Raw genomic sequence first — 45,554 nt, 5'->3', positions numbered from 1 at the left:
CGACATCGCCTACAGCGGCGACGGTGGCAGCGTCTGGACGTACGGTGATGGCACCACGGTGACCCGTAACGCCGATGGTGACGTGGTGCGTCAGGTGACGGCTGATGGTGCGGTGTTCGACCGGTTCACCGCGGATGGGAAGCCGACGCACGGCACGGTGGGTGGTCAGGGCGTCGACATCGCCTACAACGGCGACGGCAGCAGCGTCTGGACGTACGCGGGTGACGGCGCCAAGGTCTTTCGGAGCGCGGACGGAACCGTCGTCCGGCAGGAGTTGGCCGACGGCTCGGTCTACGACCAGTTCAACTCCGACGGCAAGCCCACCCACGGCACCGTCGGCGGCCAGGCCGTCAGCATCAGCTACGCGAGCGACGGCACCAGCATCTGGACGTACGAGGGCGACGGCACCAGGGTCTACCGCGATCCCGACGGCAACGTCACGAAGCAGATTCTGGCCGACGGGACGACGTACGACAGTTTCGACGCCGACGGGCGGCCGGTTCACGGCACGGTCCCGGCCAGGGACGGCCAGCCGGCACAAGAGGTGTCCGTCATCTACGCCCCGGACGGGTCGAGCACCTGGAAGTACGGCGACGGCACGGTTCTCAAGCGCAACGGTGCGGGCGACGTGACGTTGATGCAGTCCGGTGGTTGGACGTTCGCCGCCTTCGACTCCCAGGGCCGACCGACCGCGGGCAAGGAGGACGACGGCGACAACACGGTGAAGATCGTCTACGCCCAGGACGGCAGCGCGGTGTGGACCTACAGCGACGGCACGATCGTCACCCGCGACGCCAACGGCGATGTGAAGACGATGCAGTCGAACGGCTGGACCTACGACGAGTTCGACGCCGGCGGTCGCCCGACGCACGGGTACGACGGCAAGGGCAACACCGTCGACATCACGTACAAGGCCGACGGGATCATCGAGTCGAAGTTCGGCGACGGCACCGTGGTCGGCACCGACAAGGACGGCAAGCCGATCTATCAGATCGTCAACGGGGAGCGGGCGGACTACGCCATCGAGATCCCGAAGCTCGGCGCCGCGATCAAGACGATCGCGGGAGAGCGGGACATGATCGAGAGCAATCTCAGAACCATGAAGTTGTTCTTCGAGGAAATGATCGGCACCGTCTGGGTGAGCCCGTCCGGAGCCAAGTACCAGGAGCTCGTCAAGGACATGGGCAAGCTGACGACCGACACCAAGGGCCTGTTGGACGACGCGATCCTGGCGATGCAGAAGTCGTACGACAACTATGTCGGCGCCGAGGGAACGAACACCCAGAACCTGACGAACACCAAGTCCTGACAGACGAGAGCCGACGGAAGGAATGGCAATGGACCACATTCTCGTAACACCGGAGATGATTTCCGACGCGGCGGTGAGCTGCGACAGCACCGCATCCGACATCGATGGCGAGCTGGCGGCGCTGCGCTCGTACGTCGTGAACCTCCAAGCGACCTGGCACGGCGTGGCGTCGGATCAGTTCAACATCCTGATGCACGACTTCGACGTGTTCGGCAAGATGCTGCACGACGCGCTCACCGACATCGCGTCCGGCCTGCGTGGCAACTTCACCAACTACGTCGACGCGGAGCAGGCCAACGTCGCCAGCCTGGTCGCGGTCAACGGCGACATCCCCGGCGCCCGCCTCTAAGAGACCCAGGATCAGGAGCGAACAATGGCAGACCCCACCACCAGCAACCTTCGCGTCCCCGCGGAGCTTGAGCTCGCCGGCCGGCAGCTCAACACCAAGGCGACCGAGATCGTCGGTCAGCTGGATGCCCTCATCAGCAAGCTGTCACCCCTGCAGGACACCTGGGAGGGCCCCGCGCAGTCGTACTACCAGGGCCTGCAGAACGAGTGGAACATCGCCGCTGACGGCCTCTTCGGCCCGACCGGCGTGCTTGGTCAGATCGCGGCGGCGATGAACGTGTCGTGGAACAACTACGCCGACAGCGAGTGGGCCAACGTGCGTACCTGGAAAAGCTGAGCGTGACGCGAGGCCGCCGCCGGGATCCGGCGGCGGCCTTCGCATGTCCCCCTTCGGGGACCTGGCAGCTGATCCCGCGTCTCGTGGGAGCGTGCCGTGAACCTTGCCGAAGGAGGAACGTGATGGCGTCGAACGAGCTGGATCTGATGCTTGAGCGGGCGCGGACAGTCTCGGAGCAGATGGCGAGCATGCGGGACCGCCTCACGGAAAGTGAGGTCGTCGGCACCTCCCATGACGGTGCGGTGGCCGTGACCATGACCGCCAGTGCCGAGTTCCGCAACGTTCGGCTCGCCCCGGACCTGCTGGAGCGCGGCGGCCACGAGGAGATCGAGGAACTCGTGCTGGAGGCCCTCAAGGACGCCGGTGCGCAGCTGCGCCAACTCACCGAGGAGCGAATGGGCCAACTGACCGAGGCGCTCTCGGTGCTCGGCCAGTAGCGGCGAAGCAAAGGGCAGCGGAGGGAAGACCGGCATGGGTGTGCTCGAGGACTGTCTCCAGTTCTTCAACGTGGCGGGTCCGGGCAAGGTGCTGCTACGGACCGGCTCGGCGGCGGCCCCGCTGGACGCGCGGCTGACCGACCTGATCGCAACGACTGTGACCTCCGGCGACGTCTCGGTCTTCCTGCCGATCGACCAGGCGTCGTCGGCCGGCGTACGCGAGCACCTGCGCGGCCTTGTGAACAAGGGCCTGGACGTGGTGGTGGCGTTGGTCGATCCTGGGACCGCGACACTGGTCACCGACCCCGAGACATTGCTCAACGTGCAGAGTGACCTGGGTGTGGCGCTGCACGCGCCGCTGGACGCTGTCGCGCTGGGCCTGTTGCCGGAGGAGCGGATCTTCGCGTCCGGTCCGGACGGCCGGGAGGCCCCGGTCGGCGCGATCGCCGAGACCTACCGGCTCATGCCGGAGAGCACCACGGCTCAGCGGACCGCCCTGGAGAACCTGGAGACGTCGCTGGTCCCGGCGTCGATCGAGCGGTTGGGGGAGTGGCTGGCGAACAATCCGGCACCTGCCGGCTCCTGGCCGGGCGACCTCTCCACTGTCGCCGCTGCTCACTACGCCCTCTTCGGCACGCTGCCCAGCGGTGAGATCGACGGGTTGCTGGACTCGCCCCGCCCGGTCTCGCTCGGCATGCTCGAGGACCTGCTGCAGAGCCGGCTGACGCACCTGGGTGCGGACACGGTGTGGTCCGAGGTGGCCGAGGGACGCGCCGCCGCGGCGCTGATCAACGGCTGGGCCGACGGCGACGCGCACCCGCGCGCCTTCTGGCTCGTCCGCTCTCCGGCCGACGGGCAGATGTACTGGGCGGACCCGCTGGCGCACGGAACTCTCCTGCCCGCCCACCCGGACGGCTCTCTGAACGAGCACACCGCAATCCTGGAGCGACAGCGGTCCACGGCGCTGCTTGTCGACAATCTCGGCAACCCGTACCTGCCGGTGGTCGAGGCAGCGACCGAGACCGCACCGCTCGTCTCCATGCACGCCCGGCCGCAGGGGGAGTCCCTGCTCGTCGGCGCCTGGCCGGAGGGCGCCCGCACGGCCATCCGCCGGCAGATCCTTGAGGTGGTCGGCGGCTACGACGGTCCGGTCGTCGCCGTGGACGTACGCCGCGGGCAGCCTCTCGACGGACGTTCGACGCTGGACGGCGAGCTGAAAACGGCACTCAACGAGTCGCTGAAGCGATCCGCGGGCCCTCCGGTGGTGGTGGCGACCGAGCACAACGACGACCTGATGTGGTTGGTCCGCAACCAGTACGGCGGCGTGACTGTCGTGCCGAGCACGGACAAGCTCGGTGATCTCGAGGGCTGGACGGTGCACGGCGATGGCCTGCCGGAGCGCTACTCGGTGTTGTCCAGCGGTGCCCTCGACCACGCCGGTCAGCTTGCCTCCAGGACGCCCGTGGCGCAGGCGCCTCAGGTGCTGCGCGAATTTCTCGCGTCGCCGAGCTGGCCGGACGCCGAACGCTACTTCCGGGAGAACCGGGTCGAGCTGCTGATGCCCGAGTCGCTCGACGCCATGCGGGCGCTTGTCGACGCGTACCGGGCGCGGGCCACCGCCGTCGGCCCGGACGGTCTCCTGCTCAAGGACCATCCGTTCTTCGTGCCGGATCGAGCGCTGCCGGCGTTCGGCGTCGTACTGGAGGTGGCATCGCGCGCGTCCACCGATCTCCATGCCGCGCCGATCGCCCCGACGGATCCTTCGCTGCTTGCCGAGCGGGTGCCGCAAGCGACGCCCGCTGACGAGTCGCTGCTGTTCGGCTATCTCAGCAACCGGCAGGTGCTCGGGTCGCAGGGCCCCTTCCAGGACGGTCTGCTGTGGCTGCGTCAGCTCGTCCAGGCGATGCTCGACGAGGGCGTCACCCGGCTCGCCCCCGGCGCCGTCCTCGACGTGCTGGCCGGCAAGGGCGAGCTGGAGGGGGAGCGGGCCGCGCGTAAGCCTGGCGCACCCGAGCTGTACCGCGCGCACGCCACGGTCGCCGAGGCGCTCCTGCGCACCATCGACCCGGTTCGCTGGGGTGGCGGCGTCTCGCCGCACGACCTGGTCACCGCTATCGACTGCCTGACCGGCCAGGACCGGGTCGGCTGGCACTACATCATCAAGGAGGAGGTGCAGCCGCGTGTCCCGGCCTCCGCGCAGGAAAGCCTCAGGCACCTCCTTGAGGACATCGCCACCTGCTACTGACGCACGGATCCGGCACTACGACCTTTGGCAGGAGTACGCCTGATGGCTGGCAACATTCCGGCGATCTGTCTCGAGGGCTACACCCCCGTCCCCTCGGGCCTGCACCTCGGCATCGACCCCACCGCCGAGGTACCCACCCGGGTGCTCGAAGCGCCGGAGCTGCCCGGCATCGTCCAGGTGCACCTCGGTGAGGGTTCCCTGGGCGCCACCCGCATCGGTGACGCCCTGGCCCGGGAGCACGTGGGGACTCTCGCCCGGATGGTGCAGACCCTCGCTCCGGATGTGACGAGGTCTGTCACCCGTGCCGGGGTCGACGCCTGGACGGGGCTCGGGCTCCCCGTGCGGCTGCCCGGCCGTACGGACCTGCTCGATCCAGCCGATCAGTACGTGCTGCCGGTCGACGCCGCCGGCCGGACGACGGATCCGCTCCTCGCGACGGGCGTGGTCGTGCTGCCGAAGCAGCACCTCGCGGACACCCTCACCACTGCGGTCCGCACCGGTGTCGGGCCGGTTCACCCCGCGATGTCCGGGCAACTGCGCTTCGACGGCGACGTCGCCTGGATCGGCCTACCTGCCGCGATGGTGAACCCCCGGCACGCCGACCTCACCGAGGTACGCCCCACCGGCGACACCGGCCGGGTCACCAGCCTCCCGGCCCTGCTCACCCACCTCGAGACGCTGCGGCCGGGGGAGCGCGCCGTCGTGGACGTGACATCCGCGGCCGGGGCGCCGCCGCAGGCCTACCACGTGATCGCGGCCGCGGACGGCCTGTCCGTGCTGCGGTTCTCCGACGGGGCCGCGACCGCCGCGCCGCTTCCCCGCACCTTCGACACGATGACGGTCACCATGCCGGGGCAGCTCGGCCGTTCGGCGGCGAGCCTCGCCACGCTTGTCGCGCAGCTGCCGCCGATCAACCTGGCCGACCTCGCCGCCTGCGTCACAGGCGTCCGCAACCTCGCCCGTGATCTGTACGGCAGTGTCCGCACCGGGCAGGCGGCCGACGACCTGGCGACGCTCCCCGGCACGCTTACCCGTTCCCCCGACCCGTCGCCCGACCCCTTCGCCGCGGTGACCGACAGGCAGTGGGGCGCGTTCGACTCGCTCTCGACCGTGTCGCAGGCACTGCGCGGCGCACCGGCGGGGAGCCGGGGAGCGACGGTGTTCGCCCTGGTGGGGCGTCCCGGCTCGATCGGCCACGCGGTGGCCTTCCGAGACACCGCCGAGGGTCTGCAGGCTGTCGATTTTCGGGCCGGTGAGGTGGGCGCCGTCCGTCCCGCCGACGAGGTCGCCAGCGACCTCGTCGACGCGCGCATGCTGCTCGTGGACGGCAACGGACAGGTCACCGCCGTCGCGACCGCTGTGGAGTCGGGGTCGACGGTGCGGGCGCTGGTCGACCCCGGCCTCGTCGGCCCCGGCGGCGTCCGTTACGCGGGCCGGCAGTCGACGAAACACGGCAGGAGCAGCGGCAGCGGTGGCCGGGAAGACAAGGGCGGCGGTGACCGTAACAAGCGGCGGCACGAGTCCGACAGCGACGGGCAGAAGGCCGCCACCAAGCGCCCGGCGACAGTCGACGCCAATGTCATGGCGCAGATCCGGGCCATTTTGACCCGCTTCTCCCTGGACTTCGGCAGGCTGCCGCAGCAAGGGCGCTCGACGGACCAGGTGAATTTCAGGTATCCCCGCTCCTACAAGAACTCGCCAGCCGACGCGGTTGGCCAGTCGCTGCGGCACCTGTCACTGGCGCTCCACGACGCCGGACAACAACTGCGCGACGCGAACAAAGCCACCATCGCGTCCAGCGACCGCGACTTCGAAATGCAGGCGATGATCATCAACGGCCGGCTGGTCATCGCCTCGAACAGCGACACGACGACGCGACTGCTGGGCGAGCGGGCCAGAGACCTGCCCCAACACCCGGTCCGCACCCTGATCCACGAACGTGGTCGGGCCCGTTACAAGGGACAGGAGCGCATCGAGGCGCAACGCCGTCTCAACGCCGCGGTCGACAAGCTCGACGGGTCCGCCGACGTGGCACATCCGCGCCCCGCGAATGCGGTCACCAACATCCTCTCCTCCGATGGGCCGACCGTGACTGTGGACGCGTCGGACCGCGAGGCGGTCCGACACGCGCTCACCTCGCCGGACCTCCAGAACGCGATCATCCTCCTGCGGCACAGCCCCGAGCCCAACATGCACGCTGAACAGAAGCTCATGATCGCTGTCGACCGATCCGGACTGACCAGCGAGACGATCTGGGGCGACTTCGCGATCCATGGGCGTATGCGGCCCTGTCTCGCCTGCCTGCTCGGCTTAGAGCACCTGAACGGCACGCACGGCGTGCAGCACAACACCAATCCGGGTGCGGCCTACGACGCGGCCTTCGAGAGCTTGCTGCGTCACCGGCCACAGGTCGCCACCGATCCATATCAGCCGCAGGCGCAGGGGCACTGGGTGCTGAGCCGGCTCGAGGAAATGCTCGCCGGGGACTTCCGCACCAACTACTCCGCCTGGTCGAACGAGCAGGCGCCCGAGGGGTCCGTCCAAGGCCCGGCACCGCAGTACGGCCTCCAGAGCGTGGGGGAGCGGCCACACGACCGTCGCAACTACGAGACCCCGTCGACAAGCGGTGACGAGCGCACGTTCGTGGATTTCGAGCCGACAGTGGCCGGTGACGTCCGCACCGTACGCCAGGATCTGCGCAACGACCCGGACGCGCTGCGGCTCAGGGAGCTGAGCGAGCAGTATGCGGCCACCCGCAAGCCGAACACCCAGCTACCGCGTGAATGGACCGAGATCGTCCAGCGGCTCAACACACGTCTGGAGAACGCCCGGGCGATCAGCGAGTACACGCCCGGGATCAGCGAGGCCACCGTCCTCAAGCACGCCAAGCAGGCTGAGCGGCTGCTCCAGGCTCCCGGCGGTGACCTCACGCCCGCCATCGAGGGGGCACTCTGGCAGGAACTGCGGGACGTGATCCCGAGCGAATGGCGCAATGATCCGACGCGCCGTAAGCCCAGGAACGTCACGCCGGCGATGACGGAGATTCTGGCTCAGATGAAGGCCTGGGGCGTCAAGGCCGCCCAGGCCGGCAAGAGCGCCGAACTCGGCCTCTCGGGGACTTCGGCCACCCGGCTCTGGGGCCACCTTCCCGACGTCGAGCGGCGCACGCCGACGGCGCTGCGGGAGGACACCACTGCCGCCCCGGTGGCCCAGGAAGGGCTGCGCACCACCCTGGCCTACCGTCCTGCCCCGAGCGCGTCCGAGATCGCTGCCCAGGAGCAGTTCGAGCGGCAGCTCACCGACTTCTACGAGGTCGACGGTATCCGCTGGTACGTGTCGGAGGGCGGCCAGTACTACCAGCACGTGGTCGGCACCACCGGCCGGATGGAGTCTCGGTGGGCCACCAGCGCACAGGCTGCCCGGATCCGCCAGGTCCTCGATGGCCAACAGGCGGAGTCGTCAGCCATGGGGGCGGCCCGCTTCGGCGGCGCTTCCGGCTCTGGCTCCGCTATCGGGAACGGCTCCGGTTACACCCGGTCCTTCCCGGCCGCATCCGTCAGCGCCGGCCGCGGGCCGGTGACCACCGCCTCTTCCGGCCTGCGCATGACGGCGCAGCCGGTCACCGCGTCGCCGTACCAGATGTCCGAGCCGTCGAGCGTGCGAGACACGACGGGGGTGGCCGACACCGGGTATGTCGCCGGTTCCGACACCAGCTCCGAGCACGGCGGTACCACCACGACCGGGCCTGTCGCCACTCAACAGGCCACCCAGGCCCCGGCGCCGCAGTATGTCCGGGGCCGCGACTACTACGTCGGCGACAACTGGGTCGCTCGCGGCCCGCAGGTGAACGCGTGGGAGCAGACGTACACCCGCCCCGACCGTCCCGGTCGGCGTTACCGGCCGATCCTGGGCAGGAGCAACTACTATCAGCTGCGCGAGAGCGGGAGCAATCGGTGGCAGCTCTTCAAGGTCGGCAAGAACGGCAACTACTTCGTCAAGCACCTCGCCACCCCGGCCACCACCTTGGAGCCGCTGGTCGGCGAACCCACCACGACACCGCTGGCGCAGGGCAACGGAGTGGTGTTCGGCGTGCCCGGGTCGGAACTCGTTCGGGATCTGTCGGAGGTGCGGCTGCAGCGGGGCGGTTTCGTCGTCCTCGGAGAGGGCTACCGCAACGATGCCGGCGACACCGTTCGTGGCGGCATCCGCAGCACTGACACCGCCTACGCCACGTCCGGCACGATCAGCGCGCAGATCCCGGCGGGCACGGCCGCGGCCGACATCATCGCCTGCGAGATCGTCAGCACCGGGACGCTGCGGGAGCTGTTCCGCCAACGGCCCGAGATGACGGTCGTGGGCGCCGACACCGAGGTTTTCGTCGTGCAGGCGCCAGAGGGCTCCACCGCGCCGGCGAAGGTGTTCACGGCCGAGACCGTCTGGGTGGACGGACGGCCCCAGCTGGTGCAGACCGGCGCGAACCAGTTCCGGGCCTACCGACCGGGGATGTCGCCCGACGCGGAACCGGAGGCGCTCGGCCACTACCTGCCGGGCACCGGCGTGCCGACCAGGGAGGAGATGGCCCGTGCGGTGGAGGCATCGCGGGCCTTCCACAGGTTGCCCTCGGGCGTCGCGCTGCACCTCGGCCCGTCGGAGTCCCCGGTCGACCAGATCGTACGGACCTTGACGACCACCGGGTTGGAGGACCCGAAGCCGGGCTTGAAGCGAGCCCGCCCGCTGGTCGACGACAACATAGTCTTCAACCGCGACCTGCGCGCGCTGCTGGAGCGGCAGATCGACCACGGTGAGCATCTGGCCGGCTCCCTGAAGAACCTCGGCAAGCTGGGCTTCGTCAAGGCGACGCTGGGCGACCGCCTGCATGTGCGCAAACACCGCATCGAACTGCACCACGCGATCAGCGGTCTGCACGGGGCGCTCGCGAGCATCCCCGCTCCCCGTACCGGCGCCACCGTCAACCCGGTGCTGGACCGGCGGGCGGCCGAGGAACGGGTCGCGGACATCGCCAGAGCGATCGAGGGCTACGCGCACGTCGCGGAGGAGATCGCGAAGCACATGCGCGACCTCGTGACCGACGCCGCGGTGAAGGCCGCCGTGCGAGGCGAGGCCAGCAACACCAGGAAGGCCCTGCAACAGGTGATCGGCATGGTCGAGGGCTCGCTCGGGTGGACCGCAAGCGTCTTCGTGCCCACCGGACTGGCCGCGGTTCCGGCGGCGGTCGGCTTCGTCGGCAAGGGCGCCGGCATCATCGCCCTGCGGGAGTTCGAGAAGTATCAGGCGAACGAGTTCCAGAAGAAGAACAGCAGCACGAAAGCGCTCCTGCTGGCGGACATCCAGCCTGCCCTCATGGCGAAGTCCATCGCCGCCTCGTACCAGAGGGGCTTCGAGCTCTTCCTGGCGGCGGCGGGCTTCGCCGGCGCGTACGTCCCGGGCTGGCCGGTGATCTCCGCAGGTCTCACCAAGATCTTCCAGGGCTTCTTCGAGGAACGCACCAAGATGCTCGAGAAGCAGATCGCCGAGATGAAGGCGGCTCAGCACGGGGCGACGATCCCGGAAAAGGAGATCTACCGCCGGCTCGGCGATCGGCTCTGGACGGAGCTGTATAACGAACTCAAGCAGAAGCTCAAGAACGTCGGCACCGTCCAGCAGATCGTCACCGCCGCCAAGGGCGAGCCGGAGTTGATGGGACTGATCAACATCGGCACCGACTTCGCCGTCCAGCTCGGCCTTGGCGTGGCGTTCGTCCTGTTCCCGCCGAAACCCGCAGTGAAGATCGACGGTGAGGACCTGCGCAACGTCATTCTGGACGTGATCGGCAACCGGAACCCGGCCGACAAGATCGTTCCGTCGACCTCCACCCCCCTGGTGCCGGACGAGGCCATACCCGCCTCGGTGCCGCAGACCGACGCGCGTGGACGGTCGATTCTCGCCTACAAGGCGTCGATGTCGAAGCCGGATGCGCCCTACGTGAAGATCAACGTCCACGGCACCAACCTCTGGGGCAGTCTCACCGGCACGCGTTTCACGCCGCAGGAGCCGGACGCCGGCGCGTTCGTGCCCAGGCAGACCTGGCGCGACCGGGTGATCGGTAACGACCACTACATCGAAACGCTCCGCGACCCCGACACCGGAAGCGTCGGAGAGCGCACGCGGGTGGACGGCACGTGGCACAAACCGTGGGCGGACAAGCACCACTACCTGTTCGTGCATTCCGAGGACGGAACGTGGGAGTGGGCGCACGCCTTCTCGCCGACCGGTCGACTCGACAGCGACGAGTTCAGCCTCAGGGCCGAGTTCGACCGCAACCAGCAGTGGCTCAAGCCCTTCACGTTCGAGCCGCCCGCGGCGCTCGCCGTCGACTCCGGGGCGCGCAAACTCGAGCCGACGCTGAACTCGGGGGCGCTGCGGCAATTCGTCGACAACGTCGCGTGGAAGGCTGCGGATCTGTCGCGCACCTACGGGCCGCGCGTTCCCCTGAAGATCCACGTAGAGGGCGGTAGTAACGGCCACAACGCGCTGCGAGCCGGAATCGACAAGCTCAACGGCCTACCCGAGCAGGCCGTCGCCGCCGGTCTGACGCGTGCCGAGGCGGTGCGTGCGCCGCTCGTCACCATGTTGGGCGAAGCGCTCGCCCGCTTCCGCTACCTGCACCCGGGGCAGGCCGACCAGCTGCCCACCGCCGAGGATCTGGTCGCCTCGGCCTCGACCCGCGGCTCGCGGTTGGACGCCTCGCAGCTGCCCGACGGCCTGCTGAAGCCGGCCGTCGGTCTCGACGACGACGCCCTGCACCGGCAGACCCGGGTGTGGTTCGAAGAGCTCACTGTCGCCGCGCCCGGTTCGCCCGCGTCGGCGCAGAGCAGCCTCGGCTCCTCGTTCCACGAGTCCGACCTGGATGCCAAGCCGAACTGGCTGGCAGACGCCCAGGAGAAGATGCCGCACCCGCAGAATGCCCCCGCGAACCTGGTCAGCGACACCGGCGGTCTGGTCGCCAAGGGCGCACCGCCCCGGGATCTGCTCAGACTGGCCGAGAACAATCCGGGTCAGGTCTACTTCTGGCTCAGCACCCCGGCCCGCCAGGCCCCCACGTCGACGCAGATCACCGAACTCAATGAGGTGCTCGAACAGTTCGCGCAGGGCCGCACCCAGGTCACTGTCTTCACGAAGGGTGTGGTCAGCGACGAGCTGCTCGACGCGATAGCACCCTACGGCGGCGCACTTGCCAACTCGGCGCCGGCCGCGGCCGGTGGGCTCAGCGTCAGCCTGGACAATCCCTGGCACGTCCAGCCCGCGGATCGCACGGTGCCCCGTAGTCAGCGCCCCGACCAGCCCAGCCCCAAGCTCGACGACAAGCTTGCGGCAACCGCCGCGAAGCTGCACCGGGACCCGCGGATTCCGCGCGCCGACGAGGAGTTCGGCGAGTTCGTCTGGGGGGGCCTGTCCGTCCGCGAACAGTACGACCGTCTCCGGTCGGCACCCGCGACCTATCTCACCCAGGCCAACAAGGCGCTTGCCGAAGGAATGGCGCAGCGGGTCAAGACCAGCATGCGAGCCGGCATCGTGGACCCGCTGCTGACGTTCGGTCCCGAGACCGACGTGGTGCCGCGCTACCACGAGGCGACAATTGAGGAACGCCCGAAGGCGGTGATCTCGAGCGTCTACGAGCTGGCAGACGCGGGGGTCAAGGCCGACGTCCCCATCACCGAGAAGTTCCAGACGCTCGTCGAGGCCACCGGCCGCGGCGCTACCGACGTCAGCGCGCGTAACCAGTTCGACTTCACCTCGGCACTGCTCAAGGCCGTCGACCTGGCCCGTGCCGGGCGGTTCACCGACGTCGGGGCGTGGGTCGCCGAGAACAAGCCCCGCCTCGACGCCACGATGAAGCGCACCTGGGTCGACGCGCTGGGCGACGTCATCAAGGATCTGGGTACCGCCGGGAAGGCGGGCGAGGCGCAGCAGCTCGAACGTGTCCTCGGGGCGGTCTACGACTGTTGAGCGGCGGAGTCCGGGCCGTCACGCGGCGGCTCGGACCCCGGTCAGCTGCCGTTCGGCCCGAGGTTCGCGCCCTCGCTCTTCGACAGGTACACCGTCACCACTGTGGTCCGGTCACTGCGCAGCACCACGAAGTGCGACACGTCGGCGATCGCGACGGGCGCCGTGCCGGTGACCTCCTGCACCTTGCCGGCCCCGCCGGTCCAGTTGACGACGGGCCACCGGGTGCCGTCGAGGCTGTAGCCGTACAGCCGGTAGCCGACATCCTTCTGCAGGCCGGTCACCGTCGCCCGCACCTGCACCGACCCGTTCGCCTGAGTAAGCGATACGGCCAACTCGGCGTGACTGTCCACGTCCGTCGCCGAGGCCGCGGCGCTGACGACTATCGGCACGCCGGGCGCTGTCGACTCGTCGCCGTCGCGCAGCAGCGCACCCACGGCCAGACCCCCCAGCGTCACGGTGGTGGCCAGCATCCCGATGGAGACCACCAACGCTCGCGTGCGCCCGGCTGGCCGGGGCTGCCTGACCACCGCGGGCCTGGGCGCGGCGGGTGCCGGCACCTCGGCGGCGGGAGCAGCGTCGACCACAGGCGCGGGCCGCGCACCCGGAGCGACAGTCGCGGCGGGCGCGGGCGCATCGGCCGGGAGCGACGACCGGGGAGGCGACACATGCGTCGCCGCGGCGGCCGGGCCCGGTGCCGGGCGCGCGGCAACGGCAGCTGACGGCAGGGAAGGCGCGGCGGGCATGCCGGCAGGCGATGTGGCAGGTCGGCCCGGTGCTGGTGCGGGCCGGTCGGGTGACGAGGCGGGCAGGCCCGGTGACGAGGCGGGCAGGCCAGCAGCCGGTGCGGCGGATCGGGCAGCCGGTGCGGCGGATCCGGCAGGTGGTGCGGCGGACCCGGCAGGCGGTGTGGCGGATCCGGCAGGCGGTGTGGCGGAGCCGTGGCGTTCGGCCGGTTCGGGGGGAGGCGCGCAAGGCTCTGGCGTCGACGGGCGGTGTGGAGTCCCCGTACGGTGTCCCGGAGCCACAGGCGAACCGGCCGGTGTGGCAGCGGGCCGCGCTTCGGGCGCTGCGGCGACGGCTGGAGGGCGTGCGGCGGGGGTGTCCGCCGCCTCGCCGCGGCCGAGCCGGTGGGTCCAGGGCAGACGCCGCGGGCGACGGGACTCGTCCTGGGGTTCCTCGACAGGCGCGAAGTGCTCCGGGAACGCCGGCGGTGTTGCGGTGCCGAGGGCCCCGTACGCGTTGACAAGCGTCTCCCGTTGGTCGGTCAGCAGCGCCAGCACGCCGAGCACCTCGCACAGCCGGTCCGCCTCGACCCGGCATGCGGCGCACGCGTCGAGGTGCTCACGTACCCGCGCTGCCGACGTCGCGTCGAGCACGTCGAGGTGATAGAGGCCCAGCAACTCCTCGACGTGCCCGGCATCGTCGGCCACCCGCCTCACATCCACGGTTCGCCTACTGCCTGTTGTGGGCCTCCAGGCATGGCGGTGGTCATTCCGCGCTCTTGTCCGACTTCGCTCCCACCGATGCCTCGCGGTCCGCGGTCGACGCCTGTGGAGTGCCAGTGCCCCGCTCGGACGACCCGGGCGAGACCGGGACGCCGGCCTTCGCGTCGGGACTGAACGAGGTCGGAGTTGGTGAGGTAGGCGTCGCGGGGTCGCCGTCCCTCGTGCCCGGCCGTGCTCCCGGGGTGATGAGGGTCGTGTCCCGCTGGGCGCCCGGCCTGACCGCCGGCGGACGCGTGGCAGGTGGCGGAGTGTCGTCGCCGGCCGGCGGATCGACGGCTTCCTCCTCGGGCACCGCCTCGTCCCGCAGCAGCCTGCGGATGCGGACGACCAGCAGGACTGCCGCGGCAAGGGCGACAAGCGTCACCACGATGAGCAGCGCCGACCGGCCGCCGGTTGCTCCGGAGGTGATCCGGGCCAGACTCTGCTCGTCGGATTCGGGGGACACGGCCTCCTCCGGGAGCACCTTGGTGACCGACTCGGCAGGATTGATCATTCCCGCGCCGAAGCGGCCGTCGAGGGCCGTTCCGCTGCCGATCTTGTCGGCGGTCGCCTGGAGCCGATGGGCAACCTGCTGAGCTGTCAACTCCGGGTACGCGCTCCGGACGAGTGCGGCGGTGCCCGCGACGAAGGCCACGGCATAGTGGGTGCCGCTGCCCGTCATCGAGCCGGTACCTGTGATGCCGGTGCTCGTGACGTTGACGCCCGGCGCCACGACGTCCACGCCGCCCTTGCGATAGTCGTCGGCGCCCTGGCCGTCCACACCCACGCCGCCGACGCGCAGTCGGCCGTCGCCGGTAGCGGCGTCCGCCTCAGCCGGGGTCGGACGGCGGGCGGCCCCGAGTACGACGACGACGTCGTGCTTCAGAGCGTCAGCGATGGCGTCCGCGACGCCCTTGTCGGCGGCGTCCACATAGGGTCCGAGCGCGATGACCGTGGCGCCGGCCCCGACTGCCGCGTTGATTCCGGCGGCGGCGTCGGCCGCCCGCACCTTCGTGCTGGTGCCCGCTATCCGGATCGGCAGGACCGTGGAGTCCGGCGCAACCCCTGTGATACCTCCACCGGAGCTGGGCTGTGCGGCGATGAGCCCGGCCATGGCGGTCCCGGTGCCGAGACAGTCGGTGTCACCACGGCCGCTGCCGGTGACGATGTCCGAGCCGACGGCGATGTGCCCGGTCAGCTGCGGCAGGCTGCCGTCCGCTCCGGAATCGACAACGGCGACGAGCTGACCCTTGCCCCGGCTCTGCGGCCAGGCCTGGTCGGCGGCGAGTCGTAGCTGGGCCCAGCTGGAGGTGCCGCTGGACGCGGCAGCTGTCGCACACGGCCCTCCCTTGCCGGGCTTGCCCGTCTGGCCGCCCTTCGACGGGCTCTTGCTCGGGGTGGGCCTTGTGGTCGCCGTCGCGGTCCCGCCGGGCTGGGGGGTCGTACGCGATGCCTGTGGCGTGGGCGTCACGCCCGGCTTGGGGATCACTTTGGCCGTCGGCGACTTGTCGGGCAGGACGCCGTATTGCACGCCGCCGCCGACCGCGTCCCAGGGCAGGATCAGGATCCAGCCGGGGTTGAGCCGCGCGGGGTCCACGAGCACGCCGCCGTCGGGCTGTGGCCGTCCGGAGTTGAGGTTGAACAACTCGGCGGAGCGGGCACTGTCGCCGACAAAGCGCTCGGCGATCTCGCTGAGGTTCTCCTTCGCACCGTTCTGCGACGAGGTCACCGTGTAGTACTTCACGTAATCCTCGTCGGCCTGCGCGGCGGTCGCGGTGAGGCCGAGCAGCGCTACCACCGCGCTCACGGCCAAGCCCGCACGAAGTGCCGACCGAGTGATCAAGGACATGCGTCTCACCTTTGTCGTAGCCGTCCGGGATTGAATCGGATGGTGTCGCCGGGCATCTCAGGGACCGGCTTCCGGGGCGTACCTATGCAGTTCGGCACCTACAGCACTGACGACGGCGCCTCCGACCCACTCACCGGTCACCTGCGGGTCGGCGGGTCAGTCGGGTTGCCCGGAGACCGGGGCGCCGGCGACGCCGGGCAGGTAGACCGACACCACCACCCCGCCGGCCTCCGGCGAGACAGTGAAGAACGACAGCTCCTTCAGACGTACGCCGTCCAGCTCGCCGGTGACCTCGTGCACGGGCGAGGTGCCCGCCCAGCGGCCCACCGGTTGGCTGTCCCCGTCGGAGGTGACCGCATAGAGCACGTACCGCGTGCCGGAGCGCAGCCCGCTGACCGTGGCCCGGACCGTGACACCGTCCTCGTCTTCGGTGAGGAAGACGGATGCCGAGGCGCCGGATCTCGTGTCGCTGGCCTTGGCCGCGACTGTCGCCACGGTCGTCGCGTCGTCTGTCTCGGGACCGCGCACGATCGCGCCGAGCCCGAGCCCGGCGAGGACCAACACGAGAACGAGCAGGCCGCTCGCGCGGATCAGCCGCAGCCGGCGTGCGGCAGTCCGCGGCCTGCCGGGGCGGCTGCCGGGCCTTTCGAAGCGGCCCGTCGGGCGCGTGTCCGGCGGGACTGCACTCCGGTCGCCGCCGGTCGGGTGCGGCCGGGCGACGACGTGAGCCGTCGATCGATCGTCGGCGCTGACCGGAGCCTCGCCGCCGACGTCAGCGAGCAGGGCCAGGGCGGCCAGGGTCTCGACGACCCCGTCCGCCCTGGCCCGGCACTCGGCGCATGCCGCCAGGTGGCGATGGATGACGTCGCTCTGCGCCGGGTCCAGTTCACCCAGGTGATGCAAGCCGAGGAGATCGTCCCCGACGTGTTCGTCCGACACCGTCATCCCTCCCTCCGGGCGATTACTTGACGAGCATCCAGAACTGGTCTCGGTTGACCGTCGGCATCCGGTCGTACTGTTCGACGAAGTAACCGTTCCAGGTGCCGGCGTTCTGCGGGCCGAGATCATCGCCGAGCAGCTCCATCACCCTGCCGGACTTCCGGTTCTCGATGGACACCTTGCCGTCGCCGGCGTCGGTGATCTTCCACTGCTGCGTCGTGGAGTTGACGTCCTTGGTGGCGACGACCACCTTCGCGTAGTTGTCGGTGGACCCGTTCTCGATGGCGAGCGCCTGCCCGGTGAAGTCATTGAGGAACATGACGTACCCGTCGGTCTTCGCCTTCTGGATTCGCCAGTACTGGTCTTTCGCGTTCTGGTTGTTCCAGAGCTGAACCCGGGTCCCAGAATCCGGCTTGACACTGTCGCCCGGCAGATCGAGCGTGGCTGCTGCCCAGGCACTGCGGATCTGGTAGCGGGCATTCGGATCGAACGGGAACGTCGCGGGCTTCGCCGGCGCCTTCGTGGTCACCTTCGGTGCGGGTGCCGATGCCGATGCCGATGGCGAGGCCGAGGGCGATGCCTTGCTGGGCGAGGCGCTCGGCGTCGGTTTGACCACCGCGGTGGTCAGCCGACTGTCCTTCTCGTACACGCTGATGTAGGTGACGACCTCGTCGGCCAACTGCGGGACGTTGGCGCGGGGCAGGCCGTTGGCCCGCCGGATCACGTCGATGCCCCACTGGTACGCCCCGAGTGCCAGCGTGTACGCGTCCCCGCCGCTGAGCCCGACGAACTGGTTGGTCATGTCGCACATGGCGGCGCCCATGGCGAGGATCGCGTCGTCCGGGTTCCAGACGGAGGCCGCCGTTCCCGGCTTGTACTGATCCCACATGCTGTCGGAGAACTGGGCGATTCCGGCGGCACCTGTGGGCGAGCGCAGGTTCGTGTTGAAGCCGGACAGGGCGCGTAGCTGCGCGGCGATCCGGGCGGGGGTGACGGTGGGGCAGACCCGCCCGGCCGCGTTGACGGCGCTGACCAGTGTGGCTGGTACGGCCACGGTTTGATCGGCCGACGGGGAGACCATCACCTCGGCGGTCCTGCCGAGGCGGAACTGCGGCTGATCGGCGTACCAGTTGGCGTAGGCGGTGACCTTGTCGACGTGGTCCTCGGCAGTCTTCGGCACGCCCTTCGCCTTGATCACTGCCTGCAGGCCCACCTTGTCCGCGGCCATGGCAGCGGCCCAGAGGTCGCCGTCGACGTCGGCCGCGCGCAACTGGCCAACTACCTCGCACGTGCGGTGGGCCATGGCCAGGACACTTGCCGCAGGGTCGGTGCGATTGGCGTCGGCCGACGGCCGCCACTTCGACCACGTCGCGTCGTCCATCCCGGCCAGGCCCTTGTTGGCGCCGTCGGAGCCGAACGCGGTAGCGGCCATCACCTGGGCCGCCATCTTCGGCGGGGTCAGGGCAGGGCAGGACAGGGCGGCGGCGACGAGGGACGGCACGTCCTCGTCGGCTACCGGGCGCCCCACCAGCTTCTCGTTGTCGGCGACCGCCGGGACGACATCGAGGGCCAGTGCGCCACACAGGACGATGGTGAGCGTCAAGGCCACCACTTCCGCCTGGCCCCGGGTCGTCGCCATCACCCGCCGCCATCGCGACCGTAAGGTAGCGCGTTGAGTCATCAGTCCACCCATCTGCTCGGTTGAGCCTGGATCAGAGGTTCGTGCGCAACGAAGACGGATCCCGGTCGTCGCCGGTTCACGATTCGGTGGGCTTCTTTGCGGCACCCGCGCGCATCGAGCTGTCGTCCGGACGGATCATGAAACCACGTCCGGCGAGAGCTTCGCGCAGTGCCCGAAGCGCGTAGAAGGTGCGGGATTTCACCGTTCCAGCGGGAACGTCCAGGATCTCGGCGACCTCGGCCACCGACCGTTCCTGGAAGTAGATCTCGACGAGCGTGATCCGGAGTCGCTCGGGCAGCGAGTTGAGCGCCGCGCGGACCTCCTGTGCGTCAAGTGCCTGCTCGATCGGGTCCTCGAAGTGGGCGTGGGCGTCGATGTGCTCGTCCGAGAGTTCGGCGGGCCGCGCCTGCGCGGCGCGAACCTGGTCGATGAAGATGCGCTTCGCCACCGTGAAGATCCAGGCGCGGCTCCACCGTCCGTCGGCGTTGCGGGCTTCCGGGTTACGCCAGGCCCGCAGCAGCGCCTCCTGCACGATGTCCTCGGCCCGGTGCACGTCGCCGTTGGTCAGCCGGGTCAGAAAGTTGAGGAGCACCGGGCCGTGAACCTGCTGCAGGTAGCGCAGCGCGGCAACGTCAGCGCCGTCGGGTGCGGCGGGTGACGCGCCGGAACATGAGGCACTTTCAACCATTGGACAACTTATACACGTCGCTCGACAGGCCCGGGCATCCAGATGGTGTACCGAGTGTACGTCCAAGAGGGGCGGCCTCCCCGACCGAAGGGGACGTTGCCACCGCCTTCCTTGCGGGGGCGCGCGCCACCACCAGATCGCTCGACGGATGACACGGTAGTTTGCCTGTCATGAGTGACGACACCTTCCGCTCGGTGGAGATCGAGCGCACCAGCGTGGGAAACTACGTCGCGCGGAACGTCCGCGGCGGTTCCTTGTCCATGGGTACGGGCGAGGACGCCAGTTTCACGCCTGTGGAGCTGCTCCTGGCCGCCATCGGTGGTTGCAGCGCGGTGGACGTCGACCACATCACCAGCCGGCGTGCCGAGCCGACCGGGTTCTCCGTCGAGGTCAGCGGCGACAAGATCCGGGACGAGGTCGGTGGAAACCGGATGCAGAACATCAGGGTCGAGTTCACCGTGACGTTCCCGGCGGGGCCGGAGGGGGACCGGGCGCGTGAGGCGCTGCCCCGGTCGTTGCAGCAGTCCCACGATCGCCTGTGCACCGTTTCCCGTACCGTCGAGCTTGGCACTCCCGTCGCGGTCGTCGATGCGGCCGCCGCCGGGCAAGAGCCGAGGCCGTAGCCGTTGTCGGCGGCGCGGGCGTGTTCGGCCCGGTGAAAAGGCGCCTCGCCCCGACGTGAGGGTTCAGACCCGCGTGATCCGTACCGCGTCGGCGATCACGAGTCCGGTGCCACCGGTCCAGCGGCTCACGCCGACGGTGTTGCCCGTGCCGGCGGCCAAGGTGAACACACCGATCGAGACCCATCGGCCGCCGTTGGCCCGCTGGTTGACGGGCACCGACAGGGTTCCGGTGGTGGTCGCCACCAGGTACGGCGTCTGATCGTTGTAGCCGGCGTCGGCCGGGTACCAGACCGAGATCTCGTAGTTTCCCGTTGCCGGAATCGTCGACCGGAACCAGGCGACGTCGCTGGACGACACCGGGCTCGCGAACCGGTAGTCGGTGCCGTACCGCTGGCCGGAGTAGGTCGAGGTGCCCCACGCGGTGCTCGCCGTGAACCCGCCCGAGGTGCTGTTGTCGATGGTCGCGGTCCACTGCTGCGGCGGGGTCTGGGTGACCCTCAGGTCGAGGTAGTTGCGGTCGATCTTCATCGTCACGCCGCCCCACGTCTCGGTGACGTCGCCGGCGTACTGGTGGACCCGCTGCTGGTTCGCGTAGTAGGCGTCGGCGCAGTAGCTGCCGGCCCGCGTGTCGGCCACCCCGTTCCACCAACCGATCCAGATCTGGTCGAGTCGGGTGTAGCTCGGGTTGCCGTACGCGTCGCAGACGTCCTTGATGCCGGACGAGCCGCTGGAGTACATGCCGGCGAGGTAGCCGCGCACGTGCAGTTGCTCGGTCCAGCCGGACAGGAACGACAACACGGCGGCCCGGCACGACGCGTTCGTCGGGTACTGCTCGATGTCGTTGTAGATGGTGCTCGCACTGCCGATGCCCAGTGCCTGAGCGGCGTTCGCGGACCTGTTCGCCGCGGAGACGCCCTGTGACCGGGCGGTGGTGGGGTCGGCGGACATCTTCGGAGCGCGAGTGCCGCAGGGTGCCTGGTAGCCCAGCTCGATGGGGAGCAGTCGCCATCCGTTGTTCGTCTGGTTGGCCACCCACGTCGGCGTGAGGTTGGGCTGGGAGCAGGTGCGGCTGTCCCCGCTGATGTAGATGCCGATCGCGCCGTAGGGCGAGCTGGCCCGCCACGTGTCCATGGCGGCCTGTGCCGGCGCCGTGCAGGTGTCGAACCCGCGGCCGGTGAAGGTGCCGGGCTGCGGGCCGGTGACCAGCGGCACCACGGCAGTCGGTGCTGGCGCGGTTGTCGCGGCACCCGCGACCGGGCCAGCCGGTGCCACGACACCTGCGGCAACGGTGAGAACGACAAGCCACCCGGCGAATGCCCGCACGCCGCCTCCACATGTGAAGAAATCCTTGGCCTCTGGCAGCCACTGTGGAGGATTTCTACCATGAATCGATGAGCGGCAATAGAGGGGCAGTCGGGGTGGGCCCGGTTCGGAACGCCGCGAGCCGCGGACTACGCCGGGACCACCTGCGGCTCCCCGGCGGTGTCATGGGCGGCCATCGTCTCCTGCCGGCCGGGTTCCTCGCGCAGGATCGCGCAGTGCAGCCACGAATCCGGAATCGCGAAACCGTCCACGAGCGTCCGCATGTGCGGGCGTAGCTCCTTGAGCAGGCTGTTCACCACACCGGTGATCGCCTTGGATCGGGCCGGGGTGAGACGGCCGTGCTCCAGGTACCAGCCCTTGTTGGCCTCGATGACGCTGAGCGCGTACAGGTCGCAGACTCGGGACAGCAGATCCCGCAACGTCGGGTCGGCGACACCCTCGATGCCGGCGACGAACGCCTCCAGGGTGACCCGGTCGACGTGCGCGGCGGCAACAGCGAGGACATGATCCTGGACGTCGTTGAAGATGTCGAAGGGATGGTCCTTCTTCGTGGCCGCGCCACCGCGCAGGCGGCGGACCGCGCCCTCCAGGAGATGCCTCTCGCGGTCCTCGAAGGCCTTGAGCTGCCAGCCGCGGTCGGTGAGGGCGACCTCGTCGTCGCGTCCGGGCACCGCGCTGATCAGCCGCTCGATGAGCGACCGCGCGGCGGTGCGCTCCAGCACCATCTCGCGGACCTGTTCGGCGACGAAGGAGGCACGACCCCAGCCGTCCAACGAGCCGAACTCGTCCCGATAGCCGGTCAGCAGTCCCTTGGCCACCAGTTGCAACAGCACCGTGTTGTCGCCCTCGAACGTGGTGAAGACGTCGGTGTCGGCCTTGAGGCTGGGTAGCCGGTTCTCGGCGAGGTAACCGGCGCCGCCGCACGCCTCGCGGCACATCTGGATGGTGCGCGTCGCGTGCCAGGTCTGCGCCGCTTTGAGGCCCGCGGCCCGGGACTCCAACTCCCGCTGCCGGCGCTCGTCGACCGGCCCGTCGCCGCCCTGCACCGAACTGAGCGCGGCGACCAGCTCGGTCTGGGCGAAGTGCAGCGCGTACGTGGTGGCCAGGGCGGGCAGGAGCTTGCGCTGGTGGGCCAGGTAGTCGTTGAGCAGCACCTCCCGGTCGGCGTCCGGCGTGCCGAACTGGCGGCGGATGTCGCCGTAGCGCACCGCGATGGTCAGCGCCGACTTCGTGGCTGCCGACGCGGCGCCGCCCACGCTGACCCGGCCACGGACCAGGGTGCCGAGCATCGTGAAGAAGCGCCGGGAGTCGTTCTCGATCGGGCTGGCGTACGTCCCGTCCTCCGCGACCTGCCCGTACCGGTCCAGCAGCATGTCCCGCGGCACCTCGACGTGCTCGAAGCTGAGCCGCCCGTTGTCCACGCCGAGCAGGCCGGCCTTGGGGCCGGCGTCGCCGATGGTCACGCCGGGCAGCGGGTTGCCCCGCTCGTCGCGGATCGGCACCAGCCACGCGTGTACGCCGTGCCGCTGCCCACCGCTGATCAGCTGCGCGAAGACCACCGCCATCCGCCCGTCCCGGGCCGCGTTGCCGATGTAGTCCTTGCGGGCCGCCTGGTGCGGGGTGTGCAGATCGAAGGTCTGCGTCTGCGGGTCGTACGTGCAGGTGGTGCGCAGCTGCTGGACGTCGGATCCATGGCCGGTCTCGGTCATCGCGAAACAGCCGAAGATCTTGCCCGAGGCGATGTCCCGCAGATAGGCGTCGTGGTGGCGCCGGGTGCCCAGGGCGGCGACCGCGCCGCCGAAAAGGCCCCACTGCACGCCCGCCTTGACCATCAGTGACAGGTCGACCTGCGCCAGCATCTCGCTGGCGATGATCGAGCCGCCGACGTCGCCCCTGCCGCCGTACTCGGTGGGGAAGCCCGACGCCATGCCCAGCTCGACGGGGAGCTGGGTGAGCAGCCGGGTGATCCGCTCCCGTGCCTGGTCACCGGTTTCGCCGTACACCGGGAGGAAGCGCTCGTCGAGGTGATCCCGGTGTGCCTTGCGAACCTCGGCCCATGGCCCGTCGAGCACTTCCCGCAGGTGTGCGAGGTCGATCCGGCTGGTCTCGTGAGCGGGCATGGGGTCCCCCCTGGGATGGCGGACATATGGGGACAGTCTGTACTCGATCAAGAGTACCGGGCCCCTGGCGCGATCCGCCCGGAGAACCATCGGTGAGACCGGACACCATCGCGGCCGGTCGCCGAGCGACCGCACCGCTGCGTCTCGGACGTGGTAACTGTCGGCTCAGCCCTCCTGGAAGGGCGACCTGCTGACGGGACGCAGGACAACCGTCGGAGCATCGACCATGCCCCCACCGGCCGGCGCCAACGGCTGGGTCGTCGAGGGAACGTCCTCCTCCGGTGCGCTCCTGCGGCGCATCACCACCAGTGCGAGCGCGCCCAGGCCCGCGGCGACAAGCACGCCGCCCAGGAGGAAGAACGGCGACGAACTGCTTCCCTCGTCGCTGACGGCCTTGAGGGTGGGCGGGGCGGCCTCGGGGGTGCCGTCGCCTGCCGCGGCGAGAGGGCTCTCCTCTACCGTCGGCGACGCCGACGTCCTGGTGGGCGCTGCAACCGCCGAGAGGGTCAGCCGCACGGTCGCGGCGTCACCGGCGCTGCCGCGTACCGTCGTGCGAGCGGCGCGGTAGCCATCCTTGGTCGCGCGGACGGTGATGGCTCCCGCGGCGATCGTCCTGCCGGCGCTCGACGTGATCGAGAACTGGCCACTGGGGCCGCTGGTCGTCCGGTATTCGTGCCCGGCGCTGTCCTGGATGGTCAGGGCCACGCCGGCGATCGCCTTCCCGTCGGAGTCGCGGACCCGGCCGGAGACCCCGCTCACCCCGGCCGCCGGCTTGCCGCTGGCGGCCGACGACGCGCCGGGGCCGTGGACGTAGACCATCTTGTACGCATAGCTGTTCTGCTCGGCAAGCCGTACGCCGATCGAGATGTTGAGGCCGGTGATCTCACCCGGGCGAGCCGCGGGGGCGACCAGCGTCGCCTCGAAGCTCTGGCTCTGGCCGGGTTTGAGGTTCGGCTCCGCCCGGCATCCGGAGGTGCACCGCAAGCCGCCACCGACCACCACGATGGCCTTTTCGGCCCGGCTTGCGCTGTTGGTGACGCGGTAGCGCACGCGTACCGTCTCGTTGGGTTTCACGTTCTCCGCCGACACGCTCAGGATGCTGACGGTCTCCGGGGCGGCCGCCGCAGGCGCCGCCGACACGGCGAGCGTCCCCCCGGTCAGCATGATCAATGCGGCCGCTCGGGTCCATCGGACACGTAAGCGCGTCGTCACTTCCAACCACCTATTCCAAGGGCAGGCAATATCGGTCGATGGTGCCGCGGGTCACTATGCCCTGTCCGGCACGGGCTGCGCGATCCACCTCCGACGGACGCGTCGCCATCGCAACCCGCCCACCGCGCACCGTCAGCGGCGCACCCGGTAGCGCAGGTGAAGCACCCGGTTGCCCGGAATCACCACGTCAGGGTCCTCCAACAGGTGCTGCGCGTCGACCGACCCGAAGTAGCGCTTGCCGGACCCGAACACGACGGGTACGACGTCCATGCGCACCTCGTCGATCAGGCCCGCGGCGAGCACCTGGCCACCGACGTCGCCAGCGGCCACCTCGACCACGCGGTCACCCGCGAGTTCCTGCGCCCTGGCCATGGCCGCCTCGACGCCGTCGACGAAGTGAAACGGCGCCTCCGGGTCCCAACCCTCGGGTGCCGGCCGGTGCGTCACGACGACCACGTGGTCGATCCCGCCCGGAGGCTTACCGTCCCAGCCGTCAGTCATGTCGAAGACGTGGCGGCCGACGACTGTCACCCCGATCTGGTCCCAGTAGGGCCGGGTGTAGTCGTAGGACGTCTGTGACACCATCAGCGCGCCGCTGTCGTCCAACGGGACGTCACCGCTGGACAACCAGTCGAACAGCGGGCCGGGCTGGTCGTTCTCGTCCGCGACGAAGCCGTCCACCGACACCGAGCTGTACATGACGACAGTGCCCACGGGGCTCTCCTCTGCCTGGGGGCCCTCAAATTAGCGTGCCGTGAGCCGTCGTTCTTGTAAGAAATCAATCGATTGGCAGCGGCCAGCCGTCCAGCACGTGGCCGGGATGGTCGCGGAGGAACCGCCGCCGGACTTCGACGTACCGGGTCGGCGTGAGGCCGGTGAACGCCCGGAACTCGTGGCCGAAGTGGGCCTGGTCGAAGTAGCCCGCGCCGCCGGCGAGGTGGCCCCAGTCGATCGGTCCGGCGGGATCGATCGAGAGCACGGTGGCGGCGAAGCGGTGGGTGCGGGCCAGTCGCTTCGGTGTGACGCCGATGAGCTCCTTGAAACGCCGTGCCAGATGGGTGCTGCTGACACCGGCTGCCACGCTCAGGTCGCCGATCGCCACGCTCCCGCTGGTCGTCGCGATGAGACTGCTCGTGTGCCTGACCAGCCCCAGGCCGGCGGTCTCGCACAGCCGCCGCATCAGCTCGTCCTCAAGCAGCGTCAGCATCTCGTGCGGTCCGGCCGACGCGGCCAGCCGGTCGCGCAGCTCAGCAACGGCGGGCCGGCCCCACACCTGTTCCATCGTCACCGGCCGGTCACACAGCTCGGCCGCGGGCATCGGCAGGAACGGCGCCAGCCCCCACGGCTTGACGTGTACGCCGACGGAACGGGTCGGGAGTGGGTAGCCGAACTCCAGCGCGCGGGTGGGCGTGGTGACCACGCAGCCGTCGGCGTAGTCGGCCGCCTCGATGTCGGTGCCGCCGCGGATGCGGAACGGCGCTCCGAGGTTCACGATCAGCAACGCCCCCGGCATCGGCGGCAGCATCAGCCGGGCGTACGGCGGCGTACCTTCCAGGTAGTAGATGTCGTCGATCAGTCGGTCCAGCGGTGGCCGCGGCAGTCTGGACACATACTCCACGCCCACAGCATCGCCGACACCCTGAACGAGGGCCGGCCGCAACACGTCTTCGGTGCGGACCAACGCCCGACCCGTGGCGCGGGCACCGGCCGGTCGAGCGTGCCGGGGAGGCGGTCGCGACGTTCGCGGCGAGAGGCGTGGCAACCAGGCAGGCAGACCGGCACCCACTGTCGGGCGTTTGCGGCAGGCTCGTTCAGCGCCTGTTTGCCGATGTTGCCGCCCGCCACCGGATCGGATGGCACCCTGGGCCCGTGGACCGGGCAGCGAGCCCGGGGGAGGGTGGCATCAGGATCACGGTGAACGGCTTCTGATGCATACCGCGTTGATCGTGTTGGCCGCGCTGGCGACGGCTGTGGTCGTCGACCTGGTCTCCGGCGTGCTGGTGCGCCGGGTTGCCCGGGGCCGCTACAGGTGGCTGCTGGAGCCGCTGCGGCTCGCCTGCCGCCGCCCGGCAGCCACGGCTCTGCTGGTCGGGGCGCTGTACTACGCGCTGCCGCCTGAACTGGCCGGGTGGGGGCGTTATCTGCGGCATGCCGCCCTGCTGGTCCTGATCGCCGTCGGTGCGTGGCTGGTGGTCAGGGCATTGCACGTGGCCGAAGCGGTCGCGTTCAGTCGACTGCCGAGTAATTTGGCAACGAACCGGCGGGTCCGGCGGGCCCGGACCCAGATCCGTCCGGTGCGGCGGCTCACGGTGGCTGTTGTCACGGTCCTCGCGATCGGCCTGATCCTGATCACCTTCCGGCCGGTACGCCTCTTCGGCGTCTCGATTCTGACCTCGGCCGGGGTGGTCGGCGCGCTGATCGGCCTCTCCGCCCGAACCGCGCTCGCCAATGCGTTCGCCGGCATCCAGGTCGCCTTCGCCGACGGGCTGCACGTCGGCGACGTGCTGGTGGTGGAGGGCGAATGGGGTCGGGTCGAGGAGGTGAAGCTGACCAACGTGGTAATCCGGCTCTGGGACGAACGGATTCTCATCCTGCCGACCACGTACTTCACCGAGCGGCCGTTCCAGAACTGGACCCGGAACGAGTCGCGGGTGATCGGCAAGATCCAGATCCACGTCGACCACACCGCGGACCTGGACGACCTGCGCCGGGAGGCACGCCGACTGGTCGAGTCCGCACTGCTGTGGGATCGCAGCCAGTGGGTGCTCCAGATGGTCGACGCCACCGCGCAGACCGTGATCGTCCAGGTGCAGGCCTCTGCTGCGGACGGTGCCAGCGCCTGGGACCTGAGCTGCGACCTACGCGAGGGACTGATCCGCTACCTGCGTGACCAACACCCCCAGTGGCTGCCCCGAACCCGCAGCCAGTACCAGCCCTGACCGGCGGGTATGTCTCCACGTCCTCCACTCCGTCAGTGGCGGGCGGGGGCGGCTCCCCGGTGCGGACCTCGCGTGTGCCGCCTGCCGCAGCGGGTAACCCAGGCAATCTACTGGTACCCAGGCTCAGGAAGGTCGACAAATGATCGAGCTGCCGTCCGGCCAGACCATGCCCGTACTCGGTCAGGGGACCTGGTACCTGGGTGAGCGCCCCGCACGGCGGCGGGACGAGATCGCCGCCCTGCACACCGGGCTCGACCTGGGCTTGACCATGATCGACACTGCGGAGATGTACGGTGACGGCGCTTCCGAGGAACTCGTCGGCGAAGCGATCACCGGACGACGCGCCGATGTCTTTCTGGTCGACAAGGTGCTGCCGTCCAACGCCAGCCGACGGGGAACCGTGCAGGCCTGCCGCCGCAGCCTGCAACGACTCGGCGTCGACCACATCGACCTCTACCTGCTGCACTGGCGCGGCTCGCATCCACTCGCGGAGACCATCGAGGCGTTCGCCGAACTCGTCGACGCCGGTGACATTGGGCAGTGGGGCGTCAGCAACTTCGATCTTTCCGACATGACGGAGCTATTCGAGGCAGCGGGCGGGCAAGACTGCGCGACCAATCAGATCCTGTACAACCTCACCCGCCGCGGCCCGGAATACGACCTGCTGCCCTGGCTACGCGAGCACGGGATTCCGGCGATGGCCTACTCGCCGATCGAGCAGGGCCGACTGCTCGGCCACTCCCAGATCGCGGAGATCGCCGCCCGGCACGGGGCCACCCCGGCCCAGGTGGCGCTGGCCTGGGTGCTGCGGCAGGAGATGGTTGGGGCCATCCCGCGATCGTCCAATCCGGAACACACCCGGGAGAACGCGGAAGCGCGAAACCTGCAGTTGACCGAGGAGGACGTAGCGGCACTCGACACGGCGTTCCCGCCGCCGACAGGTCCGCAACCGCTCGAGATCTTGTAGCGGCGCCCGCCTGGTGAAACCGCCGATCGCCCGCCTCAGCCTCTTGGTGGGTCAGGTTCGTGAGTGATCCGGCGGATCACCCGCGACTGGTAGAGGCCGGCGCTGGTGATCGCGTAGAAGACGGGTAGAAGGAGAAAGATGGCGAGGCCGAGCAACGGCGCCACCAGGTAGCCGACTATCCCCGCGAGGACGTACAGGACGACCCCGGCGAGGGCCCGGAATCGCTCGACGTGAAAGAAGCCGTCCCTCACCTGGTCCTTCAGCAAGTCCGGGTTTCGGGCCAGGTAGTGGTAGAACGCCAGCCACGTCGCACACAGCAACGCGCCGATCAGCGCGTAGAAGCCGATAGCCACCCGCTGGTCCGCGTTGTCGTGCTCCTGCAACGCGTGCGACACGACGATTGTCGGAAACGGCAGCAGCGCCGTGCTGAACAACACAAACAGGTTCATCCAGTGCAGGCCGCGATCGACCTGCTGAATGCGGTTGAACGCCGCCTTGTGATTGAGCCAGACGACCGCCACGTACGAGTAGGAGGCGAGATACGCGGCATACGACGGCCACTGGCTGAGCAGGCCGGACAGGAGGTGGCCGGGCGGGACGTCCGGTACCCGGAGGTCCAGGACCAGCAGTGTGATGATGATGGCGAAGATGGCATCGCTGAACGCGACGGCGCGGCTGGTGTCCGATCGGGTGCCTAGGTCCGTGTCTGGCCCGCTCACCGCCTGCGCCTACCCGGGGCCGTCTGCGGCAAACAGGTGGGCGGCTCGGTTGCGGATGCCTGGTGCCCGCAGGTCGACGCCTCTTGATGTGGCGCATCCGGCCACCGCGGGCGGCGGTGGCCGGATGAGGGTGGTGGCTCACGGTTTGAGAACGACCTTCTCGCAGTGGTCTTGCTTGTTCTTGAACATTTCGAAGCCGCGTTCTGCCTGGTCGAGCGGCAGGGTGTGGGTGATGACCCGGGTCGGATCGATCTCCCCGCGTTCGATGTGCTGTAGCAGCGGCTTCATGTAGCGCTGCACGTGGCATTGGCCGGTACGCAGGGTCAGCGCCCGATTCATCCACGCCCCGGCCGGGAACTTGTCGAGGAAGCCGCCGTACACACCGATCACCGACACGATGCCGCCGCTGCGGCACGACAGGATCGCCTGCCGCAGCGCGTGCGGGCGCTCGGACTCCGAGCGGACCGCCTGCTTGACCCGGTCATAGGCGTAGAGGGCCGCGCTGCCGTGGGTGGCCTCCATGCCGACCGCGTCGATGCACTTGTCCGGTCCCCGCCCACCGGTCAGCTCCAGCAGCCGGGACCGCACGTCCACCTCCTCGAAGTTCACCGGCGTATAGCCCGCCCGCTCGGCCATCTGCAGCCGGTACGGCTCCTTGTCGATGGCGATGACCTTCGCGGCGCCGAGCATCCGGGCGCTGTCCATCGCGAACTGGCCGACCGGGCCGGCGCCCCACACCGCCACCACGTCGGTGGACTGGATGTCGCACATATCGGCACCCATGTAGCCGGTGGGCAGGATGTCCGAGAGGAACAGCACCTGCTCGTCGGTCAGGTCGGACTCGATCTTCAGCGGACCGACGTCGGCGAACGGCACCCGCGCGTACTGCGCCTGACCGCCCGCGAAGCCGCCGGTCAGATGCGAATAGCCGAAGATCCCGGCGACCGGATGACCGAACATCTTCTCCGCGATCCCCGCGTTGGGGTTGGAGTTCTCGCAGCAGGAGTACAGCTCGGCGGCGCAGGCGCCGCACGCGCCGCAGGCGATCGGGAACGGCACGACGACCCGGTCACCCTTACGCAGCCGACCTGGATCGACGCCCCGGCCGACCTCGATCACCTCACCCATGAACTCGTGACCCATGACGTCGCCGTTCTGCATCGTAGGCACATAACCGTCGACGAGGTGCAGGTCCGAGCCACAGATCGCGGTGGAGGTGATCCGTACGATGGCATCGCGCTCGTTCAGGATCCGCGGGTCCGGCACGTCACGGACCTTGACCTTGTTCCGGCCGGCCCAGGTGTTCGCCCTCATGCCTGGGCCCCCTTCGCGAACTCGGCATCCGACAGCGGCTGCGCCGGACGCTGCGGGAACTCCTTGCGGGCCCGTTTGCCCCACGGGGCGCCGTCGGACCGGACCACCTCGCCGGTCTCCAGCACCTGCTTGAGCCGACGCAGGTCGTCGTCGAGCTGCTGGTGCGGCTCCTCGCCGAAGTACCTGGCGACCGCCTTGCCGATCGCCCCGCCCGGGATGTCGTACGACAGAACGACGTGCACCTCCGTGCTCAGGCCATCCGGGGCGGGCACGAACCGGACCGTACCGGCGTTCGGCACGTCGGCGTTGCCGGTCGACCGCCACGCGATCTTCTCGCCGGGCGTGTCGTCGACGATCTCCGCGTCCCACTCGACGTTCGTGCCGAACGGGGCGCTGGCGGACCAGTGGCTCGTACGGTTACCGGTGGAGCGGATCTTTTCGAGATGAGCCATGAACGTCGGCAGGTTGTCCAGATCGCGCCAGAACGCGTAGACCTTGGGCGGCGGTTTGCGAATGGTTGTCGTGGCTGTCAGCTCCATGGGTCCTCCTCTGCGTGAACCTCGTACCGCGCCGACCTCCTTCGCCCGCGTGGCCTGTACGGCGGTCAACAGGTCCACCACCGTGATCCCGACGATGGCGCCGGTGACAACGAGGAGCCGCCGACGGCGGCGCCCGCCGCGGTGGGCGATGGCCAGTCCGAGCGAGGCCAGGTCCATCGCGTCGCCCGCGACCCGGGTCCAGGCCCACATGCTCTTGCGCCGGCTCGTCAGGAGCCCGGCCGCGTGTATCAGCTCCCGCGCCCCGACGAGTGGCACCACCGCCCGGGACGTCGGGGAGTCGTCCACGCCGCTGATCCGGCGTACCGTGTCCGATGCCGCCAGTTGTGCCACGCCCAGGCCGAGGCTCATCCAGCCGAGCCCGCGCCCTCGCCGCTGTACCTCGTCCTGCCTGGCCTTGGTCGCCTCTCGGGTCGCCAGTCCGGTCACGGGTAGCCTCCGTATCCGGTCGCGCCCGCCCGGGCAGCCCGATTCACGGTGCCCCGGGGCACGACTCATCGCGGCCCGGTTACCCCCTGGGAACCACCCGAATCCGCCGATCGGCCGCTGCATCGAGATCGCCCTTGGATCATCAGCGGTTCGGTCGCACCTGACCGCTCATCCCGCCCGCGATGGACGGGCCGTCTCGTCCCGCCAGCCGTCGGGTTCGGGATGGTAGCCGTACGCGGCGGCCCGCACCGTCTCCTCGTTCTCCAGTCCGGAGCCGATCGCCCCGCCGACGGTGGCCAGCGAGCTGGTGATCCAGGCGAGCGTCAGATAGTCGGTGAAACCGACCGGTCGCTGCAGGGTCTGTTGCAGCACGGATGTGTCGATCAACAGCGCTCCGACGAGCACCGTTCCCACGAACAACACCACGTAGGACACTGCCGTGGCCAGCGTGAGGGTGAGGACCGTCCCCAGGTTGAAGAGGCGGGCCAGCTCAGCCGGTGTCTCGCGGTCTGGCTTCTCCCACAGGTCGTGCGCGACGATCAGCCAGGCCACCAGCGCGGCCAGTCCGAGTAGCATGATCACGGCGAGCCGGAGTCCGCCGAGCGCATCGCCCATCTGCCAGATGGTGTCCGTGGTGAGCGCGAACGCGGCCGTGCCGAACGCGCCGACCAGCAGCTTGGACAGGCCCAGCAGGGCACGCCCCGGGCGGTTGGCGCGGACCATGCCGGCCACCAGCCGTGCCCGGCCGATCAACCCGGAGGCGACGTAGCGCCGCTCGCCGGTGTCGGCCTCGCCGATCACCCGGTGTACGGCGGGAACCCGGCGTGCCAACTCGGCCGGTGCGCAGCCGGCCGGCGGTATTCGCTGGTCGGAAGCGTCGGTCAGCAGCCTGCTCACCAGATCCGGGATGGCCGAGCGGACCGCTCGCAGCTGTTGCAGTCCCAGCGCGGGCAGGGACACCATCACGGCTCGGCGCCGGGCCGAGGTCTGCGCGACCAGCGGCATCCGCTCGGCGTGCAGTGGCAGGTCGGTCAGGCAGATTGCGATGTCCCACTGGTCGTCGGCACGCCGCTGGGCAAGATCGTCGAGCAGTGCCTCAACGCCGCCGTTGCGACGTGGCGCCACCTCGCCCCAGCCCTCCCGGACGGTCCACCGCACGTCCGCGTTGACCCGCTCGGCGAGCTGGGCGGCCAACTCGGCGGCGAGCGGCGCGGCCACCCGGGCGGGCTGGTCCGGCGGGGTCGCCACCAGCCCGACGATGATCTCCGGGTGCTGCTGTTCGCTGGGGGTCATCGGTGCTCCTGCTCCTCACCGGTAGCCGGGCCCGGCCGTCGACCGCGAAAACCGGGGGCGTCGCGCGCCGAAGCGGCAGCTTCTGTGCCGACTGACGTAGTGGTGGAGCCCGGGCGCCGAGGGAAGCACCCCGACGAGCCCGGACAGCGTCACTGCGACGCCCTCATCGAGCCGGGTGCCCGCCCACGCAGCCTAAGAGACCACCCCGAGGGGTGCAGCGGATTCAGCGGAAGGCGCTCTTTTGGCTCGCACCACCGTGGCCAGCCGGTGACGAGGTGCGGGCGATCCGCGCGCGTGTCGAATGCCGGTGGGGCGGTAGGCGAAGCGGTGAGGGCCGGAACCGGTGTGGACGGCCGCCCGGTGCGCGGCCGTCCACCAGGTTGGGGCGGATGCGGAGCGAACCGCCCCCAGTGCTCAGCGGCTCGCCACCGCGCTGGGCGAGGCCGGTGGGACCCGCTCGAACCGCACCTTGCTCAGCCATCCCGGGAGGTCACTGAGCACGTACAGCTCGCCGTGCACATCGGCGGCGAACGCCGTCGGCTGGGTGGGGAAGGTGCCGATCTCGGCGGACTCGTAGCCACCCGTGGACGTTTGACGCACGGCGAACGCGCGGGTCGAGCAGTAGTCGCTCGCGATGTAGGTCCCCTGCGCCTCCGGGGTGACGGACCCCCGGTACACCAGGCCGCCGATGATGGAGCAGTTCTCCGTCAGGTAGTGCTCGTACTCGACGACCGGGTCGGTGAGCCGTACGCCCGGCCGGCACTGCGTCTGGTCGAAGACCGGCGTGCCCTCCTTGCAGGACCAGCCCAGGTTCGCGCCGCGCTGCGACGGGCGGATGTGGTTGATCTCCTCGATCAGGCCCTGGCCGACGTCGCCGATCCACAGTGAGTTGTCGACCGGGTCGATGGAGAACTTCCACGGGTTGCGCAGCCCGTAGACCCAGATCTCCGGCCGCGCGCCGGCCGTGCGGACGAAGGGGTTGTCGAAGGGTACGCAGTAGGGCTTGCCTCCGCAGCTGCGGTTGACGTCGATCCGCACGATCTTGCCGAGCAGGGTGCCGAGGTTCTGGCCGCTCTTGAAGGGGTCGTTCGCGTCGCCGCCGTCGCCGGTGGACCAGTAGAGGTAGCCGTCGCGGCCGAAGGCCACCTGTCCGCCGTTGTGGTTGCCGAACTGGGCGTGCTCCTGGGTGAGCAGCACCTGCAGCCGGTCGGGAGCGCCGAGGGGCACTCGCGCCAGGGTCAGCGTGCCGGCCGGCAGGCTCGTGTAGGCCACGTACAGGATCCCGGTCCGCGCGAAGTTCGGCGCAGGCGTGATGCCGAGGAGGCCACGCTCGTTGTCCGACGTGTCGACGCGGGCGGTCAGGTCGAGCACCGGCTCCGCCGCCAGGCCGGTGTCGGGGTGGTACGCGCGGACGGTGCCGTTCTTCTCGGCGATCAGCATCCGACCGTCGGGCAGTCCGGTGATCGCGATCGGACGCTGCAGGCCGAACGCGACCCGTTCGGATACCACTGTCAGCTCGGCGAGTGGCGCCGCACGGGTGTGGGATGCGCCGGCCGTCGCGGTGCTGGCCACCGACGCCGATGGCATCAGAAGCGCGGACAGGGCCAGGGTGAGCAGCCCGACCAGCATGGTGGCCGGGCGATAACGCCGTCGCTGCATGTTCAGCTCCTCGAGCAGGTGGATGGAGGCGCGGTCGGGGAACGTTCCACAGAACATCGGCTCACGGCACTATCGGGAGGGCGCTCCGGCCCAGGGTGCCAACGCGCCCTGGGCCGAAGTGGTGCCGTGCCGGTCGGACCTGCCGATCAGGTGATAGTGATGTCGCTGCACCACATGTAGGTCTGGTCCAGGTGTGACGCCCTCCAGATCACGAACAGGATCTGGTTCCCGCTGCGTGCGGGCAGCGAGACGTTGAACGAGATGTTCTGCGCTGGCGCGTAGCGCCCGGTCGTCGCGATCAGGTCGAGGTTGCCCCACCCGAGTCGCTGGGTGGCCGGGTTGAACCCCTGCTTGGTGACGTAGACCTGGAAGTAGTCAGCACCGTGGCTGGCCTGGTCGTACATCTGGACCGTGAGGTTGCGGCTGACGGTGGTCGCCTTCCACGGTCCGGGCTGGTTCACCGCGTCGTTCCTGGAGAGGGCGTTGCTGCACAGTTGCCCGTCGGGCGTGCGGGCCTGGTACTGACCAGCGAGGCCGTCCCGCAGTTGGCTCATCCAGTTCCACATGGTGTCGGGGTTCGCCTGGAACGCCTGCCAGCACATCGGGTCCTGCTGCTGCATGGCCGGGTTGGTGTGCTGGTTGCCCCAGGTCTTCCAGCACTGGTACGCGCGGGTCGCCGGACTGATGACGGTGCCGTGGGCCTGGGCTGCGCCGGTCCAGGGCAGCGTGCCGATCACCATGGCGAACATCAGAACGAGCGCCTGGAGGGACCGCCGGACGGTTGACCTGGGTCGTCCGCCGGATTGATCGGACGTGTGTGAACGCACTGTTCATCCTCCGTTCCTCGGTACGAGAGATCAGCATGGGAACGCTCCCAAAGTCACTGTTTCATCTATTAACTTAAATATCAATGCTGATCTATCTATAGGTGGATGTGAAGCAAGCTGTCCGAGATCGCCGGATCGATGACGGGTCCACGGACCCTGCTGGGGCGCCGGTGTGGTCAGAGCCCGGCGGCGGCGTCGTACCGGCGCCGCTGGTCGGCCATCTCCGCGGCGGTCAGCGCCTCCTCCTGCGCCAACGTCGCGTATTTGGCCGGGAACATCTCGCGCAGCCGGTCGACGAACCTGACGTCGGCCGTCGCCTCGACGACCTGGATGCCGGGAGGGTCGGTGGACATGTCCATGATCAGTGGGCCGGCCAGCTTGACGGCCACGTCCCAGGGGCGCTTCTGCTCGGCGATTCCGCAGAGGTGGAAGCCGTAGACCTTCTGCACCTCGGCGACGGTGGTGGCGTCGGCCGGTTCGTAGCCGTAGACGCGCACCCCGCAGATGACCGGTGGCTTCTCGGCGGCGTCGCCCTGCTGGGCGCTGTGTCCGGCGTGGTTGTGCTGCCCCGGGTCCGTCTGTTCGAGCGTGGTCCGCATGCGGGCCACGATCTGCACCTGCAGATCGGCCGGCTCCGCCCCCGAGTCGGCCCGAGTGGCAAGGACGACCGCGCCGACCAGCACCGCCAGTAGGACCACCGCCGCCCAGAGCGGACGGCGGCCGTACCGCTCCGCGAAACTCTCTCCGGAATCCATGATCGCTTTTCACCTCGTCGCCGGTTCTGATGTGGTGGCAGGCCGAATCGGATGCCCGGCATCTCAGCGGTCGAGCGCGCCGGCCATCGGGTCGCGTGCCGGGGATACCTGTGGCGGGAAAGTGGCGGGGGAAATGCCTACCCGGCAGAGTGCCCGCCGTCCTGACGATGGCCCGGCGATGGGGGCATGCGGGCGTCTGTCACCAGGACGCGCTGCCACCCCTGCGATGCTCCCGTGCTGGCCGTTCTCAGCACGGTTGCCCCCGTGCTGCGGCGATATGAGCCATTCCAGCACGTCTGCGTCCACTCTGGCAACATTGACAGGCGTCAGTGTGGATTCGGCCCGGGTGGGCCGGGGTGGCGGTGAGGCGCCGGTTGGCAGCCAGGTCGATACCCCGGAGTCGGTCGAGTGTGGGCTGGCCTCCACAAGCGCCCGCTCGTCGCTCGCCCGACGACGCGTCGATACATCGACCGCCGGATGCGCGGATCGAATTGATTCGATATAGCATCGCGGCAGGGCAGGGTCACTCCGCACGGGCGTACGACGCCGGTGCACTTCATCCACCGGGCGGACCGGGCAGCGGCCGGTGGGCACACCGAGGAGAAAACGCAGATGAACGACGTACCCGCTCGACCCAAACACCGAACCAGAGGTGCCGCCAGGCTGCTTCTGGGCGGGGCCTGCTCCCTGGCGGTCATCGTGTCCTCGATGGCCGTGGCGACCTTCGCCCAAGCGGATCTCAGCGGCCCGCCCGGGACCACACTGCAGGCCGCCGCCGAGCGCAGCGGCCGGTACTTCGGCGCCGCCATGGGCGCCGACCGTCTCAACGACTCGGGCTTCCTGGCCATCGCGGACCGCGAGTTCGACATGATGACGGCCGTCAACGAGATGAAGCCCGACGCGACCGAGCCGAACCCCGGCCAGTTCGACTTCCAACGTGGTGACGCGATCTACAACTGGGCCACCCAGCACGGCATGCGGTTCCGGGGCCACACCCTGGCCTGGCACGCCCAGCAGCCGAGGTTCTGGGGGAGCCTCAGCGGCAGCGCCCTGCGGTCCGCGATGATCAGCCACATCAACGGCGTGATGGCCCACTACAAGGGCAAATTCGCCTACTGGGACGTGGTGAACGAGGCCTTCGCCGAGAACGGCAGCCGGCGCTCGTCGAACCTGCAGTCCACCGGAAACGACTGGATCGAGGTGGCGTTCAGGACCGCGCGCGCGGCGGACCCGAGCGTGAAGCTGTGCTACAACGACTACAACATCGAGAACTGGACGTACGCCAAGACGCAGGGCGTCTACAACATGATCAAGGACTTCAAGGCCCGGGGCGTACCGGTCGACTGCGTCGGTCTCCAGACCCACTTCACCGGTGGCAGTTCGCTGCCGGGCAACTTCCAGCAGACGCTGTCCAGTTTCGCGGCCCTCGGGGTTGACGTGGCGTTGACCGAGGCCGACGTCACCAATGCCTCGACCAGCCAGTACCAGGGCCTGACCCAGGCGTGCATGAACGTCCCCCGCTGTGTCGGCATCACAACGTGGGGCATCCGGGACAGCGACTCCTGGCGCGGCAGTGAGAATCCGCTGCTGTTCGACCGCAACAGCAACCCCAAGGCGGCGTACACCGCCGTCCTCAACGCTCTCAACGCCGCCTCCACGACAGTGCCGGGCACGCCGCCGACCACCGATCCGCCGACGACCGCTCCACCGACGACCGCTCCACCGACGACGGCTCCGCCGACCACTGCTCCGCCGACCACTGCTCCGCCGACGACCGCTCCGCCGACCACGGCGCCGCCTGGTGCCTGTACCGCGACGTACCGCATGGTCAACAGCTGGGCCGGCGGCTTCCAGGGCGAGGTCACCGTGGCCAACAACGCCTCCGCCGCCCTCAGCGGCTGGACCGTACGGCTGACACTGGCCAGTGGGCAGAGCATTGCCAACGTCTGGAACGGCATCAACACCGGCACCAGCGGGACGGTGAGCGTCCGTAACGCCGACTACAACGGGTCCCTCGGCGCGAACGCCTCGACCACGTTCGGCTTCCTGGTCAACGGCAGCAGCAACGCCGCGCCCGGCGGTCTTTCCTGCACCAGCCCCTGATCGGCGAGACGTACCAGCCCGCCGCCTCAGGACGCTGACCCGGCCCGGAGCCACCGGCTCCGGGCCCGGGTCCGTCGTGGTCGATCGAACCCGCTGTGCTTCGGTCGGCCGGCAGCCGGCCGACCGAAGCACCTGCCGAATGTTCCTGCTGGCCCGGCCCGTGTGGTGGGGGACCAGCCGTCATGGAGGATGACCATGCGCAATCTTCTCGCGGCGCTCAGCGCCGCCCTGATCCTCGGCACCGCAGTCGGCAGCGTTCCGGCCGGCGCATCGGGCGCCCCCCAGTCCTCGTGCCCCCGCGGCCTGCTCTTCTGTGAGGACTTCGAGCGACTGCCTCCCGGAGGGGCCAGCACGGTGAACTGGGGCGTCGACACCCGCCACGGCACGCTCACCGTGGAACGCGCCCGCCGCGGCAACCAGGTGCTGCACATCCACACGGTGGACAACGGCCGCGCCTTCCTGCGCGTCGACGACTTCGCCGCGCCGGGCAACCGCTTCTACGGCCGGATGCGTCTGCGCGTCGATGCCTTCCCCACCGCACCGGACTGGGCGCACTTCACGCTTGTGGAAGCCACCGGCGCCGGCAGCGCGGAGGTCGTCCGTCCGGTCGGTGGCCAGTACGCGCCCACGGTCCCCGGAACGTTCTGGGGGGTCGGCGCCGACGGAGGTCCGACCGGCGACTGGACCAACTGGCGCGAGTCCGCGCCGGTCGTCGAGGACACCTGGCAGTGCTTCGAGTGGAAGATGGACGCGGCGGACAACCGCGTCGCGGTGTGGATCGACGGCGTGGCGAACCCGGAGCTGACCGCCTCCACGACCGACCACGGTGGCAACGATGTTCCCTTCGTCCTGCCGACTGTCGACACGGTGAAGATCGGCTGGCAGCTTTACCAGGGCGGCACGACACCTGGCGAGTTCGACCTCTGGATCGACGACGTCGCCCTCTCGAGCAAGCGGCTCGGCTGCTGAGCCGAAGCCCGGCTTGGAGGCTCTCGACACCTGTCGTCGCGAGGTAGGTCCCGATCGGCGTCCCTGCCCGGGGTGCGGCGGTAAAGCCGCACCCCGGCAGCGGGTCGCAGGGCGGGTCAGGCCGAGAGGGGAGGCACCGTCTTCCCGGCGGTGCGGACGCACCTGTCGAGTCAGCTGCCTACGGGGCCTGTTCCGGTGGTGGTTGGCGGCGGATGACCAGGAGGGCGATGTCGTCGTTCGGGTGCTCCTGGGCGGTCGTGGCCATGATGTGGTCGCACAACGCCTCGGCTGGCCTGGACCGCACAGCGTCGGAGAGACGCTCGATACCGGTGTCGATCAGTTCGCTGCGGCGCTCGACCAGCCCGTCGGTGTAGAAGACGAGCGCCGCGCCCGGCGGCAGGTCCACGACTGTGGTGCGGCGGTTGGTTGCTGGTCTGCCCACACCCAGTGGCCGGTCCACCGTCAGGTTGACGGGCTGGGTGGGCTGGCCGGGGACAGCCAGCAGCGGCGGCAGATGGCCTGCCGAGGAGAGGTGCACCCGCGTGCCGTCCGGTGTGATCAGGGCGTAGACGGCGGTGGTGAGGTTGCCCGCCTCGAAGTGGTGGATCTTACGGTCGAGGGAGGTCAGTGCCTGGGCGGGATCGTCGGAATCGAGGGCGTAGGCACGTAGCGCGCTGCGGATGCGTCCCATGACGACCGCGGATGGCAGCCCGTGGCCGGAGACGTCGCCGATGACGGCGCCGACCCAGCCGGAGGGCAACCTGAACACGTCGTACCAGTCGCCGCCGATGCCCAGGTCGTGGCCGGGTACGTACCGGGCGGCCAGGTCGAGGCCGGGAATGTCGGGTAGCTTGCCCGGTAGCAGGCTGTGTTGCAGGGCCAGCGCCGCCTGCCGGTCGAGGGCCCGCGCCCGGGCCTGTCCCGCGAGGCTGGCGCGATCGGCGACGAGCTGCAACAGCTGCACGTCGTCGGGGCCGAACTCGCGCAGGGCCAGGGAACCGACGTGTAGCACGCCGACGAGGTTGCCGTTGGCGAGCATGGGCACGCCCAGCAGGGCTCGTATCCCCGTGGCGAGCAGGATGGGATTGACGACGTCGTCGGGCGTGACGTTGTGAATCGTGACTGGCGCGCGTGTCGCTGCCACTCGGCCGGCGAAGCCGCGTCCGACCCGGATGCGGAAACCGCGCCGCACTTCCTCCTCCAGGCCCTTGGCCGCTGTCGCGACGAGTTCGCCGGTGTGGTCGTCCAGCAGGAGGATGGTGGCGGTATCGACCTCGAGCAGGTCCCGGACCCGGTCGAGTAGCTCGTCGAGCAACTCGGTGATGTTCAGCCCGGACAGGGCGGCGTCGGTGATCGCCTCGATACGTCGCAGCCGCTCGTCGTTCGTCATCAGCTCGGCATCGGCCACGCAGGAAGCCTAGACGCTGGCACGTCGTCGACGGCACACCCCGAGGAGAGCAGGAGTACACCGCCTGGGCGCGGGGTACGTTCTGATGTCACACCGGCGTGCTCATCGTCCGGCAAGTCCGTTCTTGGAAGGCTGTCCGCCTTCGTGCCACCGGTAAGGTCACCGGCTCCACGTCCGACAGGGAAGGGAAGCAGTGGCTGATCCACCGCTGGACCAGCACGCCCCTGGCGCCGGCAAGGCCTTGTTCTCGTCGGCGTTCACCCTCGTGGATCTGACCCGGGTTCGACACGAGGTCGAGGCGGTCAGTCGCCGGTGCGGCCTCGCCCATGACGAGATTGAGAACTGGGTCATCGCGGTCAACGAGCTGATGATCAACGTGATTCGGCACGGGGGTGGGCAGGGTGGCCTACGCCTGCTCCTGAACGGGCAGCTCACCTGTGAGGTCACCGACCAGGGGCGGGGCTTCAACACCGCTCGTTACGTTCCCAGCGCCGAACGACCGCCCTTGTCCGACGCGGGAGGAATGGGCCTGTGGGTGGTCGGACGCATGGCCGACTACGTCCTCGTCGACAGCGGCCCCGCAGGCACCACCATCCGCATCGCGGCACGCAGCCGCGACACTCTCCGATAACCGTGCGGTTTCCCTGCTGCCGACCGGCGGACGGTCACCACGCGTCCTCTCGACCTCGGCCGGCGGATCACCGACGGTGGCGGGCCATCCACTGCCAGATGTGGGTGCCGTTGTGGCTCGGGTCGTTGCGGGCCACGTAGATCCAGGACCAGTGACCGGGGAACTGATAGCCGTTCCAGACGACATGGTCGTACAGGCTGATCAGTGATCCTCCGATGAGGTCGTGGGCGTGGATCGTGTTGGTCTCGGGGGGCACCGTGTCGTCGTCGCGCGAGGCGACCAGCCAGGTCGGGGTGTGGATCCTCGCCAGCTCCGCGTCGGTGATCAGCGGCGGGCCCGCCCCGTCGAGCGGCTCGACGACCCCGCAGATCGGCACCGACGCGGCGAACAGGTCGGGATAGGCGACTGTCATCTCCAGGGACATGTAGCCGCCGTTGCTGCAACCGACCACGTAGATCCGGTCGGGGTCGACCCGCTTGCGGCGTACGAGGTCCTGGACGATCTCGCGGATCAGCGGGGCGAACCGGGGGCCGTCCTGGATCCAGTAGGAGGTGCTCTGCGGAGCGACGACGTACGCGCCGGAGAAGATCCGTTGAGCCTGCGGGGTGGCGAAGCCCAGCGCGCCGCGGTTGGCGCGCAACGTGGTCTCGTTGTCGTAGTAGTCGTCGGGCAGCGAGGCGCCCTCGCCGCCGCCGTGCAGCCACAGGATCAGTGGCCGTCGGCCGTGGCGGGGTGAACGCTCCGGGGAGTACAACCGGTACTTCAGACCCGAGCCCGACACGTGGTGGCTGAAGGCGTCCACCTCGGGGTTCGACAGCCGCCCCTGCACGAAGCGCGCGATGGTGACCGGCGGGCCGTGTCGCCGCACGAGCGGAGCGTTCTGCGTGATGGTGTAGACGAGGTCCAGCCGGACGTTGCGGCCCCTACTCACGATGTAGCCGAGGGTGCCACCGCCGAGCTGCCCCTCGGCGGTGCTGAGCTCCAGCACGATGTTCCCGTGCCGGTCGAGCCGGGCGGCGGTCACGGTGCGGTCCAGGTCGTACTCGCTGAAGATCAGATCGCCGGGAGCGATCGGGATCGGGCTGGTGGCCTTGGCGTGCACGGTGAACGTGCCGGGGGTGAGCCCGGCGGGGTCGATCGGTCCGAGCCCGCTGGTGTCGAGGGTGACCGACGTGACCTGCTCACCGCCGTCGAGCGTTCTCGCGTCGAGGGTGAAGCTCACGCTGGTGCTGTGGTGGCCATCGGCGTGGGCGGCGGGGCCGGGCAGCGCCAGGCCGATGGCGGCACCGGCGCCACCTGCCAGGACGCTGCGGCGAGTGACAGACGTGGACATGCGGCCCCCGTACCCCGAAAGGTGTAGACGTTCGTCGATGGCATCCCAACGTAACGCCCCCGAGATCCGCCGGCAACCGGCGCCGCCGCAGCGCGCTCGACGACGGTGCGGTCAGACGACGGCTGTCACGTTCTCCTGCTCCGCGCGCACCCGGTACCGGTAGCGCAGCGGTGACACGCCCACCTCGCGCTTGAAAGCGGTGCTGAAGGCGCTCTCGGACGCGTAGCCCAGGCGGGAGGCGAGCGATCCGACGCGGACATCGTCGTCGCGCAGGGCACGTTGCGCGAGCAGCATCCGCCACCGGTTGAGATAGGTGACCGGCGGCATCCCCGCGACGGCCCGGAAGCGGTCAGCGAACGACGTGCGCGACATCGCGGCGGCACGCGCCAGTTCTTGCAGGCCCCAGGGCTTTTCGGGTTCGGTGTGCATGAGGGTGATCGCCGGGCGCAGCCGTTCGTCGGTCAGCGCCCGCAGCCAGCCGGGAGGCAGCTCGGCCTGGTCGACGTAGGCGCGCAGCACCTCCAGCAGCAGGAGTTGGCCATGTTGCCGGACCGCGAACGCCGAGCCGAGGCGAGCGCCCGTCGCCTCGTCGAACAGCCGGTCGAGGCTCGTGCGCAGGCTGCTGGCCGCCGCAGCCGACGCCCGCACGTGCGCGACCGGGGGGAGCGCCTGCAGCAGCAGTGTCCGACCAGCCTGGTTCAGGTCCACGCGTACGCCGATGACGACGTCGTCGGCGTCCCGGTCGGCGCCAGCGAGGCCGAAGTGGTGGCCGGCCTCCTCCGGGGCGATCACGCGGAGCGGAGCGTCGCCGGCGCCACCTGCGATCTCCAGCCACGACCGGCTGTTCACGATCGCGACGTCGCCCGGCCCGAGCTCGATCGACCCGTCGACCCCGTCGGTGGTCAGCCGGGCGCTGCCGCGCACCACCGCGAAGAACTTCAGGAGATCCTGCAACGGTGCGCGCGACACCCACCGACCCCGGGCTGTCAACCCGCCGGTCAGCAGCCCGCGCACCTCGACGAGGTCCAACACCTCGGACAACTGGTCACCGGGCATTCCCGTACTCTTGCACAAGAAATACGGACCGACAACCATTCAGAGTTCGAAAGCGCTGGTGCACAGTGGTGTCATGACACCGAACATGACCCACCGGCAGCACCCCATCGGATCCGGTTTCACCGCCGCGTCGACGGCCGACGAGGTGCTCGCGGACATCGACCTGTCCGGCATCAACGTCATCATCACCGGCGGTCACCACGGACTCGGCCTGGAGGCGACGCGCGCGCTGAGCAAGGCGGGCGCGTCCGTGACAGTGGCTTCGCGTAACCCGAACCGGGCGGCGGCCAGCCTGACGGGCATCGAGCGCGTCGACACCGGCGGGCTCGACCTTCTCGACCCGGGCTCGATCGACGCCTTCGTCGCTCGGTACCTCGACTCCGGACGCCCGCTGCACATTCTGATCAACAACGCGGGCATCATGGGTGGCCCCCTGGTCAGGAACGCCCGCGGGTACGAGTCGCAGTTCGCCACCAACCACCTCGGTCACTTCCAGCTGACCCTCGGTCTGCTGCCCGCCCTGCGGGCGGCGAACGGCGCCCGGGTGGTCAACCTGACCTCCGGGGGGCACCGCCTGTCCGACATCCGCTGGGACGACCCGCACTTCACCAGCGGATACGACCCCATGGGGATGCTCGGATACGGTCAGTCGAAGACTGCCAACGTGCTGTTCGCCGTCGAGCTGGACCGCCGCTGGGCCGCGGACAGGATCCGGGGCTACGCCGTGCACCCGGGCATCATCCACGGCACGAATCTGGGTCCCCACATCACCGAGGGCGCCCCACGCACGGCGATGTTGAGCGACGAGCAGTTGCGGGCCATGAGGCTCATCGACGAGTCGGGCCAGCCGATCATCGACCCTGACCGCGAGCACAAGACGCCGCAGCAGGGCGCCAGCACCACCGTCTTCGCCGCGACCAGCCCGCTGCTGGCCGACATCGGCGGCGTCTACCTGAAGGACAACGACGTCTCGCCACTGGACGAGAACCCGCAGCCCATCACCTTCGGCTCCGAGGAGGTGCCCCCCGCCACCGTCGTGCCGCACGCCATCGACCCGAGGTCCGCACAGGCCCTCTGGAAGCTGAGCGAGGAACTGCTGGCGGCGTAGGCAGGGGCAGGGTTCGCCGTGGTCCCGACCTGTCGGGTACGCCCCACCCGACAGGTCGAGTCCACGTGACTGACACCACCGCGGCGTCACGGGCACGGGCCGCTTGTCGGTCGGTCGGGCGACGTCCGCGCCCGCCGATGTGCGCGCCTCGCGTCAGCGCACGGGGCCGCGGATGCCGTCGAGCAGGAGTGCCACGTGCCGGCGCCAGTCGCCGGTACCGGTCATGTTCGCCATCGCGCCACGGGTGATGAGGACGAAGTCGTCAGCGAGGAAGTCGGCGCGCAGGCGGCCGGCGGCAACGGCGCGTTGAGCGATGCGGTCGGCGATCGCCGCGAACTCCTTCTTCTCGGCGACGATGTCCGCCCAGTGCGGCTCGGCCGGGCCGAGGAGCGCGAAGCGAAATGCGGCGTCCGTCTGCGCGGCTGCCAGATAGTCCAGGAGCAGCGTCTCGAAGGCGGTCCAGGGGTCCTCGACGGCCTCGGCGGCGCGGGCCAGGGTGGTCATCGCCGCGAACCGGCGACCGATGATCGCCGCGAGCAGCGACTTCTTGTCGGCGAAATGCCGGTACAGGGTTCCGACGCCCAGGCCGGCGCGCTCGGCGATCTCGTCCATCTGCACCGCGTCGCCCCGCTGGGCGAACAGCTCACTGGCGGCGTCGAGAACGGCTTCGCGGTTGCGTCGGGCGTCGGCGCGCAGCGATCGGTCGGGAGCAGTCATGGCGGCTCCATCGTAGTTGACGTTCGAGGGCGGGCGACGATAGATTCGGAACCGGAATTCACCTTCAGGTTAGGGGTCCTTATGATCGTGGTCAGCGCGCCGACCGGACAGATCGGCAGCCAACTCGTCCGGCAGTTGCTCGACCGGGGGCGCCGGGTTCGAGTGATC

At 69.6% G+C, this 45,554-nt stretch carries 35 protein-coding genes and 1 pseudogene (1 of these 36 only partly in view); 14 read left to right on the top strand and 22 right to left on the bottom strand.

Going from position 1 to position 45,554, the window contains the following annotated elements; genetic code table 11:
• From ACLQ27_RS06475 to ACLQ27_RS06450, 6 genes are all read left to right on the top strand, one after another.
• The coding region (locus tag ACLQ27_RS06475; protein WP_425865899.1) for a hypothetical protein at positions 1 to 1,309 on the top strand (1,309 nt) is incomplete at its 5' end.
• A gap of 28 nt (positions 1,310 to 1,337) precedes the next feature.
• Entirely contained in the window at positions 1,338 to 1,658 is a 321-nt protein-coding gene (locus ACLQ27_RS06470) for a WXG100 family type VII secretion target (RefSeq protein WP_272616656.1), read from the top strand.
• Between the two features lie 24 nt (positions 1,659 to 1,682).
• The gene (locus ACLQ27_RS06465) at positions 1,683 to 1,994 is read left to right on the top strand and encodes a WXG100 family type VII secretion target (protein ID WP_357493009.1); all 312 of its coding nucleotides are present in this window, start codon (positions 1,683 to 1,685) and stop codon (positions 1,992 to 1,994) included.
• Between the two features lie 122 nt (positions 1,995 to 2,116).
• Positions 2,117 to 2,431 (top strand): YbaB/EbfC family nucleoid-associated protein, encoded by a 315-nt coding sequence (locus ACLQ27_RS06460; protein ID WP_357493007.1) that lies wholly within the window; start codon positions 2,117 to 2,119, stop codon positions 2,429 to 2,431.
• A gap of 34 nt (positions 2,432 to 2,465) precedes the next feature.
• On the top strand, positions 2,466 to 4,676 hold the full coding sequence (locus ACLQ27_RS06455; RefSeq protein ID WP_425865898.1) for a hypothetical protein: 2,211 nt from the start codon (positions 2,466 to 2,468) through the stop codon (positions 4,674 to 4,676).
• A 42-nt stretch (positions 4,677 to 4,718) separates the two neighbouring features.
• Positions 4,719 to 12,683 (top strand): hypothetical protein, encoded by a 7,965-nt coding sequence (locus ACLQ27_RS06450; protein ID WP_425865897.1) that lies wholly within the window; start codon positions 4,719 to 4,721, stop codon positions 12,681 to 12,683.
• Between the two features lie 41 nt (positions 12,684 to 12,724).
• Here ACLQ27_RS06450 and ACLQ27_RS06445 read toward each other — a convergent pair whose 3' ends face one another.
• The 6 genes and pseudogenes from ACLQ27_RS06445 to ACLQ27_RS06420 all read right to left on the bottom strand — a co-directional run bounded on the left by ACLQ27_RS06445 (position 12,725) and on the right by ACLQ27_RS06420 (position 19,324).
• Entirely contained in the window at positions 12,725 to 13,168 is a 444-nt protein-coding gene (locus tag ACLQ27_RS06445) for a hypothetical protein (protein WP_425865947.1), read from the bottom strand.
• An 840-nt stretch (positions 13,169 to 14,008) separates the two neighbouring features.
• A pseudogene (locus ACLQ27_RS06440) lies at positions 14,009 to 14,113 on the bottom strand (zf-HC2 domain-containing protein); the annotation flags it as partial.
• Positions 14,114 to 14,171: 58 nt separating this feature from the next.
• Entirely contained in the window at positions 14,172 to 16,016 is a 1,845-nt protein-coding gene (locus tag ACLQ27_RS06435) for a S8 family serine peptidase (RefSeq protein ID WP_357574253.1), read from the bottom strand.
• 156 nt (positions 16,017 to 16,172) lie between these two features.
• On the bottom strand, positions 16,173 to 16,955 hold the full coding sequence (locus tag ACLQ27_RS06430; protein ID WP_425865896.1) for a zf-HC2 domain-containing protein: 783 nt from the start codon (positions 16,953 to 16,955) through the stop codon (positions 16,173 to 16,175).
• A 22-nt stretch (positions 16,956 to 16,977) separates the two neighbouring features.
• Positions 16,978 to 18,636: an RICIN domain-containing protein gene (locus ACLQ27_RS06425; RefSeq protein WP_425865895.1), complete on the bottom strand. Its 1,659-nt coding sequence runs from the start codon at positions 18,634 to 18,636 to the stop codon at positions 16,978 to 16,980.
• Between the two features lie 76 nt (positions 18,637 to 18,712).
• Complete coding sequence (locus tag ACLQ27_RS06420) at positions 18,713 to 19,324, bottom strand: sigma-70 family RNA polymerase sigma factor (RefSeq protein ID WP_357492995.1); 612 nt, start codon at positions 19,322 to 19,324, stop codon at positions 18,713 to 18,715.
• Between the two features lie 170 nt (positions 19,325 to 19,494).
• Here ACLQ27_RS06420 and ACLQ27_RS06415 point away from each other — a divergent pair, with 170 nt between their 5' ends.
• Positions 19,495 to 19,947, top strand: a complete 453-nt coding sequence (locus ACLQ27_RS06415; protein WP_357492993.1) for an OsmC family protein — start codon at positions 19,495 to 19,497, stop codon at positions 19,945 to 19,947.
• A gap of 63 nt (positions 19,948 to 20,010) precedes the next feature.
• On the opposite strand, the gene ACLQ27_RS06410 is transcribed toward ACLQ27_RS06415, so the two are convergent.
• The 5 genes from ACLQ27_RS06410 to ACLQ27_RS06390 all read right to left on the bottom strand — a co-directional run bounded on the left by ACLQ27_RS06410 (position 20,011) and on the right by ACLQ27_RS06390 (position 26,211).
• Positions 20,011 to 21,270 (bottom strand): glycoside hydrolase domain-containing protein, encoded by a 1,260-nt coding sequence (locus ACLQ27_RS06410; RefSeq protein WP_425865894.1) that lies wholly within the window; start codon positions 21,268 to 21,270, stop codon positions 20,011 to 20,013.
• Between the two features lie 128 nt (positions 21,271 to 21,398).
• Complete coding sequence (locus ACLQ27_RS06405) at positions 21,399 to 23,390, bottom strand: acyl-CoA dehydrogenase (RefSeq protein WP_425865893.1); 1,992 nt, start codon at positions 23,388 to 23,390, stop codon at positions 21,399 to 21,401.
• 165 nt (positions 23,391 to 23,555) lie between these two features.
• Positions 23,556 to 24,530 carry a carboxypeptidase regulatory-like domain-containing protein gene (locus tag ACLQ27_RS06400; protein WP_425865892.1) on the bottom strand — a complete coding sequence of 325 codons (975 nt, stop codon included), beginning with the start codon at positions 24,528 to 24,530 and terminating at the stop codon, positions 23,556 to 23,558.
• A gap of 204 nt (positions 24,531 to 24,734) precedes the next feature.
• Positions 24,735 to 25,316, bottom strand: coding sequence for a dihydrofolate reductase family protein (locus ACLQ27_RS06395; protein ID WP_357574246.1), 582 nt, complete (start codon positions 25,314 to 25,316; stop codon positions 24,735 to 24,737).
• A 64-nt stretch (positions 25,317 to 25,380) separates the two neighbouring features.
• Positions 25,381 to 26,211, bottom strand: a complete 831-nt coding sequence (locus ACLQ27_RS06390; protein WP_357574245.1) for an AraC family transcriptional regulator — start codon at positions 26,209 to 26,211, stop codon at positions 25,381 to 25,383.
• A gap of 319 nt (positions 26,212 to 26,530) precedes the next feature.
• On the opposite strand from ACLQ27_RS06390, the gene ACLQ27_RS06385 reads away from it, so the two are divergent.
• Both ACLQ27_RS06385 and ACLQ27_RS06380 read left to right on the top strand, forming a co-directional pair.
• A complete protein-coding gene (locus tag ACLQ27_RS06385) occupies positions 26,531 to 27,541 on the top strand; it encodes a mechanosensitive ion channel family protein (RefSeq protein ID WP_357492981.1) in 1,011 nt (336 codons plus the stop codon).
• 139 nt (positions 27,542 to 27,680) lie between these two features.
• Positions 27,681 to 28,508 (top strand): aldo/keto reductase, encoded by an 828-nt coding sequence (locus tag ACLQ27_RS06380; protein WP_357574244.1) that lies wholly within the window; start codon positions 27,681 to 27,683, stop codon positions 28,506 to 28,508.
• Positions 28,509 to 28,543: 35 nt separating this feature from the next.
• Here the strand turns inward: ACLQ27_RS06380 and ACLQ27_RS06375 are convergent, their stop codons facing one another.
• From ACLQ27_RS06375 to ACLQ27_RS06345, 7 genes are all read right to left on the bottom strand, one after another.
• Positions 28,544 to 29,227: a TMEM175 family protein gene (locus ACLQ27_RS06375; protein WP_357492977.1), complete on the bottom strand. Its 684-nt coding sequence runs from the start codon at positions 29,225 to 29,227 to the stop codon at positions 28,544 to 28,546.
• 138 nt (positions 29,228 to 29,365) lie between these two features.
• A complete protein-coding gene (locus ACLQ27_RS06370) occupies positions 29,366 to 30,541 on the bottom strand; it encodes a zinc-dependent alcohol dehydrogenase (protein ID WP_234581000.1) in 1,176 nt (391 codons plus the stop codon).
• The gene (locus tag ACLQ27_RS06365) at positions 30,538 to 31,527 is read right to left on the bottom strand and encodes an SRPBCC family protein (protein ID WP_357492974.1); all 990 of its coding nucleotides are present in this window, start codon (positions 31,525 to 31,527) and stop codon (positions 30,538 to 30,540) included. Before ACLQ27_RS06365 ends, ACLQ27_RS06370 begins: the two co-directional genes overlap by 4 nt.
• Before the next feature lie 168 nt (positions 31,528 to 31,695).
• A complete protein-coding gene (locus ACLQ27_RS06360) occupies positions 31,696 to 32,820 on the bottom strand; it encodes a hypothetical protein (RefSeq protein WP_357492972.1) in 1,125 nt (374 codons plus the stop codon).
• Between the two features lie 414 nt (positions 32,821 to 33,234).
• Entirely contained in the window at positions 33,235 to 34,536 is a 1,302-nt protein-coding gene (locus ACLQ27_RS06355) for a PQQ-dependent sugar dehydrogenase (protein ID WP_357574241.1), read from the bottom strand.
• An 89-nt stretch (positions 34,537 to 34,625) separates the two neighbouring features.
• Positions 34,626 to 35,219 carry a lytic polysaccharide monooxygenase gene (locus ACLQ27_RS06350; protein WP_357492968.1) on the bottom strand — a complete coding sequence of 198 codons (594 nt, stop codon included), beginning with the start codon at positions 35,217 to 35,219 and terminating at the stop codon, positions 34,626 to 34,628.
• Between the two features lie 263 nt (positions 35,220 to 35,482).
• On the bottom strand, positions 35,483 to 36,061 hold the full coding sequence (locus tag ACLQ27_RS06345) for a hypothetical protein (protein ID WP_357492966.1): 579 nt from the start codon (positions 36,059 to 36,061) through the stop codon (positions 35,483 to 35,485).
• A 612-nt stretch (positions 36,062 to 36,673) separates the two neighbouring features.
• Here ACLQ27_RS06345 and ACLQ27_RS06340 point away from each other — a divergent pair.
• Both ACLQ27_RS06340 and ACLQ27_RS06335 read left to right on the top strand, forming a co-directional pair.
• On the top strand, positions 36,674 to 38,164 hold the full coding sequence (locus ACLQ27_RS06340; RefSeq protein WP_425865891.1) for an endo-1,4-beta-xylanase: 1,491 nt from the start codon (positions 36,674 to 36,676) through the stop codon (positions 38,162 to 38,164).
• A 195-nt stretch (positions 38,165 to 38,359) separates the two neighbouring features.
• Entirely contained in the window at positions 38,360 to 39,133 is a 774-nt protein-coding gene (locus ACLQ27_RS06335) for a hypothetical protein (protein WP_425865890.1), read from the top strand.
• Between the two features lie 178 nt (positions 39,134 to 39,311).
• Here ACLQ27_RS06335 and ACLQ27_RS06330 read toward each other — a convergent pair whose 3' ends face one another.
• The gene (locus tag ACLQ27_RS06330) at positions 39,312 to 40,541 is read right to left on the bottom strand and encodes a PP2C family protein-serine/threonine phosphatase (protein WP_425865889.1); all 1,230 of its coding nucleotides are present in this window, start codon (positions 40,539 to 40,541) and stop codon (positions 39,312 to 39,314) included.
• A 193-nt stretch (positions 40,542 to 40,734) separates the two neighbouring features.
• On the opposite strand from ACLQ27_RS06330, the gene ACLQ27_RS06325 reads away from it, so the two are divergent.
• Positions 40,735 to 41,172: an ATP-binding protein gene (locus tag ACLQ27_RS06325; RefSeq protein ID WP_357492958.1), complete on the top strand. Its 438-nt coding sequence runs from the start codon at positions 40,735 to 40,737 to the stop codon at positions 41,170 to 41,172.
• A 67-nt stretch (positions 41,173 to 41,239) separates the two neighbouring features.
• On the opposite strand, the gene ACLQ27_RS06320 is transcribed toward ACLQ27_RS06325, so the two are convergent.
• Together ACLQ27_RS06320 and ACLQ27_RS06315 are read right to left on the bottom strand one after the other, a co-directional pair.
• Entirely contained in the window at positions 41,240 to 42,505 is a 1,266-nt protein-coding gene (locus ACLQ27_RS06320; RefSeq protein ID WP_357492956.1) for a prolyl oligopeptidase family serine peptidase, read from the bottom strand.
• Between the two features lie 111 nt (positions 42,506 to 42,616).
• A complete protein-coding gene (locus ACLQ27_RS06315) occupies positions 42,617 to 43,561 on the bottom strand; it encodes an AraC family transcriptional regulator (RefSeq protein ID WP_357492954.1) in 945 nt (314 codons plus the stop codon).
• A 73-nt stretch (positions 43,562 to 43,634) separates the two neighbouring features.
• On the opposite strand from ACLQ27_RS06315, the gene ACLQ27_RS06310 reads away from it, so the two are divergent.
• Positions 43,635 to 44,669: an SDR family NAD(P)-dependent oxidoreductase gene (locus ACLQ27_RS06310; protein ID WP_425865888.1), complete on the top strand. Its 1,035-nt coding sequence runs from the start codon at positions 43,635 to 43,637 to the stop codon at positions 44,667 to 44,669.
• 153 nt (positions 44,670 to 44,822) lie between these two features.
• Here the strand turns inward: ACLQ27_RS06310 and ACLQ27_RS06305 are convergent, their stop codons facing one another.
• Positions 44,823 to 45,386, bottom strand: a complete 564-nt coding sequence (locus tag ACLQ27_RS06305) for a TetR/AcrR family transcriptional regulator (RefSeq protein ID WP_357492950.1) — start codon at positions 45,384 to 45,386, stop codon at positions 44,823 to 44,825.
• Between the two features lie 81 nt (positions 45,387 to 45,467).
• Here ACLQ27_RS06305 and ACLQ27_RS06300 point away from each other — a divergent pair, with 81 nt between their 5' ends.
• On the top strand, positions 45,468 to 45,554 hold the 5' end (the start) of the coding sequence (locus tag ACLQ27_RS06300) for an NAD(P)H-binding protein (RefSeq protein WP_425865887.1). The gene runs 798 nt beyond the window's last position; only the first 87 of its 885 coding nucleotides appear in the window; it begins with the start codon at positions 45,468 to 45,470; its stop codon lies off the right edge, out of view.

This window comes from Micromonospora sp. DT63, assembly GCF_049841615.1.
Classification (GTDB): Bacteria; Actinomycetota; Actinomycetes; order Mycobacteriales; family Micromonosporaceae; genus Micromonospora.
Note: the sequence above shows the minus strand (reverse complement) of the source record. Positions and strands in the feature narration are given on the sequence as shown.

Coding starts and splice junctions, on each gene's coding strand:
- ACLQ27_RS06470 (WP_272616656.1), top strand. CDS start 1,338: ATGGACCACATTCTCGTAACACCGGAGATGATTTCCGACGCGGCGGTG.
- ACLQ27_RS06465 (WP_357493009.1), top strand. CDS start 1,683: ATGGCAGACCCCACCACCAGCAACCTTCGCGTCCCCGCGGAGCTTGAG.
- ACLQ27_RS06460 (WP_357493007.1), top strand. CDS start 2,117: ATGGCGTCGAACGAGCTGGATCTGATGCTTGAGCGGGCGCGGACAGTC.
- ACLQ27_RS06455 (WP_425865898.1), top strand. CDS start 2,466: ATGGGTGTGCTCGAGGACTGTCTCCAGTTCTTCAACGTGGCGGGTCCG.
- ACLQ27_RS06450 (WP_425865897.1), top strand. CDS start 4,719: ATGGCTGGCAACATTCCGGCGATCTGTCTCGAGGGCTACACCCCCGTC.
- ACLQ27_RS06435 (WP_357574253.1), bottom strand. CDS start 16,016: ATGTCCTTGATCACTCGGTCGGCACTTCGTGCGGGCTTGGCCGTGAGC.
- ACLQ27_RS06425 (WP_425865895.1), bottom strand. CDS start 18,636: ATGACTCAACGCGCTACCTTACGGTCGCGATGGCGGCGGGTGATGGCG.
- ACLQ27_RS06420 (WP_357492995.1), bottom strand. CDS start 19,324: ATGGTTGAAAGTGCCTCATGTTCCGGCGCGTCACCCGCCGCACCCGAC.
- ACLQ27_RS06415 (WP_357492993.1), top strand. CDS start 19,495: ATGAGTGACGACACCTTCCGCTCGGTGGAGATCGAGCGCACCAGCGTG.
- ACLQ27_RS06405 (WP_425865893.1), bottom strand. CDS start 23,390: ATGCCCGCTCACGAGACCAGCCGGATCGACCTCGCACACCTGCGGGAA.
- ACLQ27_RS06385 (WP_357492981.1), top strand. CDS start 26,531: ATGCATACCGCGTTGATCGTGTTGGCCGCGCTGGCGACGGCTGTGGTC.
- ACLQ27_RS06380 (WP_357574244.1), top strand. CDS start 27,681: ATGATCGAGCTGCCGTCCGGCCAGACCATGCCCGTACTCGGTCAGGGG.
- ACLQ27_RS06370 (WP_234581000.1), bottom strand. CDS start 30,541: ATGAGGGCGAACACCTGGGCCGGCCGGAACAAGGTCAAGGTCCGTGAC.
- ACLQ27_RS06360 (WP_357492972.1), bottom strand. CDS start 32,820: ATGACCCCCAGCGAACAGCAGCACCCGGAGATCATCGTCGGGCTGGTG.
- ACLQ27_RS06355 (WP_357574241.1), bottom strand. CDS start 34,536: ATGTTCTGTGGAACGTTCCCCGACCGCGCCTCCATCCACCTGCTCGAG.
- ACLQ27_RS06350 (WP_357492968.1), bottom strand. CDS start 35,219: ATGGTGATCGGCACGCTGCCCTGGACCGGCGCAGCCCAGGCCCACGGC.
- ACLQ27_RS06345 (WP_357492966.1), bottom strand. CDS start 36,061: ATGGATTCCGGAGAGAGTTTCGCGGAGCGGTACGGCCGCCGTCCGCTC.
- ACLQ27_RS06340 (WP_425865891.1), top strand. CDS start 36,674: ATGAACGACGTACCCGCTCGACCCAAACACCGAACCAGAGGTGCCGCC.
- ACLQ27_RS06335 (WP_425865890.1), top strand. CDS start 38,360: ATGCGCAATCTTCTCGCGGCGCTCAGCGCCGCCCTGATCCTCGGCACC.
- ACLQ27_RS06320 (WP_357492956.1), bottom strand. CDS start 42,505: ATGTCCACGTCTGTCACTCGCCGCAGCGTCCTGGCAGGTGGCGCCGGT.
- ACLQ27_RS06315 (WP_357492954.1), bottom strand. CDS start 43,561: ATGCCCGGTGACCAGTTGTCCGAGGTGTTGGACCTCGTCGAGGTGCGC.
- ACLQ27_RS06310 (WP_425865888.1), top strand. CDS start 43,635: ATGACACCGAACATGACCCACCGGCAGCACCCCATCGGATCCGGTTTC.
- ACLQ27_RS06305 (WP_357492950.1), bottom strand. CDS start 45,386: ATGACTGCTCCCGACCGATCGCTGCGCGCCGACGCCCGACGCAACCGC.